Raw genomic sequence first — 57671 nt, forward strand, 5'->3', positions numbered from 1 at the left:
CATCGAAGAGGCAGTGATGATGTCGGACCGCATCATCATGCTGTCCAGCGATCCGGGTTGCATACGCTGTGAGGTGAAGATTGATCTGCCTCGTCCACGTAATGTGGATTCGCCCGAGGTGCGCGCATTGATCGATGAAGTGTATGGTTTGATGACGATGCGTCCTGTGCAGGAAGTTGTTGCCGGCGCTGTCGCGCACAAGCATCAGGGTTATCGCTTGCCGGAAACCGATGTCAGCCGTATCGAGGCGGTGCTCGACTTGTTGGCCGACGCGCCGTTCAACGGCCGTGCCGACTTGCCGCAACTGGCGGAAGAGTCGGAGCTTTCCGATGAAGAGCTGTTCCCAACCTATGAAGCACTGGGCCAACTGGGACTTACCTTGGTAGAGAAGGGCGATATCAGCCTGACGCCGCTGGGCAAGCGTTATGTGGAAGCCGAGCAGTCGCAAAGGCAGGAATTGTTCGGCCAGCAGTTGCTCACGCATATACCGCTGGTAGCGCACATCCGCCGCAGCCTGGAGCAAGAGGCCAACGGCATGCTGCCGGAAGGCCCGTTCCTGGAATTGCTGGAAGAATTCCTGGAAGCCGATGAGGCCAAGCGCGTACTGGGCGTTGCGGTGGAGTGGGGCCGTTACGGCGAAGTGTATGAGTACGATTACCATACTGGCCGCCTGACCTTGCCGGAAACGGCGGAAGAGTCCTAGCAACCCAGGTTAGCTGTAGCCGGACCTTCATTGTTCAGGCCGGCTGCAGCACTTGTCCCAAAATTTGCAGGAACGCCAGGGTCGCCGGGCTATGCGGGCGGCTCTTCATCTCCAGCAGGTGCAGGCTGCGAGAGAACGCAATACTGCGCCCCGTATCATCCTTCAATTCCAGCATCTTGATTTTGGCCAGCGCCAGCAAATCATCTGCGACGGCTCTCGGCAGCATAGCGATGCCAACGCCTTCTGCTACCGTCCTGACAATCGCCTCATTGCTGCCCACCTCCATCGTGTGTGCGGGATCTATCCCGTGTTCCTTTAGCAACTGCTGCGTTGCTTCACGCGTGCCTGAACCGGGCTCGCGCACTATCCATAGCAGCTTGTTCAAATGGTCCGCACTGAGGGCTGGCCGCTGATGCAGCAGCGAAGCGCTTGCCGCAACGACCACCAGTTCTTCCTCATGCCAGTGGCTTGATGAAATCAGGGCATCTTCTACCGGGCCTTCGACCAGCGCCAGGTCGATACGGCAATCCAGCAGGTCCTGGCTCACCGCCTGGGTATTGCCAACCAGGATGCGTGGAATGATATCGGGAAACAGCATTGTGAAGCGCGCAATGAATTGCGGTAGCCAGTAGCTGGCGATAGTCGTACTGGCTCCTATGGTCAGGCTGCCACGGTGCAAGCCTACCCGCGCCCGGATATCGTCCACTGCAGCGCGTTCCAGCGCAAAGATGCCGCGCGCATGTTCAAACAGTGCTTTGCCGCTTTCCGTCAGGCGTATGCCTTTGCCGCCGCTGACGCCGCGCTCTATCAGTGGCAGGTCCAGTTGCTGTTCCAGTTCACGCACTGCCTTGGAGACTGCCGACTGGCTGATATGGAGGTTCTCCGCCGCGCGTGAAAAACCGTTTTGCTCGGCAACGGCAAAAAATACTCTCAGCAGGTGCAAATTCAGTATCATGACTATTTCTCATGGTAATGTGAAAATTATCTATTCGACTCATGATAAGCCAAAGACTATCCTTATGTCATTATCTTTGGAGTTGAATCATGGAAACGAATTCATATCTGCCGCACTCAGTGTCATCCAAGTTGCCCGGCCTGGCTTTGGCTGGTTTGCTGGCTGTCCTGGGTATCCTGGCGGCTAAACTTCCGTGGTCGCAGCAATTCGGCTTGAGTGCTTTAAGCCTTGCCATCGTGTTTGGAATTTTGGTCGGTAATTCCGTCTTTTCCCGCTTTGCGGTTTCTGCTGCCGACGGCGTGGATTTTTCCAAAAATACTCTGCTGAGGGCTGGCATCGTGCTGTACGGATTTCGCATCACTTTCCAGCAGATCGCAGCGGTAGGCTGGATGGGTATAGTGACGGATGCCCTGATCGTTGGCCTGACCTTCACGCTGGCGGTGCAGCTAGGCACACGGGTTTTTAAACTGGACAGGCAAACAGCGATGCTGATCGGTGCCGGCAGCTCTATCTGCGGCGCAGCGGCAGTCATGGCGACTGAACCCGTGGTGCGCGGCCAGGAGCATAAGGTGTCGGTGGCCGTGGCGACGGTGGTGATTTTTGGAACGATAGCAATGTTTGCCTATCCTCTGGCCTATCCTTATCTTGGTTTGTCCGAGCAGGCTTACGGCATCTTTGCCGGTTCCACGATTCATGAAGTGGCGCAAGTGGTTGCCGCCGGCAACAGTGTCAGCAGTGCCGCAGCGAGTACTGCGGTCATAGAGAAAATGCTCAGGGTAATGATGCTTGCCCCTTTTCTGCTGGTGCTGTCCGGCGTGCTGAAACGCAGCCGCCATGCCGGCGTTGCTGGTGTTGCAGCGGCTAACGTCAATACCGGTACCGTCAAAATCACCATTCCATGGTTTGCGCTATTGTTTGTTGCTGCCAGTGCCGTGCATTCATCTGGATTATTATCTGCTTCGCTGGTAGACGCGCTGGTGACGCTGGATACAGCGCTGCTGGCCATGGCCATGGCCGCTCTGGGTTTGCGCACCAGCGTGGGCGCAGTACGTCAGGCCGGCGTACGCCCCATCCTGCTGGCGGCGTGCCTGTTTCTCTTTCTGACGGTAGGTGGCTACTTGATCAATGATGGGGTTCGCCATCTGTTTGCGTGAACCTATTACCGGACGGGCGAGAGCGGAAAACTGTAGGCGTAGTCCTATGTAATGTCGCAACCTAAGTCCAATTGTTTGAATCTTGCCGCTGGATTATGCTGAGCAGCGACACTTTGAGTGTGGCCTGCATGCTAAAGGGAAGATATCAAATGACAAAATCAATAAAGAAAATGTTTTCTGTGGGTGGCAATTTCCACCTATTGCGGCAATTGCAATGTGCTCTCCAGTACCCGCAAAGCTGGGCGCGCGTGATACTGCTGATGGCCTTGCCGATATCGCTGTCTGCTTGCGCCAGCCTGCCGGAAGTGAATTACCTGAGTGACACACTCGCATCTAAAGCAACACCTACCGTAGAGGGTTCCAAGGGGACCATGTCCAGCGGCAGGGCCAGCGCCTTGCTGGATAAGCGCTGGTCAAAATCCCCGAATAATCTGAAGGCGGTTGCTGCACTGGAAGAGGCTGCAACCGGTGAACCTCTGATTGCCGGCAACAAAGTGACTTTGCTGCTGGATGGTCCGCAGACCATGACGGCCATGCTGGATGCGATAGGCAAGGCCAAAGATCACATCAACCTGGAAACCTATATTTTCGATGAAGACGAGTTGGGCATGCGCTTCGCCAATTTGCTGATGGCAAAGCAAAGGGAAGGAGTGCAGGTCAATATTATCTATGACAGCGTGGGCACCCTGGATACCCCCGAAGAATTTTTTACCAATATGCGCAATGCTGGCATTCACCTGATGCCGTTTAACCCGGTAAATCCTTTGAAGCGATTTGGCCATTGGGATCTGAATAATCGCGATCACAGAAAGGTGCTGATCGTTGACGGCAGTGTCGCATTTACCGGCGGCGTGAACATCAGCAAGGTGTATTCAAGCGGTTCATTTTTCAGATCCGGTAGCCGTTCTTCGTCCAAGGCCGGATGGCGCGATACGCATATCAAAATCGAGGGCCCGGCCGTGGCGGCATTGCAGCTCGCCTTCATTGAAGTCTGGGCCAGCCAGGAAGCGGGAGATCTGCCTGACCGCAAGTTTTTCCCTCCTTTAAATCCGGTGGGAGACAAACTGGTGCGGGTACTGGCCAGCCAGCCGGATGGTGATTACGACATTTACAAGGCCTACATCCTGGCGATACAGGAGGCCAAGAAAACGATTCACATAACTTCTGCCTATTTCGTGCCTGATGTGCAAATGGTGCGTGCCTTGTGCGAAGCGGCCCAGCGCGGAGTTGAAGTCCAGCTCATTTTGCCCGGCGTGTCGGATAACGGCATCGTCTTCCATGCAGGGCGTTCGTTTTACAGCAAGCTGCTTGAAAGCGGCGTCAAAATTTATCAATTGCAGGTCTCGGTACTGCATGCCAAAACCGCCGTCATCGATGGCGCCTGGTCAACAGTGGGCTCCACCAATCTTGATACGCGCAGCTTTTTGCACAACCGGGAATTGAATGTGATTGTGCTTGGAGATTCGTTTGCGCAGGATATGGAAAAGGCTTTCAGTGACGACTTGCGCGGTTCGAAAGAAATTACAAAACAGCAGTGGGAAGATCGTCCCTTCGGTGATAAGCTAAAAGAATGGGGCGCACGAAGAATGGGATATTGGCTTTGATCTGTCTGCCTGCCCATGGTGGATAGCGAAGGGCGGGGGAGATTGAAATGAAGATAAGAGCAGCGATTGCATTGACTGCATGCGTATGTGTTGCGTGTTCGACACGCGGACCGGATACGCCATCCAAGCGGGATCAGGAAGCGAAGAAATTGATCAACAAAACCGATACGACATCGAATGCCACGTCGACCGCTTTTACCTTTGAAGGCTATAAAAAAGATATCGCCGAGAGAATTGCAGAGGTCAATTCTACCAAGGTATATATAGAGCGGCCGCAAGCCTTGCTGCGTGCAGTGATCGTGATCAAATATGTCATTGCATCGGACGGCAAGCTATTGCGTAGCGAACTGGTGCGCACCAATCATGATAAGGCGGCGGAATCTATCGCTTTGCTCAGCCTGAATAACACGGCGCCTTTCCCAAAGCCGGCGTCCCATCTCCTGAAGAACGGCAAAGTGGAAATTTCAGAAACCTGGCTGTTCAATAACGACGGGCGTTTCCAGTTGCGCACAATTGCCTTGCCGCAGATGACAGAGTGAGCTGGCGGCAGGTTTTTTTGCGGCATAGGCCGCGACTTTTAACGAGGTACCCATGAAGCCAGGCCTGGTTTTGCTTGCATCCTTGATTTCCCTCTCTTTATCGGCCGGTGCCGCAAATGCCGTGCCTGCAGCGCCAGCGTCCGGGCAAGCTGAAGCACCCAATGTATTCAAGAACATAGATAGATGCACGTCTGCGGGCTGTGTCATTACCTGCAAAAACAATCTGGGTGCATGGGAGCGGATAGATCAGGCGGCGGAATCCGTTACCACCATCAATTATCCAAATGGGAATGTGCGTTTTTTGCTGGATGATGGCGTCAAAGGTAAGCGCACGCTGGTGTATGGCCCCAATAACCTGGCCTGCACCATCACTGGACACCAATAAGCCTGGCAAATGAAATTGGCTTAGCCATCCAGTCAGCAGAAAATCAAACGCCGGCAGGAGCTATCCTGCCGGCGTTTTCATTATCTGGCCTTGCTCCAGCCTTAATCCAGCCTTACTCGGCTTTTTTCTGGTTGAAGCGTTCTACTTTCTCCCGGTTTTCCTTTTCCTGTCTTGCCGGCTGCGGGGCCGGCGCAGCGGGGGCTGGCATGGGTGCGGGCTGGGCGACCGGAGCAGGGCGCGGTACTTCCCTGCGTATCTCAGGAGCTGGTTCGCGGCGCTGTGGTTGAACCTGCGGCTGCGCCTGCTGAGGTGGCTGCGGTTGCGGTATTTCCTGCGCGCGCGCTACGGGCCTGGCCGGCATTGGTTGCGGCTGTTCTCCCCTGACCGGAGCCGCTGGCTGTGGTTGCACATGCTGAAAGCGGGCGGAGTTCTCTGCGGGATTGCCGCCTTGGTTGCGGGCTGCATCTCTTTGCGCGTCTCTTTGTACGTCTCGCATATCCCTCTGCGCGTCCCTCGGCTGCTCAACCGGCAGGTTTCCCCTGCCGTTGCGTTCCAATACCGGGCGATATTCCTGCCTGCTGTTTTCCCTCGGCGGTTGCGATACCTGAGGATTTGTTGCCGGTATTGCCGCTGCTGCCGGTGCCGCGGGTGATGGCAAGGATGACCGTGGCACATTGCGTCCTGCGTCGTTGCCGGGCGTTTGCACTTGCTGCCTGTTGCCTGTATCAAAAGGCGCTGCGGTATTGCTCGGCCTTGGCACATTGCCGTTTACTTCCCGCGCCGGATTTTCCCTGAATTGGGGATTATTCCGGCCAGTGCCTGCCTCGGTATTGGCTGGCGCATTTTGTGGCCTGCGCTCGGCATCCAGGTAAGTGGGAACCGGCATGGTTTTGGGCTGATTGCCGCTGCTGTTTGGCGGCATATTTCCGAGCACCGTAGGTTGGGCAGGCATAGGAGCAGGGCGTTTTTCATTGACGTCGTTCCTGCGCGCGTCGGGGCTGTGGCCTGCTACCAGCCTGACCGCGGATTGCTCAGGCATTGGAGACGGCTGGCGGCCGCGGCCTTCAGGTGCACCGAAATTGCCTGAGTTTCTTACACTGGAACCGGCATTGGACGGACCAGTATTCTGCTGCCTGACGAATGCCGGACCTACACCCGGAATGGTCGCGCCGGGATGCTGGGCAAATTGCTGCGCCAGAGCATCCTGTCTGCCAGGCGCAACCGGGGGAGCAACCGTTGCCACGACCGGGCGCTGCATGAAGTGGGCGCCGGAGGGCATGCCTGCGGGTTTGGCGCCGCCCAGTATGCTTTCTTTTACCGGTGCAAACTGCGGTGCTGCAGTCGCTATCTCGGCCTTGCCGAATTCATTCGGGCGCAATGGACGGGCCATGGGACCCACTGACTGGCCCCGGACAAATGCTGCCGCCGGAACTGCCGTCACCGCGTTGGCGACGTGCTGGTTGATGTAAACGTTTTGCGTATTGTTGTTGATGGTGGTGCGATTGATAACTACAGTCTCATTGATCCTGTTGAAATAATGCGGGCTGGCATGGTAGCCGGGGCGATAGCTTTCACCGGGGGCCAGTGGGAACCAGGCGACGCCGGGTCCGCGAGAGCGGCCGGAGGTAATGGAAAGCCCCACGCTGACGCCACTGCCACCACCGACAAAGGCGACCAGTGCCGGCGCATATACCGGTCTGGTGTGCAATATCGGACCAGGCACCCAGCACCAGCGCGAATGAATCTGCGCCCATCTGCCGTAGTGGTAAGGGGCAAATCCCCATGGTGCATCGTCTATCCAGGTCCATCCCCAAGGTGCGACCCAGGTCCAGTGGCCGGTGCGGTAAGGCGACCAGCCGACGGCAATCACACGTGGCGCCCAGACCGCACCATATTCAGGGTCGTTGGTCCAGGTGCCATAGCTGTCCAGTTGTTCGTAACCGATGATTTCACGCGAAACGTAGCGGGCGGACGGCGAGGCTTCCTCCGCCCGGTCGCGGTCGCGTGCCCAGACATCAAAGCTGTCGTAAGGCGCTGCCGAGCCCAGCGCAGCTTGCGCCAGATTGGTGCCGGCGAAACGCATCTGCTCATTTTCATGCAGGGTCAGGCTATCGTTGTCGCCGTAGGCGATACCTATGCCCTGCCTGACAGTGACGGTGGTGGCACTGCCGTCTTCAGCCACGTTGAGCCTGTATTCACCGGGTTCCTGCACGATAAACGCCAGATTGGGTGTGTCGATTTCAATATTCTGGTCGCCGGGCAGTGAGCGCACTCTCAGGTTCAGGCTGCCCTGGCTGAGCTTCAGTTGCAGCATATTGTCGCTCAGGTCCAGAATGTTCACGCTGGTCATGCTTTCCAGGCGAACTGCGGTAGAACCTACATGCAATTCAGCGCGAGCACCGCGGTCTGCCCAGACACTGTCGCCGGTGGTGAGCGGCCGGTTTGTTTCGGCGTAGGCCCATTGGTCGCTGGCTGCCGGAGCAAAGGTGACATTACCGCTGATATAGTTCAGGCGCGCCACCCGCCCTGGCGGATCTGATTGTGCATGGGCATTGCCCAGCGCAGAGAGCAGCACTGCGGAGCAGGCCAGCACCCGGAGCAGGGTATTGGATGATGTAAAAAAAGTCATTTCCGTCTCCTGCCGTGGTTGGTTCCACGGCGTATTTGTCTTGATAATAAGAGTTAACGCGTTGCCCGCCATTTGGGATGTTACTGAAATGTAAATGGAGTCGGCTTTTGTTACCGGCATAGGCAAGCGCACAGGCGTTAAGCATTCAACGTTGTCGACGTGGAAAGGTTGACCTGCCGGAGTCTGGATCGCCTACTGTGGCCGTCCCGGCTATCCTCGGCTATACAGCGCAGGCTAATTTTGTTACACTTGCATCGCTGCTGATTGCATCCACATTCGGCCTAACGCAGGCGCCTGGTCAGGCATCAGGCAAGATACTCGGGCCGCTTCGAAGCGGCTTTTTTATTCATGCGGCTTTTTCAGTGTCTGGAAAAGTGACGGCGCCGTGCTCTGCCCGTATCAGATAACGTAAATCCTTTAGAATATCGGTCTGCATATCAAACCAGCTGCGCTGTTGAAACGAAAAAGGTTTCAAGCTCAAGCGCCTAATTCAGGATACTTTTCATGAGCATGTCAAATACCAAAGAAATCGTCGAAGAGCTACGCGCTGGCCGCATGGTCATCCTGGTGGATGAAGAAGACCGCGAGAACGAGGGCGATCTGGTGCTGGCTGCCGAATTTGTCACGCCAGAGGCGATCAACTTCATGGCCAAGTTCGGGCGCGGCCTGATTTGTCTGACACTGACCGAAGAGCGTTGCGACCAGCTTAACCTGGCGATGATGACCAGCCGTAACGGCACATCATACGGCACCAATTTCACGGTATCGATAGAGGCTGCCGAGGGTGTGACTACCGGTATCTCTGCCGCTGACCGTGCGCGCACGATACAGGTGGCGGTAGCCAAAAATGCCAAGGCCAGCGATATCGTGCAGCCCGGCCACATCTTTCCTTTGAAAGCGCAAAAAGGCGGAGTCCTGATGCGTGCCGGCCATACCGAAGCAGGCTGCGACCTGGCTGATCTGGCTGGCCTGACCCCTGCTGCCGTCATTTGCGAGATCATGAAGGACGACGGCACCATGGCAAGGCTGCCGGACTTGATGGAATTTGCCAAGGAACACGGCCTGAAGATAGGCACCATTGCCGACCTGATCCACTATCGCAGCCAGAACGAGAGTATCGTTGAACGTATTGCGGAGCGCGACATGCAAACCATGCATGGCAGCTTCAAGGCCATTGTGTATCGCGACAAGCCTAGCGGTTCTGCCCATCTGGCGCTGGTACATGGGAATATCACCCGAGGCACGGAAGCGCTGGTGCGCGTGCATCAGCCGGTATCCATCTTGGATCTACTGGAAAGCGAAGTCACTACGCATTCGTGGAATGTCTCTTCTGCGATGGCTGCGATCAAGGCTTCCGAGGCCGGTGTGATCGTCCTGCTCAATTGCGAAGAGTCGGCAGAGCAGATGTTTGAACAATTCAAGGCACTGAGCACGCCGGAATCCCGCCCACAGGGCCGTGCAGCGCGCATGGATTTGCGTAACTACGGCATAGGCGCTCAGATATTGAAAGACGTTGGCGTTTGCAGGATGAAATTGCTGGCCAATCCGCGCAAAATGCCGTCGATGACAGGTTTTGATCTGGAAGTAACAAGTTACTTTGATAAACCTTGCGGCGAGTAAAATCGAAAGTTACAAGAAGTGCTCTGCGCTGCTTTTGTTGCTGCTAAATAAATAAACAAATTAAACCCCTATCAGGCGCCGCGGCGCAAGCGAGAACATCATGACTGTTGGACACTACGAATCAAATTTTGACGGCGCAGGCGTGCGTATCGGTATCGTGCAAGCGCGTTTTAATGAAAAAGTCGGCGCTGGCCTGCTGTCTGCCTGTCTGGCTGAGCTGGCGAAGCTGGGCGTGCTGAATGAAGACATTCTTCACGTGACGGTTCCAGGCGCGCTGGAAGTGCCTCTGGCGCTGCAAAAGCTGGCTGAAACGCATCAGTTCGATGCCTTGATCGCGCTGGGCGCGGTGATCCGTGGTGAAACTTACCACTTTGAGCTGGTTTCCAATGAATCCGGCGCCGGCATTACCCGCGTTGGCCTGGATTTCGGCCTGCCGGTCGCCAATGCCATCCTGACTACGGAAAACGATGAGCAGGCTGAAGTGCGCATGACAGAGAAGGGTGCTGACGCGGCCCGTGTTGCAGTGGAAATGGCCAACCTGACTCTTGCACTGGAAGAGCTGGCAGAATCCACTGAAGACGGCAATTACGACGCCTAAGTACGACGAAGATGCCTTAGGGCATCTGAAAACGAGTTTTTTGAGAATATTATGACAACAAAAACCCAACACGCCAATCCTAGCAAGAGTCGCTCGCCAAGGCATCGCGCGCGTGAATTCGCGCTGCAAGGCCTGTATCAATGGTTGCTGAACAACGAAGATGCAGGCGCGATTGAAGCCCATATTCGCGAAGCGCATGGATTCGATAAGGCTGACAGGGAGCATTTCGATTCCTTGCTACATGGCAGCATCAAGCAATCGCTGGAATTGCGCGAAGACATCACGCCGCTGATCGACCGCAAGATTTCCGAATTGTCGCCGGTAGAGCACGCAGCCTTGCTGATCGGCACGTATGAATTAAAAAATCATATAGAAATCCCATACCGTGTTGTGATCAACGAAGCGGTCGAGCTGACCAAGTCTTTCGGCGGCCTGGATGGGCACAAATACGTCAATGGCGTGCTGGACAAGGTCGCCGCCAAGTTGCGTGCCACTGAAATAGGTGCCGGCAAATAAGCCTACACACTATACATATAGCGAATCAAGTCAGCCGCCTTTTTCCTTTGCCGGAAACAAGGCGGTTTTTTTATACAACGTGAACCGATAAATATGGAAAACAATCTCGCATCCAGGCTGCAGCACATTGCGCCTTTTCACGTGATGGAGTTGATGAAGATGGCCGCTGCGCTGGAAGCCCAGGGCCGGCATATCATCCACATGGGCATAGGTGAACCTGATTTTACGGCACCGCAGCCCGTGATAGACGCCGCCGCCAGGGCGATGGCGGACGGGCGCCTGCAATATACGTCGGCCCTGGGTGTGCCTGCGTTGCGCGAGGCGATATCGGCTTATTATCAGCGCGTGTATGGTTTGCAGGTGCCGGCATCCCGCATCATTGTTACTGCAGGTGCATCCGCGGCCTTGTTGCTGGCCTGCGCGGCGCTGGTGCAGCCCGGTAGCGAAGTCCTGATGCCGGATCCTTGCTATCCATGCAACCGCCACTTCGTTGCCGCTTTTGAGGGCAGGGCTGCGCTGGTGCCGAGCGGCCCCGAGCATCGCTTCCAGTTGTCGAACCAGATGGTGCGCCGTCATTGGACAGAGGCGACTGCAGGTGTCTTGCTGGCCTCGCCTTCCAACCCTACCGGTACGTCGATAGCCGCCGACGAGTTGGCAAAAATCATCGCCACCGTCAAGGAGAAGGGCGGCTTCACGATAGTTGATGAAATCTACCAGGGGCTGTCATATGATGCAGTGCCGGTTTCTGCCTTGTCGCTGGACGATGATGTGGTCGTCATCAACAGCTTCAGCAAGTACTTCAATATGACGGGCTGGCGCCTGGGCTGGCTGGTGGTGCCTGAGCGCATCGTGCCGCAGATGGAAAAGCTGGCGCAGAACTTGTTTATTTGTCCTTCTTCAGTGGCGCAGTATGCCGCCATCGCCTGCTTTTCTGACGAAGCCATTGCCATCTATGAGCAACGCAAGCAGGAGTTCAGGCGCCGGCGCGATTTTATCGTGCCTGCCTTGCGCGATCTCGGGTTCTCGGTGCCGGTAATGCCGGACGGTGCATTCTATGTGTATGCCGATTGCTCTGGACTGACTGACGATGCGGACCAGTTTACCCGTGACCTGCTGAATGAGGCAGGCGTGGTGCTGGTGCCCGGCCTGGATTTTGGCCCCTACACCGCACACAGCTATATCCGGCTCTCGTATGCGACTTCAATGGATAATTTGCAGGAAGCGGTTGCGCGGATCGCGAAATTCCTCAAGCGCTGACAAATTCTGGACGAAAAAAAGCCGCCTGGATGAAGCAGGCGGCTTTTTTATGTGCTGTATCAGAGCTTTGCGACTTGCTCCGGATTATGCAGCTCAGTCGCAGTCGTCTTCATGTCGATGACTGCCTCCGGCTTGCGCACTTCCTGCGGACGAGGAGCCGCGGCAGGGGCAACGAAGGTAGGCACGTTCTTGCCGGTCGCAACATCTTTCAGACGGCGGTATTCAGCCAGTACGCGGCTGCCGTAGCCGGAATCGTTTTCAAAGGCAGCGGCGCCGACATACAGTTTCAAACCGGCTTCCACCGAGCCGCCACGCGAAACATAGTCCTTCAGTATCAGTGCGCCAACCTTGATATTTGCTACCGGGTTCAATGCAGCCTTGATGCCACCCAGGTCTTCAAATTTCTCCTGGTGCACTTTGGACATGACTTGCATCAAGCCTTGCGCGCCTACCGGGCTTTCCGCGAACGGATTCAGGCCGGATTCTATTGCCATGACCGACAGGATCAGCAAAGGATCCAGTTTGATTTCCTTGGCTGTCAGATAGGCTGCAGAAACCAGCATATCGGTCGCATCGCCGGCAACGCGGTAGCGTTTTGCCAGCCAGTTGGTAACCCATTGCTGCTGGCGTTGCGTGCCCAGCATCTTGCTGTCTTCTTCGCTCACGCCTTTTTTATCAGCGACTGTGCTTGCTTGTGCTGTCTGTTGCGACGTGGCCATCAGCATCGCGAGGCTTGGCGGCGGTGGTACATCTTCTTCTTGTGCCGCTTCTTCAGCAATGGTGAAGGGCGACAAAGCTTTAAATTTTTCGGCCAGGTCAGGTTTGATAAACATGAGGCCTAAGGCAGTGATAGCTGCTACACCTAGTATCATCAACAGGTGATGAATGGTGGTGATGAACCCGTTTTTTGTGTCTTTTGCAAAAATGCTAAAAGCTTTGGTCATGCTGGTCTTGCCGGCGGCCGATAGGCTGCCTTGTTGTACTGCTAAAATGAAACGTTGAAACATGTTACCTCCTGAATGCTCGCGGCACGTGCGGATTCCTTTGCAGGAAAACAAATATGCAGATACTGGACCTACCGCGAATCAGTACATCGTTTGATGTCGCATGGTGCGATCGTCAAACGCCGGAGTTGTTTGCTATGTTGGCGGGTTGGCTCCTAAAGGCCTGACCTGCGGCAAACAACTTTTTTTCGGGGATAAGGCAGACGCCTTGTGAAAACAATCCTTAAAATGTTATGTGGGGCCCGAACCCCTTGAATGATGTTACCGTGTGGCGTTACTTTCTTTGTTCGAAAGCCGCGGAAGTTAAGTACCTCTTCATCAAGTTGGGCGAATTGTAGGGGCGGTTTTATATCAAGTCAATACTATAAAATGTAATCGTTATTACTTTTGGATCTTAAAAACTCTGCTGCGACGCAGCAAAGCTTAATAAAATCAAGCACTTGCCTGACATATTTACATTAACAAATTCATACCGTAAAAAAGCTAAAAAATATGAAATACACAGATTTGAGAGACTTCATTTCTCAGCTGCAACAAAAAAATGAATTAAAACAGATAGTTACGCCAGTTTCGCCTTATTTGGAGATGACCGAGATCTGCGACAGGACCCTGCGCGCGGAAGGTCCTGCACTGCTTTTCAAGCAGCCTGTTGGTCATACGATACCGGTATTAGGCAATCTGTTCGGTACGCCGGCGCGCGTAGCAATGGGGATGGGTGCGGAGGACGTCAGCGAGCTGCGCAAGATAGGTCATGTGCTGTCTTCGCTGAAAGAGCCGGAGCCTCCGAAAGGGCTGAAAGACATACTGGGACTGGGTTCCCTGGTCAAGGCGGTGTGGGACATGGCGCCGAAAGAACTGCGCGGCGCGCCTTGCCAGGAGATCGTCTGGGAAGGTAATGACGTCGATCTGGCGCGCCTGCCGATACAGCATTGCTGGCCCGGCGATATCGCACCGCTGATTACCTGGGGCCTGGTGATTACCAAGGGGCCTTATAAAAAACGGCAGAACCTGGGTATATATAGACAGCAGGTTTTAGGGCGTAACAAAGTCATCATGCGCTGGCTGGCGCATCGCGGTGGCGCGCTGGATTTTCGCGAGCATTGCATAGTCAACAAAGGCCAGCCTTATCCTATCGCGGTTGCGCTGGGTGCGGACCCCGCTACTATATTAGGAGCAGTCACGCCGGTGCCGGACAGCTTGTCCGAATACCAGTTTGCCGGCCTGCTGCGCGGTAGCCGGACCGAGCTGGTCAAGGCGATAGGCAGCGAATTGCGGGTGCCGGCCTCGGCAGAGATCGTGCTGGAAGGGCATATCTATCCAGACGAGTCGCACGCAAGTGGCTACGAGCATGCCTTGGAGGGGCCATACGGCGACCATACCGGCTATTACAATGAGCAGGACTGGTTCCCGGTATTTACGATAGACAGGATCACGATGCGGCGCGACCCCATCTATCACTCTACGTATACAGGCAAGCCGCCGGATGAGCCTGCAGTGCTGGGCGTGGCGCTTAACGAAGTCTTTATTCCATTGTTGCAAAAACAATTTTCTGAAATCCTGGATTTTTACCTGCCGCCGGAAGGCTGCAGCTACCGCATGGCAGTCGTGAAGATCAAGAAGGCGTATGCGGGCCACGCGAAACGAGTGATGTTCGGCGTCTGGAGTTTCCTGCGCCAGTTCATGTATACCAAGTTCATCATCGTGGTGGATGAGGACGTCAATATCCGTGACTGGAAAGAGGTGATCTGGGCTATCACGACCAGGGTAGATCCCTTGCGCGATACCACGCTGGTGGACAATACACCGATTGATTACCTGGATTTTGCCTCGCCGGTCAGCGGCCTGGGTAGCAAAATGGGCATAGACGCCACGAACAAGTGGCCAGGCGAAACCAGCCGGGAGTGGGGTACTACCATACAGATGACGCCCGAAGTCAAAGAGCGGGTGGACCAGATCTGGCAGGAGCTGGGTATTTGATCAAGCTGCATTTGATGTGGTTTTGTAAATAAAAAGGGATGGGCTTGAGCTGAACTGACTTCATCCCTTTTTATCTTGAGGCTAAACCTGCTGCATTTACTGCATGTCCACCTTGACCAGGTTGTCATCCGGCTTGTGGTCGATCAGCTTGTTGTCCGGGTCAATACCGGCTTTGGCAGGCTCACCCTTGACCAGCATGATGAACTCCATTTCCTTGCGGTCTATGTATTTGCGGTCGCGCAGCAGGGGCTTGCCGTCCTTGTCGTCCACTCCTATGTCTATCCAGTCTTTCAGGGCAACCTCTTTTTCCTCTCCCAGTTCGCCGGCCTTCAGCTTGTTGGCGCTGATTTTGAGTTTGACTTCATACTGGCCACCGGCGGCTGCTTTGGCGGTAGCCGACAGCGCGCGGTTCTCGAACAGGGTAATCGACTCAAACAAATCATCGATCAGGTACAGACGGTCTTGCGGCGTCACCTTGCGCAAGGCATCCACCAGGGCGCGGCTATTTGGATAGGGCGCCCCTTTGTTTGCATATTGTGCAATGACATCGCGCAAGGCTGCATTCACCTTGTCTTCGCCTATCTGGTCTTGCAGTTCATACATGACCAGGCTGCCTTTTTGATAATGGATGTAAGGCTGGTTTTCGTTGCGGGCCAGCGGAAGCTCTTTCTTCCTCTCCTGGCTGCGGCCAAACAGGTAGCCGTCCAGTTCGTAGCGCAGGAAGCGGCGCATCTTGGCATCGCCATACATCTGTTTCATGACCATCAGTGCGGAGTATTGCGCCAGCGTCTCGCTCAATACCGTTGCCCCTTTGGTATTGCCTGATACGACCTGGTGCGCCCACCATTGATGCGCGACCTCATGCGCGGTGACATAGAAAGGGTAATCCAGGTCCTTGGGGTTCTTGTCATCTACTTTGGCGATAAAGCCTATGCTCTCCGAATACGGAATGGAGTTGGGGAAGGCCTGCGCAAAGTTGGCGTAGCGAGGAAACTCGACGATACGCACCAGCTTATGCTGGTAGGGGCCGAAGTTCGCCGTGTAGTAGGCCAGCGATGCCTGTACGCCTTTGATCATCCGGTCCAGGTCGTATTCATGGCCCTTGTTATAGTCGATCTCGATGGCGACGTCCTGCCATTTGTCACGTTTGACCACATAGCGGGCGGACTGGAAGGCGTAAAAATTCAGGATGGGCTTGTCCAGCGTGTAATGGAAATAGCGACGGCCGTTTTCCGTCCATTCCTTGTCCAGCTTGCCGGGTGCAATGGCAATCTGGTCGGCACTGGTGGACACCGTTGCGTCAAAGCTGATCCAGTCCGCATCATTGCTGATGTAGTTGTTGGCCAGGCCTTTCGGATCGTCGCGGTCTGCCATGCGTTCCCTGGCAGGCAATCCGTGCTTGCTACGCTCTTTCTCGTCCGATAGCTCGAACCCCGGCTGATAGCCTATCTGCGGCATCAGGCCACTATTAAAGAAAGTGCCATTGCCGATCACATGGCTATCGCCTCCCAGTCCCAGGATGCCCTTGGGGGCGTAGCCCAGTTCAAAATTCAGGGTCATCTTTTCCCCGGGCTGCAGCGCAGGCCTCAGCTTGTAGCTATAGAAGCCGCGTTTGTCACGGATTTCCTGTGAGCTGGCGCGGTCAAACTGCATATTGATGATGTTTGCGTCATCATTTTCGTTGACGAAAACTTCTTCTATGGGCGCGTCTCCACGATTAACCAACTGGTAGCTGCCTTTGATGCTGGCGCTGCGGCGCTCGGGGTAAATATCCACGTTCATGTTGACGTCAATGATGCGCGGCTGCAGCCTGGTCTCGTACTGCTTGTACAGTTTTTCGTACTGGGCGCTGTCAAGCTGCTTGTCGTAGCTGTTCTGATAGTGGTTCAGGATGTTCAGGTTATAGAACAGGATTCCACCAGCGCCCAGGAAAATGACGAACCCCGCCAGTATGGACAAGCGCGTGGCCCCAGTGACATTCAGCGACGCCAGACGAAGGCGGCCGCGCCAGTCGCTGGTGGTGCCGCGCACCCAGAGCAGCATGGATAGCGTGATCAGCAGTATGGCTGCGCCGGACCAGAAAAACTGGAACCAGTAGACCTTGGCCAGGAAATGGCCATAGCCGTTCATATCCGAGTAGACCACATTGGGTATCGTGCCGTACAAGAACATCGGATGTTCAAAGCCCAGGGCGGGCAGGGCGATGCCGGCGATGTAATACAGGATCATCGCAAAATGCGCCGCATATTTATGGTTGATGACGACTTGCAGCGAAATCGCCAGGACCGCCACCAGTGCGTATTCAGGCAAGTGCACGATGAACAGGTCTTTCAGGTACAGGCCAGCCTGCAGGTGCGTGAAGCCCTGGAATAGCTGGATCAGCATGCCGCACAGCATCACGATGAATAGCAGTATGGCCTGCAGCGAAATCAAGGCAAATAATTTGGACAGCAACGGCAGCCAGTTGGGAACGGGCAGCGCATCCAGCAGTTGCGAGATGCGCGCATCGCGTTCGCGCCATACCAGCTCGCCGGCATAGAATGTCGTAATGATCAAAATGAATAGGCCAAAGCTGCCGCCCAGCAGTTGCAGTACTGCATAGGTCACAGGATACGTGGTGGTGCCGAACATCTTGCCGACATTGTCGGACATGGCAAACATGAACAAGACGCCGGTCAGCAGAATGACAATGAAATAGACATTCTTGACGGTTTCCTTCAGGTTCAGCCAGCTTTGCTTGATAAAGAGCTGGAACAGGCTGCGGCTGGCGAAATTGGGAATGGCGCGGACCAACTGCGCGGGAGCGCTGGAGACTTCCTCGTTCGCAGTTTTCTTTTGCTTGCCGCTGGTGTTGATTGCGGTAAAGCTAAAGCGCCAATAGCCGATCGCAAAAATGCAGGCGCCGATCGCAAGCCATATAAGCCGGTTCGCCAGGTAGAGTCCTTGCAATGGTACCAGCCTGTGATTTTTTTCAGCGATGCTCCAGTACTCGGTCACGCGGGAAATGGCGGACGAGCCGAAGGCGTCAATCAGCGCGGCCAGTGTGCGGTCATCCAGATCTTTGCCCAGCGATTTGGCGATCATATAACCTATCAGCAGCACGACACTGGAGATATACACTGGCAGCATGCGCTTGAAGACTGCCCCCAGCATGAAGAACAGCGCACCGAAGACCAGGAAGTTCGGCATGATGGAGAAGAAATACGGCAGGAAATAGGCGCCGGGAATGATAGGCCCCAGCCGGTTTGCTTCTATGCCCGGCAGATAGCACCCCAGCCATGCACCCAGCCCTATGCTGGAGAAAATGGCGAGCAGCGTCAGGTAGGCACCCAGGAAACGGCCGCCCAGATACTGATATTTTTTAAGCGGGGCAGTATAGAAAAAATGCCAGATATTATGTTCCGCATCCTGCTGCACACCGCGCCCCATCATCGCGGCGACAATCACAATGCCCATATAGCCCAGGAAGGTAATCGTCTGTGAAACCGACACCGGCGCATTGATGCTGACTTTGCCGCCAAACGACACTACTGCTCCGGAAAAAGCGCCGCCCGCGGCTGCCATCCACAGCATTGCCAGGGCAAAGAACATTAGGAAATACACATAGGTCGAGATGCTGGTAAATCTTTGCCTCAGCTCAAATTGAAGAATCGCAAACATGCATCGCTCCTTAAGCTGCCAGCGTTTGTTGTGCTGCTGCAGCGGGAGCATCTGCAAACAGGCCTGCCATCGCGGCAAAGTAAACGTCTTCCAGGTCGCCTTGAGTAGGGCTGAATTCGCCGGCTGGCTGGGTATCTGCATACACATGTATCAGTGTGCGGCCAGCGGTGAGGCGGCTGGAGATGACCTTATGCTGTTGCTGGAACGCAGCCAGTTCGCTCTTGTCGATGAAACGCTTCCAGATCTTGCCCTGGATCTGGTCTATCAGTTGCAACGGCTGGCCGGTCAGGATGACCGAACCTTTGTTAATGACTGCCATATTGGCGCACAAGTCTGCCACGTCTTCGACGATATGAGTGGACAGGATCACGATCTTGTCTGCACCGATGTCGGACAGCAGATTATGGAAACGCACGCGCTCTTCCGGGTCCAGGCCGGCGGTAGGTTCGTCCACGATGATCAGCTTGGGATCGCCCAGCAGGGCCTGGGCAATGCCGAAGCGCTGGCGCATCCCGCCGGAAAATCCACCGAGGTGTTTATTCTTCACCTGATATAGATTGGTCTGGTGCAGCAGGCCTTCCACTACTTCCTTGCGCTGCTTTTTTTGATCCAGTCCCTTCAGGACCGCAAAATGGTCCAGCAGGTCATAGGCGCTTACCTTGGGATAAAGGCCGAAATCCTGCGGCAGGTAACCCAGTACGCGCCTGATTTCATCCTTGTTTTCTCGGATGTCGATGGTATCCAGGCGGGCGCTGCCGGAGTCTGCATCCTGCAAGGTGGCCAGCGTGCGCATCAGGGTCGATTTGCCGGCGCCATTAGGGCCTAGCAGGCCGAACATGCCTGCGGGGATGGTCAATGAAATATTATTGAGTGCAGTAACGCCGTTGCTATAAGTCTTAGACAGATTATGTATGCGTAATTCCATTGCCAGTCCTTGAGATGAGTTTATTGTTGTGCCGCAGTATGCGTAGATGCATGATACTTTGGCTTTTTAAAATGACAAGTATTTTTATCGTGGGCATATTGTTTTGATCAATTGCCCGCGATTGTCGACAATAGATGGACGGAGAGCGGCTTGCCAGCGGCATGTGATGAAACCGCCGAAGATGAGGATGGAAGCCTGATGACTGAGGACGAGTCAGGGAGGGGATGCCATTCAAGAAAAATGCTGCCTCGCCATACTGCACTTCTTGCCGATTTAAAAAATTGGATGCACGATTACGATGTGATGCGCTATAATGTGCGCTGGCGGGCCCCTGCGCATTGCGGCATGGCCAATCTGGTCAGGTCGGGAACGAAGCAGCCACAGTCATTTCCCGCAAGTGCCGCAGACAAGGCTCGCCTCTTTCCTTACTATCATCCGATAGATCAAAAATTCCCCTGTTGGTATTCCGACTCAATGCTTCCGCCATGGATGCTTGTGCCTTGTGTTTTCCTTGCAATCCCGTGTGTTTGAAATTAACCTGAAGACGCTGTTTTTTTCTATCAACATCTTTGGAGACACCATGAAAACATTGAGCAAAATATTTGCCGTCTGTGCATTGGGATTGGCGATGATGGCTCCGGCCCACGCTGCGGATGATAAGGGAACGTCGGAACAGGCGGTAGCGATGGTGAAAAAAGCGATTGCCTATATCAAAGAAGTCGGCAAGGAAAAAGCATTTGCCGAATTTGCCAATCCTGCTAACACTCAATTCCACGACAGAGACCTCTATCTATTTGTGTATGACCTTAACGGCAATACGCTTGCGCATGGCAATAATCCCAAAATGGTAGGAAAAAGCCTGATCGACCTGAAAGACGGCGACGGTAAGCCCATCATTCGCGAGATGATCACCCTGGTCAACACCAAGGGTAAAGGCTGGGCGGATTATAAATGGCCTAATCCGGTGACGAAGACGCTGGAGCAAAAATCCAGCTACGTGGAAAAAGTGGACAATTATTTTGTCGGTTGCGGCATCTATAAATAGATCAACGACGATACGGCGCGCCCTCCAGCTTAGAACTCATGAGGGCCGCCGGCTTAAGCAGCGCAATTGCTTTCTTATTTTCCTGAATCATCCGATTCTTCGAGCTTCGCGAATTTCCCCCTTAAAAAAACCAGTAGCGCCCTGACTCTCGGAGATGCGCTATTCCTGTGCGGGTACACCACATTCAGCGGAACCTCGTCTCCCAGGTAATTGGGAAGCAGTCGAGCCAATTTGCCGCTGTCCAGATCCTGCTTCACATCCAGCCAGGATTTATACGCAATCCCCAAGCCTGCCAATGCCCATTCGCGCACCACGGCACCATCGTTGGCCATGCGGTCTCCATGCACTTTGACCTCGATCAGCTCCTTGCCGGACAGGAAGGGCCAGGTATTGTTCAGGCCCTGCTTCAGGTAGTACAGCAGGCAATTATGGCTGGCAAGGTCGCGTGGGCTGAGTAGCGGGGGATGGTTCTGTATATAGGTGGGTGACGCGACCAGGATGCGCCGGTTGTCAATCAGATGTTGCGAAACCAGGGTGGAGTCCTGTTGTTTTCCATAGCGAAATGCCATGTCTACCGGTTCACGGAACAGGTCCACATTGCTGTCCGATAGCTGCAGCGTCAGCGTAATCGCCGTATGGGTTTGCTGGAATTCGTTCAGCCATGGCAGCAGCACGCTACGGCCCAGGTCGGATGAGGCCGAAATGCGTATATTGCCGCGTATAGTGTCTTTATCAGCGGAGATCAGGGCCTCACCTTCTTTCAGCAAGGTGAGTGCGCCACGGCTGTATTCCAGAAAAATTTCCCCATCCTGGGTCAGGCGCATACTGCGGGTAGAGCGTACGAACAACCTGGTACCCAGTTTTTGCTCCAGCCTTTTCAGGCTGGCGCTGGCTGTCGCAGTGCTGAGTTCAAGGCCTCGCGCCGCCTGTGACAGGTTGCCGGTCTCGGCAGTGCGTATGAATAATTGCAGGTCGGAGGTGGAGTACATGCCTTGGAGCCTCGCGGTAAAAATGAATGTCAAATTTAATTTGAAAGTAATTCAAATTTTTGATTGTTTATCAAATTATCCGATATAAGCATAATCATGGCTAGAGTTAAACGCGCCGCTAAGACGAAAGCGCGCTATCCCAGAGTTTGCCTTGCCTGAATAACGAATTGAAAGGATGCACCATGAAAGCAGTTGCACTGACCCAATACCTTCCTATAGAGAACCCTGAATCCCTGGTCGATGTAATCCTGGATAAGCCGGCACCGCAGGGGCGTGATTTGCTGGTAGCCATCAAGGCGATCGCAGTCAATCCTGTTGACACCAAGGTGCGCGCACCGAAAGCGACGGTAGAAAAATCTCCACGCGTTCTGGGCTGGGATGCCGCCGGCATTGTTGAGGCAGTCGGCCCGCAGGTGACAGGATTCAAGCCGGGCGACAAAGTGTTTTATGCCGGCGATATCACACGCCCAGGCAGCAATAGCGAATTTCACCTGGTGGATGAACGCATCGTCGGCCACATGCCGGCCAGCCTCAGCTTTGAACAAGCCGCGGCGCTGCCGTTGACTGCAATCACTGCCTGGGAATCCTTGTTTGACCGCCTGCGTGTCAGCGCTCCTCCGCACGCCTTGCCCCGTAAGACTATCTTGATTATCGGCGGCGCAGGAGGCGTGGGTTCCATCGCTGTTCAGTTGGCTGCCAAGGTCGCGGGCCTGAATGTGATTGCGACTGCCTCGCGCCCGGAATCGGCTTCCTGGGTACGCGAGCTGGGCGCGCATCATGTGATCAGCCACCACGGGGATGTGGCGGCACAAATGAAGGAGTTGGGATATTCGCAGGCGGACTATGTGCTGGTACTGAATAATACCGACCAGCACTTTGCGGCTGCGGTCCAGATCGTTGCGCCACAGGGCAGCATCTGTTCCATCGTGGAAAACAGCGGCACGCTGGATATAGGTGCGCTGAAAGCGAAGAGCATCAGCTTTGTATGGGAGATGATGTTTACCCGCTCCATGTTCACAACGCCGGATGTGGCGGAACAGGGTAATTTGCTGAATGAAATTGCCCGCCTGATAGACAGCAAGATCATCACGACCACGCTGAATCAGGTGCTGACGCCGATCAATGCCGCAAATCTGCGTAAAGCCCACGCCTTGCTGGAGCAGGGCAGTGCGATAGGCAAGATAGTATTGAAAGACTTTTAAGCAGGATTGCTAAATCGAATTGCCGGACTATGTCGGCAATTTTGAAGGTAGGCACAACAATGCGAGGATAGCGCGGCGATAGCAGTAATAGCCGCGCTATCCCGTTTGTTTATTTGCCGGATGATTTGGCGGTTTTGCGGCGGCGGGATGCAAAGGCAAGCATACCCAGACCCAGGCTCATTGAAGCCAAAGTAGCGGGTTCGGGCACTGTGCTCGCTGCTGCACTCTTGCCCAGGCTGTTGACGCTGACAGCATCCAGGTAAGAACCGTAGCTGGATGCGGATGTGGGGCCCAGGGATTTGAAGCTGAGCGTTGTGTTATCGGACAGTGCTTGCAGATTGCTGAAGTCGTACGCTACCCAGCCGCTATTGGCCGCAGCGGTAATTTTGCCCAGGTCCAGATTGCCCCAGAATACTTCCATGGAGCTGGCGGCGCCCGATGGCGTGTCCGAGCGGCCGGAAAAGACGAAAGACAAGTCATACAGGCCGCCTGCCGTGGTATGCAGCGATTGCGAGACGGTGGTCAATCCGTCTGAATTCAGTTCCAGGTATTGCACGCCTTCATAAGCGACGTCAAAGACATTCAGACCACCGGAATTGCTGCCTTTTTGCACTTCGAAAGCGCCGGTGGAGGTCCAGCCGGTGATGGAAGACATCGTGGTCCAGGAACCGTCAAATTTGTTTGCTTCAAAGCCGCCATTGGTGACGATATTCGCAGCGGAGCTTGCAGCAGAGGCGCACACTAACGCGGTCAAGGCCAGTAATTTGAATGTTTTCATGGACGGCACCCAGATTGTATTGAAGAAAGATGTTGCCATCTTACAAGAAATGGGTGCGAACAATTGTCACAAATCAATAAATCCTTGATTTTGTTCAGGAAAATTAATTATATGGCTATGAATAAGCTATAAATTGCCAACGCAAATGTCGTTTATTTGTTGCTTATGAGAAAAAAATAATGCGCCGGCATCATGGGATGCCGGTGCAAAACGTTTTGATACGGTGATTTTTACAGGGATAGTGCTTTCCACGGAATCATGGGCCTGGCCATGCGCGCTCCAGGATCTGCTGCTGCACCTGGGCATTGGCCAGCCCGCCCAGGCTACCGTAGACGCGGCCGTTTTGCGCGTCTGAGCGGCTGTCAATAAACACACTGGCGTGTGCGGCACGGCTGTGCTGTTGCATCAACAGGCCTTGCATTGCCAGTACCAGTTTTTGTACCAGCCTGCGGGCCTGCATTTCTCTTTCCTCTGGTGGCGCCGATAGTTGTAAGCGTAGTTCATCAGCCTGCGCCTGCAATGCGGCTGATGGCGATTGCTCCAATTGTGCCAGCAGCAAATGCAGGCCTTCTGGATCGCGCTCCATTGCCCGCAAGACGTCCAGGCACATCACATTGCCCGAACCTTCCCAGATTGAGTTGACCGGCGCTTCACGGTAATAGCGCGCCATCGGCCCGGTTTCTACATAGCCGTTGCCGCCCCAGACTTCCATGCACTCGCCGGTAAATTCCAGCGCACGCTTGCAGATCCAGAATTTGGCGGCGGGAGTGATGATGCGTTTCCATGCGCGTTGCAGCGGATCATTAGGCTCTTCCAGCGCGCTGGCCAGCTTCAGCATCAGCAGGGTTGCCGCTTCGCTTTCCAGTGCCAGGTCGGCCAGCACATTGCGCATGAGGGGCTGGTCTGCCAGCAGGCGGCCAAAGGCCTTGCGGTGCCGCGCATGGTGGATTGCCTGCGTCAGCGCCTGGCGCATCAGCGCAGCGCTGCCTATCACGCAATCCAGCCGGGTCAGATTGGCCATTTCTATGATGGTAGGAATGCCGCGGCCTTCCTCGCCGACCATTACGCCATACGCATTCTGGAATTCCACTTCGCTGCTGGAGTTGGATTTGTTGCCCAGCTTGTCCTTCAGGCGCTGGATCAGGATGGGGTTCTTGCTGCCGTCAGGCTTCCAGCGCGGCACGAAGAAGCAGGACAGGCCCGCATCGGTGCGAGCCAGTACCAGATGAGCGTCGCACATGGGCGCGGAAAAGAACCACTTATGCCCGGTCAACAGGTATTCTGCGCCGCGGCCCAGTCCTGACAAAGGCTCTGCAACGGTCGTATTGCTGCGCACGTCGGAGCCGCCCTGTTTTTCCGTCATGCCCATGCCTATCAGTATCGATTTCTTTTGTGTGATAGGCAGGTCGCGCGGATCGTGTTCGGTGGAAAACAGCTTGTCCTTGAGTGCCGCATAGAGCCTGGGTTCCTGCTGCAGCACGGGGATGGACGCGAATGTCATCGTGGTGGGACACAGTGAGCCCGATTCCACCTGCGACTGCAGATAATAGCCGGCAGCGCGGGCAACGTGCGCGCCGGTTTTTTGTTCTGCCCACGGCATCGCATGCAGGCCTTCGCGCCTCAGCAAGGTGAGTAGCTGGTGCCAGCTTGGGTGAAAGTCCACCGTGTCTGCACGGTTGCCGAAACGGTCGTGGGTGTGCAGCTCGGGCAAATGATGATTGGCCAGTTCGCCCAGTTGCAATACCTCCTTGCTGCCGAGTTCTGCGCCGAACTGATCCAGTCTATCTGCATGCCAGCCGGCCTGAGAGCGTTGCAACCCCTCCATTAGTGCCGCATCCTGCCTGAAAATATTGTAGTCTTGCAGCTCGGGAACCTGATTGCTGACCTGATGGGTTTGCCATTGCATGCTGATCTCCTGATGGTTTTTCTATAATCCTTGTACTTTCTAGTTTATTCCTGATGCAAGCCATGGATGTTCGTTTTTTAAGCAGGCAATGAATTCAACAGCGAGTCCTTTAAAATCGCGGCGCAAGCCGGTGCAGCAACGTTCCAAAATGACCCAGACGGCAATTCTGGATGCCTTTGTTCGGCTTTTGGTTGAAAAAGGCTATGCGGGCCTGACGATACGGGATATTGCGCTGGTGGCCGGGGTTGGGCTGGGCACGGTGTATGAATATTTTCCCAGCAAAAAGTCGATTGCGGCGCACTGCATACATCAGCGTTTCAAGGGCGTGGGTGCGCGCATGCGGGCCAGCATAGAAGAAAAGCGTGGGTGCCCATTGCCCGAGATAGCTGCCGAAATACTGGACGGCATGCTGGATATGCATATGGAGAACAGCGAGGAGTGGTCGGCACTGATTTTTCTGGAAAGGCAGATATCCGATCCGCCTGCATATCACGCCCTCTATCAGCATATTGTCGATATCTGGGCTGAAGCATTTCAGGCCAGCAGTGATAATGGGCAATACGTAGGAAAAAGTCCGGATGTCGTGCATGCTGCGGCCTACGGTTTGCTGTACCAGCGTTTGATGAGTTCACCGGCATCGGTGCGTGAAAATGAATTCCGGCAGCAGTTGCGAGCACTGGTATTGGGATATTTGCTTTCATAATCAGGTGCTTACGTCTATCCGCGATCCACTTTTTGCCTTGCTCGCCATACCAGGTGTGCGATGCTCCTCGGCTTTGGTAGGTTTCGCCAGGTGAATAGGGTAAAATCATGGGATGTCATATCAAGTCCTCGCCCGAAAATATCGTCCCAAAAGCTTTGAAACGCTGGTGGGACAGGAGCACGTTGTACGTGCGTTGAGCCACGCTCTGGATCAGCAGCGTCTGCACCATGCCTATCTGTTCACTGGAACACGGGGTGTTGGCAAGACCACTTTATCCCGTATTCTGGCAAAATCCTTCAATTGCCAAGGGGTTGACGGCAATGGCGGCATTACTTCGCAGCCTTGCGGGGTGTGCGAAGCCTGCGTCGCGATTGATGCCGGTCGCTTCGTCGATTACATAGAGATGGATGCTGCATCCAATCGTGGCGTTGACGAAATGGCCCAGTTGCTGGAGCAGGCGGTTTATGCGCCATCCAATGCGCGCTTCAAGGTCTATATGATCGACGAGGTGCACATGCTGACCAACCATGCGTTCAACTCCATGCTGAAAACGCTGGAAGAACCGCCTGAGCATGTGAAATTCATCCTGGCGACGACCGATCCGCAAAAAATCCCGGTGACGGTATTGTCGCGCTGCCTGCAGTTCAACCTGAAGCAGATGCCGCCTGGGCATATTGTCGGCCACCTGGAAAATATCCTGGGCCAGGAGCAGATCGAATTTGAAATGCCGGCTCTGCGTCTGTTGTCGCAAGGCGCGCATGGCTCCATGCGCGATGCCTTGTCGCTGACTGACCAGGCGATTGCCTATGCCGCAGGCAAGGTGACGCTGGAAGCGGTGCAGGGCATGCTGGGTGCACTGGATCAGTCCTATCTGATACGCTTGCTGGATGCGCTGGCAGCCAGGGATGGCAAGGCCTTGCTGGACGTGGCCGACGAAATGGCGACGCGCAGCCTGTCATACAAGGCGGCTTTGCAGGATCTGGGTACTCTGTTGCACCAGATTGCGATTGCTCAGATGGTGCCGTCGGCGGTGGCGGATGAGTTGCCCGAGCGTGAAGATGTGCTGCGCCTGGCGACAGCCTTCGACAAGGAAGAAGTGCAATTGTTTTACCAGATTGCTGTGCATGGCCGTAATGAGCTCGCACTGGCCCCGGATGAATATGCCGGTTTCAGCATGAGCTTGTTGCGCATGCTGGCTTTCCGCCCGGCCGATGGCGGCAATGACTATGTCCAGAATGCTCCAGGCCGCGCGCCTGCAGGCAAGCCGGCTGCTCCTGTTGTGCCTGCCTCGCCGGCGCATGGCGGAGCGGCGCAAAATAGAGTGCCGTCACAAGCCCCGAGTTCTGCGCCCGCGGCAAGCCATGTGGCTCCGGCGGTTCCAGCAACTTCAGCAGCTCCGGCCAGCGCCAGCCTGCAAAAACCGGTCACGCAAAACGTGGCGAGTGCAAGCACTCCAACTGCCGCAGTTCCTGAGACGCCCGCAGCCAAGCCTGCGATGAGTCCGGCAATGGCGGCGCTGGCTGCCGCACGCGCCGGTGTGAACAAGCCGGCTTCCGGCAGTCCGGCACCTAAACCGGCAGCAGAGGCGCCTGCCGCTGCTGCGGCCTTGCCCAGCCCGACTATGCCGGCTGCCGCGCCTGCTCCAGCTGTTCCCGCTGCTCCGGCGGCTCCAATTTCTGCTGCACCTGTTTCCAGGCCAGCTGCAAGCAAGCAGCAAGCTGCGCCTGACGACGATATGCCGCCACCCTGGGATGACGATGCCAGTTTGAGTACTACGCGTCCCACAGGCAGCAGCATTGGTAAAGCCACGGTATCGGCATCCGTTCCCTGGGACGATGTGCAGGATGATCAATTTGGCGAGTCGCTGGCTGCCAGCATGGGCGACTCCTTGCCAAACCATCGTGCGCCAGACTCGTCACGTAGCACCATGCAAGGTGGTGCAGTAGCGGAAGAACTGCTTGCTGAAACCATCGTGGAGGCTGAACCTGCAGTTCAGCTTGCAAACCCGGCACCAGTAGCTGTTGCGCCTGTATTGCTGTCGAGGCCGGCTGCCTTTGTGCCCGTTGCAGAGCTGGGCTGGGACGGCCATTGGCCGAACCTGGCAGCGGCTTTGCCGGTGCGCGGCGTTGCACAGCAATTGGCACAGCAAAGCGAACTGATACTGTGTGAAATCAATGGCAATGCGGTGGTATTCAATTTGCGCGTACCTCTGCCTACGCTGTTGTCGGCGGGTAGTGTTGATAAGCTGATTGCCGCGCTGAGCGAGCGCTTCGATAGAAGCGTGCGGGTGGAAACCCAGATTGGCGCCGTGGAGCAGACCGCCAATGCGCAGGCTATTGCCGAGCGCGCTGCGCGCCAGCAATTAGCAGAAAAATCGATACAAAACGATTCCTTCATACAGACTTTAATGCGAGAATTCGGCGCGACTATCGTGACCGGCAGTATCAAACCTGTATAGTTATTCAAGTAATTGAGTTGCGCAATTGAGTTACGTAAAGAGTTACGCAATTGAGTTAAGTAATTGAGCAAGTAAATAGTGGAGAAATTCTTATGATGAAAAATCAACTCGCCGGCTTGATGAAGCAAGCCCAGGCCATGCAAGACAATATGAAAAAAGCCCAGGATCAACTGGCATTGATCGAAGTTGAAGGTCAATCCGGTGCGGGCCTGGTCAAGGTCGTGATGACTTGCAAGAACGATGTGAAGCGCGTCACGATTGATCCTTCGCTGCTGGGCGACGACAAGGACATGCTGGAAGACCTGGTTGCCGCTGCATTCAATGATGCCGTGCGCAAGGCTGAAGCGACGTCGCAGGAAAAAATGTCGGGACTGACAGCCGGCATGCCTTTGCCTCCCGGCTTTAAAATGCCGTTTTAATTACTGCAGCGCCATCTCTCGAAGACGCGCGCAGCGCAGCCTTGTGCGGCGCCGTCTTTTCAGCTTCACCCCAGGTTATCCCGGCTTATTTCAGCTTTCACTCCAATCTCTATTTTTAGTAAGCGGCCAGTTTTGTGAAACCCCTTAGCAGCCTTGAACAATTAGCCGAAGCTTTGCGCCGCCTGCCGGGTGTCGGGCCCAAGTCGGCCCAGCGCATGGCCTACCACATGCTACAGCATGACCGCGAAGGTGCTGCTATGCTGGGTCGCGCGTTCAATCAGGCGGTCGAAAAAATTCAACATTGCACTTCCTGCAATACCTTCACTGAAAACCCATTGTGCGAAACCTGCATGGATGGCGAGCGCGATGCAACGCTACTGTGTGTAGTGGAAACACCGTCGGATCAGCTGATGATAGAACAGACCTTGACATACAAGGGCTTGTACTTTGTATTGATGGGCCGCCTGTCTCCGCTGGACGGCGTCGGTCCCAAGGATATCCACCTGGAAAAACTGGTCAAGCGCGCTTCCGATGGTGTTGTGGCCGAGGTAGTGCTGGCAACCAACTTCACGAACGAAGGCGAAGCGACGGCGCATTACATCAGCGAGACGATGAAAGCGCGCGGCTTGAAGGTAAGCCGTCTGGCACGCGGCGTGCCCGTGGGCGGGGAGTTGGAGTACGTGGATGCAGGTACGATAGCGCGTGCGATGCTGGACAGGCGCGCCACTTAAAAATTTCCTTCATTTCGTTATATCATCTCTGAAGACTATAAATAGAACAATGGACGAGATGAGTACGCAAGAAAAAACCAAGACCAAAGCGAAAGGCCCTCTGGCCGGCATCAAGGTGCTGGAACTGGGCACGCTGATTGCCGGGCCTTTCTGTTCACGCATGCTGGCAGAGTTTGGCGCCGATGTCATCAAGGTGGAGTCGCCTGATGGCGGCGATCCGCTGCGCCAGTGGCGGGTGCTGAAAGACGGTACTTCCTTGTGGTGGAGCGTACAGGCCAGGAACAAGAAAAGCATCACGCTGAACATGAAAGATGTGCAGGCGCAAGAAATTGCTCGCCGACTGGCGCTGGATGCCGACATCATCATCGAGAATTATCGCCCTGGCGTGCTGGAAAAGTGGAATCTCGGCTACGAACAATTAAAGGCGATCAATCCCGCGACCATCATGGTGCGTTTGTCCGGTTATGGCCAGACCGGGCCCATGAAGGACTTGCCGGGTTTTGGCGCGATAGGCGAATCGATGGGCGGCCTGCGCTATGTATCCGGCCATCCGGACAGGCCACCGGTGCGGGTTGGCATTTCCATCGGCGATTCGGTCGCCGCCTTGCATGGGGTGATAGGGGCAATGATGGCCTTGCGCCACCGCGACGTGAGCGGCGGGCGCTGGAACGGAAAGACAGGCGAAGACTGCGTGGCAGGGCAGGGGCAGATGGTGGACGTGGCCTTGTACGAGTCAGTGTTCAATTTGATGGAATCACTGGTGCCTGAATTCGACCATGCAGGCGTCGTGCGTGAACGCACCGGCGGTGCCTTGCCCGGCATCGTACCCTCCAATACCTATACGACAGGCGACGGCGAGAATATCGTCATTGCAGGCAATGGCGATGCGATCTTCCGCCGCCTGATGCTGGCCATAGGCCGCGACGACATGGCCAATGACCCGGGATTGGCGCGCAATGACGGCCGCGTGCCGCGCACGTTGGAGATAGACCAGGCGATACAGTCCTGGTGCGAGGGCCAGCAGATCGATTCTGCTTTGCAGATATTGAAGGATGCGGATGTGCCGGTGGGTAAAATCTATTCGGTACGCGACATGATGAGCGACCCACAATTCCTGGCCCGCAATATGTTTGAGCAGCATGCGTTTGCAGATGGCACTGCCATCAAATTACCGGCGATCACTCCCAAGCTGTCGGAGACGCCAGGGCAGACTGCATGGATAGGACCTCAACTGGGTGAGCACAATGCAGAGGTCTTGCACAGTCTCGGTTATGATGATGCACAAATAGCGCAGTTTATAAAAAATAAGACAATCTGAATTAGGGACTGTGAACGTGTAAATTGGAACCCATTCGCACTCCTAATTTACATGTTGACAGGCCCTTGGTGGAGACCATATGAACAAGAGTTTTCTGAAGCAGTTTGCGATTGCACTGGTATTGTTTTTGTTGGGGTATTTCACAACCCAGGTACTGTTCGCACAGACCCTGGAAAAGCCCAAGGTATCGATTGCCGTAGGCGGCAAGAATTTGTTCTATTACCTGCCGCTGACAGTGGCTGAGCAACTGGGCTACTTCAAGGATGAAGGCCTGCAAGTGGAGATCAGTGATTTTGCCGGTGGCGCCAAGGCCCTGCAGGCGATGGTGGGCGGCAGCGCGGACGTGGTTTCCGGCGCCTATGAGCATACGATCAATATGCAGGCCAAAGGCCAGCCCATCACCGCGTTTGTGCTGCAGGGCCGGGCGCCGCAGATCGTCATGCTGGCCAGTAACAAGACCTTGCCCAATTATAAAAGCGTGGCCGATCTGAAAGGCAAAAAAATCGGTGTGACCGCGCCGGGTTCTTCCACCAATATGATGGCCAATTTTGTGCTGGCGCGGGCGGGGCTGAAGCCTGCTGATGTGTCGTTTATCGGAGTCGGTGCTGCGGCAGGCGCCTTGTCGGCGATGCGCTCCGGCCAGATTGATGCGATGGCCAATCTGGATCCTGTGATCACGATGCTGGAGCAAAAGAATGAGGTCAAGGTGATCGCCGATACCCGGACATTGAAAGACACAAACAATATTTTCGGCGGCCTGATGCCTGCCGCGACCCTGTATGCACCGGAAGCCTTTATCAAGAAAAATCCTAATACCACGCAGGCGCTGACCAATGCGATGGTGCGCGCATTGAAGTGGCTGCAAAAGGCGGGGCCTTCCGATATCGTGAAAGTCGTGCCTGAATCCTATCTGCTGGGCGACCGCGCGCTGTATCTGGAAGCCTTCATGAAGGTCAGGGAGGCATTGTCGCCGGACGGCACCATCCCGGACTCGGGCGCCAAGACCATGCTGAAAGCCTTGCAGACTTTTGAGCCTGATCTCGCCGGCAAGAATATAGACTTGAATCGCACCTATACCAATGCGTTCGTCGTCAAGGCGAACCAGAAATATAAATAGGCGATGATGCAGACGATGAATCAGGCCGAAACTCCCGCATTATTGTTTGATAATATCAGTTGCACTTTTGTTTCCGCTGAGGACAATAAACAGCGCCATACTGCCGTGGCAGCCACCACTTTATCAATTGCCCCCGGGGAGTTTGTGTCCGTGGTCGGACCTACCGGCTGCGGCAAATCGACCTTGTTGAATATCGGTGCCGGCCTGTTGTCACCGTCCAGCGGCAGCGTGCAGGTATTTGGCCAGCCCCTGCAGGGAATCAACAAGCGTGCCGGCTATATGTTCCAGGCCGAGGCCCTGATGCCCTGGAAGACCGCAATGGAGAATGTGACAGCGGGCCTGAAGTTTAGCGGTGTAGCGCCGGAGCAAGCCGCAGCGGATGGTGAAAGCTGGCTGGCCCGCGTAGGCCTGAAGGGCTTTGGCGACCGTTACCCGCATCAGCTGTCCGGAGGCATGCGCAAGCGTGTCGCGCTGGCGCAGACGCTGATCATGGACCCCGACATCATCTTGATGGATGAGCCTTTTTCTGCGCTGGATATCCAGACCCGGCAGTTAATGGAAAATGAGTTGCTGGAGCTTTGGCAGGCACGGAAAAAGGCTGTCCTGTTCATCACGCATGATCTGGATGAGGCTATCTCGATGTCGGACAGGGTTATCGTCTTGTCTGCCGGACCGGGTACGCATCCCATAGGTGAATTCAAGATAGATCTGGCCCGGCCGCGGGATGTTGCAGAGATTCGCTCTGATCCGCGCTTTGTAGAGTTGCATGCGCAGATATGGGCGGTATTGCGTGAGGAGGTATTGAAGGGCTACCAGCAGCAAAAGACCAAGGCGTGAGCAGTAGGGGAATAGCTGGGGGGCGGAGAGCCGGACCGCAAATGCCGGTCCGGCTTTGATATGATCAGGACAGTGTTTTCAGGTAATCGCGTATGCCAGCCAGCAGCATCTCCACCGACATCGCGGTCAGGATCAGGCCCATCAGGCGCTCAAAGGCGGTCATTGCGCGTTTGCCCAGCACTTGCTGCATGCGCTCGGCACTGAGCAGCACCAGCAGCCAGACTACCGCAACAGCCGTGAGTGCTGCAACGTGAACGGCGACATCCAGCCTGCTGCTGGAGGAGAACAGCAGCACGGTCGCCAGTGCAGAAGGGCCGGCCAGGGCAGGGATGGCCAGCGGAACGATAAACGGCTCATGGTCGCCTTCCACGTCGCCAAAAATACCGCCTTCCTGCGGGAAAACCATGCGTAATGCGATCAGGAACAGGATCACGCCGCCGCCTATGCGCAGCGAGACGTCCGTGAGTTGCAAGGCTGTCAGGAAGTGCTTTCCAAAGAACATGAAAATCAGCAGCAGGATGAAAGCGATCGCGCATTCGCGTACGACCACTCTCCAGCGGCGCTCCGGCGACACATGCGACAATGCGGCGACGAAAATAGGTACGTTGCCGAAGGGATCGGTGACCAGGGTCAAGAGAATGAAAGACTGGAAAAAATCTTGGCTCATGGGGAGTTTTTCTTATTGGGGCGGTCAATTGCGCATCGTAGGGGATTCGACCGTGTCCTTCAAGCAAATTTTGCTTTAGAGTGGCATGTCCATGTTTTATAGCGCCGAATGCGGCTAGTATTGCTACAAAATACGAACAAATGTGTTGGATTTGATAATTGATGTAAAGATGCTATGAATCAAGAAAAAGAGCGCCCGGATACGCCGTGCGTGGCAGTATGTTCCACCACCTTTGATGATGTTTGCCGTGGTTGCGGCCGTACCGTGGCCGAAGTGGCCAATTGGGTATTCATGTCCGCCGAGGAAAAAGAAGTGGTCTGGACACGCATTTTGGCTGAGGGTTATCCGCGCAGGAATAGATGACGAGTACAAACAAAAAATGCATGTGCCGGGACAATTGATGTTTGCAGCAATTCAGATCGCAATTAAATAATAAATACAGCGGAGACCAGCGATGCAGGAAGCTAAAAAGAAATCACGCCGTCGTTTTATCCTGGGCGGCCTCGGCGTTGCCGGCGCACTGATCGTCGGCTGGGGCGTGATGCCGCCGCGCCAGCGGCTGAATGCAGCACATCCATTGCCGGTTGCAGACGGCGAAGTTGCTTTGAATGGCTGGATCAAGATTGCCAGGGACGGCACGGTGATCGTCGCAATGCATAGAAGTGAGATGGGGCAGGGTATTCACACTGCATTGCAGATGCTGGTGGCCGAGGAACTGGATGTGCCCATGCATATGGTCAGGCCGGTACACGCACCGATAGACAAAATTTATGGCAACGTGGCGATGCTGGCCGACGGCTTGCCTTTTCATCCGGAAAATACCGGCGCGGTCAAACGTACCGCGCAATGGCTGACATCCAAAACCGCCAGGGAACTGGGCTTGCAGGTAACCGGCGGCTCTTCCAGCGTGAAAGATGCCTGGGGGCCGATGCGCGAAGCGGGAGCCGCTGCGCGCGCCATGCTGATTGCAGCGGCAGCAAAGGATTGGGGTGTTCCCGCCAGCGAATGCAAGACATCGAATGGCAGTGTCAGCCATGCTAATGGCAAACACGCGGCATATGGCGAGCTGGCGGCGCGGGCCGCGCAGACATCACCGGGTGATATCAGGCTGAAGGACGTCAAGGATTTTACGCTGATAGGCACGCCACAGGCACGTACGGATACGCTCGCCAAGGTCAATGGAGCGGCAACTTTCGGTATCGATGCCCGTCCGCCCGGGCTGGTATTTGCCGCGATCAGGATGAGTCCGGTTTTCGGCGGAAAAATTAAAAATATGGATGCTGCCGCGATCAAATCGCGTCAGGATGTATTGCAGGTGGTTGACGTGAGCAATGAGGTTACCGGCGCGGGCGTCGCGGTGATTGCCAAGTCCTACTGGCAGGCCAGGCAGGCGGTTGAGGCCTTGCCATTGACCTGGGATGAGGGAGAGCATGCCAAGTTGGCGACTGCCGATGTGTTCAAGGAACTGGGCAGCAAGCTGGAGTCCGAGTCTGGCTTTACCTATTACGAAGCCGGCGATATTAAAAACAGCGCAGGCAAGGCGAAAACGATCAGCGCAGAATACCGTGCACCGTTCCTGGCGCATGCCGCAATGGAGCCCATTAACTGTACTGCGCAACTGACTGCAGACGGCAAGTTGCATTTGTGGGTATCTACGCAGGTGCCCAGCATGGCGGTGGATACGGCGGCCAAGACGGCGAAAGTAAAGGCAGAGGATGTCAGCTTGCATATGTGCTATCTCGGTGGCGGCTTTGGCCGCCGGCTGGAAGTGGACATGATTGTGCAGTCGGTGCTGGTGGCGATGCAGGCAAAAGGCGCACCGGTGCAACTGATATGGAGCCGCGAGGAAGATACTACGCACGACGTGTATCGCCCGGCAGCGCTGGCGCGCTTTTCGGCGACGATGGATACCAATGGCAATGTGCTGACTTATGAAAACAAGTCAGCCTCCGGCTCTATCATGCACCAAGTCCTGAAGCGCAGTTTCGGCCTGATGGGTGCCGGCCCCGACAAGACAACGGCCGAGGGCGAATTTGACATGCCCTATGAGTTTGCCAATCAGCGTATTGCACATGTGATCGTGCCGACACCGGTGCCATTGGGATTCTGGCGCTCAGTGGGGCATTCCCATAATGCCTTTTTCAAGGAAAGCTTTATTGATGAGCTGGCTGCCGCAGCAGGCAAGCCGCCGGTAGAGTTCAGGCGTGAGTTGTTGAAAAATCATCCTCGTCATCTGGCTGTGTTGAATGCTGCCGTGGAAAAAGCTGGCCAACCTCAAGCCGGCAGGGCGCATGGGGTGGCCTTGCACCAGTCTTTCGGCACTATTGTTGCCGAAGTGGCTGAAGTATCTGTTCAGGACAATAACATCCAGGTGCACAGGGTTGTTTGCGCTGTGGATTGCGGTATCGCAGTCAATCCCAACATCATTGCGCAGCAAATGGAGTCTGCCGTGATTTTTGGGCTGAGTGCAGCCCTATACGGAGAAGTAACCCTGAAAGACGGCAGGGTGGAGCAGCAGAATTTTCATAATTACCAGGTCGTGCGGATGTCTGAGGCGCCTCTGGTGGAAACGGTGCTGATCAAGAGTGCGGAGCCGCCCGAGGGTATAGGTGAGCCGGGTACGCCGCCCATTGCCCCGGCAGTGGCCAATGCAGTATTTAAGCTGACCGGCAAGCGCCTGCGCAGTTTGCCTCTGCGTCTGGCTTGAACTACTTGTTATGCTACTGACATATACATGGTGTAGTATGCTGAGCGTCGCTAGGGAACTGATTGCAGTCTGGTAACTTTCGGAGCCCGGTATTTAATTGCTTTCGCGATGTGTCCAATGTAAAGCGGTGTAAAAATCGCAAGGAATTTGTGTCAATTTGACAGCATTTGACCTGATTCGTGTTAGGATTTTCGATCGTTAGCGTTGCAATTTTTATCCTTCGTTTTCTATTTGTATTATTTGACTAATTTATGAATTATCAACTTCCAGGCCGCACATTGAACCGTAATCTGCAACGTAGCCAACGGGCATTGCCGGGCCGTAGCCGCGGCTTCACGCTGGTGGAAATCATGGTGGTTGTCGTGATTATCGGCATTATGGCGGCACTGGTCGTGCCCAAGCTGATGGGCCGTACCGATGACGCCCGCATTACCGCCGCCAAGTCTGATATCGCGACACTGATGAATTCGCTGAACCTGTACAAGCTGGATAACAGCCGCTTTCCTACCACGGAGCAGGGTTTGCAGGCGCTGGTGAGCAAACCGACCACTGGCCCTGCCGCCAACGGCTGGAAAGGCTATATCGACAAATTGCCGAAGGACCCTTGGGGTAATCCTTATCAATACCTGTCGCCCGGCATTCGTGCGGAAGTAGAAGTGTTTTCCTATGGCGCCGATGGCCAGCCAGGCGGCACCGGGACAGATGCGGACATAGGTTCGTGGGACTTGTAAACCCGCACCATCAATCGACGGATTATCTGTAGTGACCATTTCGGACAGGCAGCGCGGCTTCACTCTGCTGGAGCTTTTGGTGGTCCTGGTGATCGTCGGCATCATGCTGGGAGTCGTTTCGTTTAATGCATTGCCCAACGGCCGGCAGCGTTTGCAGAATGACGCGCAGAGAATCGCCTTGCTGCTGCAACTGGCACGCGAAGAGGCCATCGTGCGAAATCGTCCTATTGCCTTTGAAGCTGGCCCCAACAGCTATCGCTTCCTGGTGCACGGTGATCAAAGCTGGGAGCCCCTGAGTGATGTCGAGATGCTGCGCCAGCGCGAGTTTGCGTTAAGTCCGGTGCAATTGTTCATAGAGCCGGCCCTGAATATCAACGAGGGAATACTGCGCATCAGCTTTGGCCGCGAACCGGTGGATAAGCCGTTTGCATTGTCGCTGGTGGTTGGCCAGGACAAAGTGGTGATACGGGCGGATGGCGTTGGCCATTTCGTGGTCGAGTAAAATGAAATATCCCATCCTCCCCCTGAAGCGGTTTAGCGCGCAAACGGGTTTTACCTTGCTGGAAGTGCTGGTCGCCCTGGTGATCGTCGGTACTGCGCTGGGAGCAAGCTTGCGCGCAGTCGGCAGCCTGGCACAGAACAGCAATGACCTGCGTGCCGCAATGATGGCGACCTGGTCGGCGGAAAACCGGCTGGCGCAGATACGTCTGGGTAAAGAATGGCCTGCTCTGGGTGACCGTTCGTTTGACTGTTCGCAGGGAGAGTTGAACCTGCTGTGCCAGGAACAGGTACTGCCTACGCCGAATGTCTTGTTCCGCCGGGTAGAAGTATCCGTCGTGGATGCGCAGCATCCGGAGCGGCGCATCGTCAAGCTGACGCAGGTGGTGCCCAATGCCATCTAGCGCTATGAACAAATTTCGGCAAGCCGTGCGATCCCGATCAGGTTTTACGCTGGTGGAGTTGCTGGTGGCCATTACCATCCTGGCGATCGTCGCCGTGCTGGGCTGGCGAGGTCTGGACAGCATTGTCCGCGCACGCGTGGCATTGACCAATTCCATGGAGCAAACCAGGGGCACCCAGATCAGCTTTGCCCAGCTGGAAAACGATAGCGAGCACCTTGCCGGGCCGGATTTGCTGCCCGTCAGGGAAACTTTGCGCGCGGCGCAGCAGCGCCTGACGCTGATACGTACTGTCTATGATGATAACCAGCCCACGCGCTTGCAGGTAGTTGCCTATAAATTGCAGGACGGCGTGCTGAGCCGGCGCGAATCCCTGCCCACCCGTGATCTGAATGTGCTGGACCAGTATTGGCAAAACGCGCTGAACGAAACCGACTCCATGCCGGTGGTAAAGCTGCAGGAAAATATCGCCGCTATCGCCATGCGGACCTGGAATATCGATGAGACCGGCTGGCGTATTGCCGGTACCGATATTCCTGCGCCGGGCGCCAACGGCGGGGCCGTGACATCGCCTCCGAAAAAGGGCCTGGAAGTTTCTTTGCAGTTGCAGGGCCAGGAGCGGCCCATGCTGAAAGTATTTTTGCTGGGGGCCGTGTAATGAATCGTGCGCCTGGATCATCGCATTCCTTTATTGCCGGCCGGCTGCGCCGGCAGCGTGGCGTTGCCGTTGTCACTGCGCTACTGTTGACGACACTCGCCATCACCATTGTTGCCAGCCTGTTCTGGCAGCAGCAGGTGCAGGTACGCTCCATAGAGAACCAGCGCCTGCAATTACAGAAAAAATGGGTGCTGCGCGGTGCCCTTGACTGGGTGAGGCTGATTTTGCGTGAAGACGCCACCCATTCGACCGCAGACTGGCTGGGCGAGCCGTGGGCCGTCAATCTGGAAGAGACCCGTCTGGACCAGTATGTGGAAAATGGGCGCAGCGGCAGCGACGAGACCGATGCAACGCTTTCCGGGCATGTGATTGATGCTCAATCCCGCTTTAACCTGACCAATCTGGCGACCAACGGCCAGGTGAGCCCGCGCGAGACCAAGGTTTTTGCCAAGCTTCTCAGTAACCTGAAGATAGAAACCGGCCTGGCGGATACGGCCGCATCCAGCATAGCGATGTCGCAAGCCAAGGTCGCAGCCGTAGGCGGCAGTTCCGCCAGTGGGGTGGCAGGTCCGGCCAATCCAGCCAGTACGCCGGATCAGACAAAAACCTCGTCGGCAGACGCGATTCCTGAAGTACAATTCCTGCGTTTTGCTCAGCTTGACGATTTACTGTCCGTCGCCGGGTTTACCCCTGTCATGGTGCAAAAATTGCGGGATTATGTGACGGTTTTGCCCCGGGCGACACCGATCAACGTCAACACGACGACGGCAGAAGTCCTGTCGGCCAGGGTCGAGGGCTTGTCAACGACAGATGCCGCCGCGATGATATCCAGCCGTGACAGGGCGCACTATCTGAATCTGGCGGACTTGCGGCAACGTTTTCCCGACAAGCTGAATTCCATCACAGATAGTGATATGTCGACGACGACGAATTATTTTATTGTAAATGGTAAAGTGAAGTTAAACCGCTCCCTGCTCGACTCCAATGCCTTGATAGAGAGGGCGGGTGTGACGACCAGAATTCTTTGGATCAAGGAAAACTGATCCTTTTTTATTGATGCTGCGAGAGAATGCCTGTTTTGCTGCTGATATCGTTCCATGAGCTGCCTTGACAGTTGAAAACAGAAAATAAAATGCTAAGCACACTGTATATATTGCTGCCGTCGAAGACCTTGGCCCATGCGCATGCCGACTGGATGTCGCTTGCCTGTCCGTACGCACTGATATCGAATGAAGGCAAGATTCAGCAGCAAGGCGAGCAATCGCTGAACCAGCTCAGGGACCTGATAGGTAAGGTACGCCAGGTAGCAATGCTGCTGGCGGCCAGCGATGTGACTGTATTGCAGATCAAAGCGCCACCCCTGTCGGCTGCCAGGTTGAAGGCCGCCTTGCCCAATCTGGTGGAAGACCAGCTTGCCAGCGATCCTGCCGGAGCAGTGCTGGTTTCTACTCCTGTACAGAACGGCGCATGCACCGTTGCGGCAACAGACAAGAAATGGATAGAAAACCTCAGTAATACCCTGTTCGGTCTTGGCGCCAAAAAACTCGCCGCGTATGCCAGCCAACTGGGATTTGAGCTGCAGCCGGGAGCAAGTTCTGTCTTCATTGATACGGCGCCGGGCAGCCTGGAGTTTTCCCTGCGGTCTTCGGAATTTGAAGGCTTTGGGCTGACGCTGACACCTGATACGGATGCCCAGGCAATAGTTGAGGTGGTGCAAGCGCTGAAACTATTTGTGCCCGAGGGGAATGCAAGCCTGTATGTGCCGGCTCAGCAACAGTCTGCTTATCAGCAAGCCTGTGAGCACGATGCTGCGCTGGCGCCGCGCGTCACTGTCAGGCAGCTGGGCTGGAGTGCCCGCATTGCCTCGCTGGCTGCCCCTGGTAAATTGTCGCTGGACCTGATGGACGGCGTGACACTGCCGAATGTCGGCAAGCTTGATTGGCGCGCCTGGCGCTGGCCCCTGGCTTTGGCTGGCTTGGTATTGCTGGTAAATATCATCGGTTTGAATACCGAATGGATATCCATGAAGCGCGAGGCCAAGTCCTTGAGCGACTCACTGACACAGTCTTTTCGTGCCAGCTATCCCAAGGAAACCGTATTGCGGCCGCTGGATCAGATGCAGCAGAAAATCAGCCAGTCCCGCAGGTTCGCGGGCCAGTCTACGCCGGATGATTTCATTGTGCTGGCTTCGCAGTTCGCCCAGATATGGGATGGCGGTATCGCCAGCTCTGCCGGCGCCAGCATCGTCTCTGTCGAATACCGGGAGCGCAGCTTGTTCGTCAAGACCAAGGCCCAGGGCATGCTGCCAATAGACCAGATACGTACGGCTCTGGCAGACCGGTCGCTGACGCTGGTATCGTCTGCCGAAGGCGTATTACAGATCAAACCTGCTACTGCCAACGCTAGCAATGCAGCCAACAATCCGGCGAACAGGGGCGGAAAATGAAAATCGATAAATCAGCTTCTGAACAGCAGGGCGGCTTTTTTTCCTTTGCGAAGGAAAGCGTGCTCGCCTACTGGGAACAAAGGGATGCGCGCGAGCGCCGCTTGCTGAGTGCAGCTTTTGTCGTTGTTGTAGTCGCTATCATTTATAGCCTGTTGATCGATCCCGCGCTGTCTGGCCGCGCCGATCTGCAAAAGAAAATTCCGCAATTGCGCCAGCAAGTCGCTGAAATGGCGATATTGAGCCAGCAAAGTGCACAGATGAATACGGCCATGGCAGAAAATATCCCTGCCATTACGCGGGAAATCGTTGATGCTTCCTTGCAGCGCTGGGCAGTCAAACCGCAGACCTTGTCTGTGTCCGATGACGTGGTACGCCTGCAACTGAGCTCCATTGCCTATTCGGGCCTGATGGAATGGTTGCTGGAAATGCAGAAATCCTCGCGCCTGACAGTAGATGATGCGCGCGTCAGCGCTTTGCCGGAGCCGGGCATGGTCAGCGTTACCCTGACTCTGAGGCAGCAAAGAAATGCTTCCTGAGGCTATTCAGGCTGGATTGATACAGCCAATGCTGTACGCCGTGCCGGGCCGATTCTGGAGATGTGCATGAGGCGGCCACTGGTTTGGGTAGTAGCGGCGATTCTGAGTGTATTGCTGACGGTAGCCTGGTTTTTGCCCGCAGCATGGATGTCGGCTCTGGTGGAAAAGCAGACTGCCGGCAGGATAACACTGGGAGATGCGCAGGGGAGTTTTTGGCGTGGTTCGGCTTTTGTCGGCGGGGCAGCGGTGGGCGACGGTCCCGTAACGCCCTTGTTTGCAGGACGCTTTTCGTGGCGAATCTCGCCATTGGTTTTGTTGGGTCAAGTGGATGCAGAGCTGGAAAATCCGGTTGCCTTGTCGCAAACTGTTAAGCTGCAGGGTAGCTGGAGCCAGTGGCAGGTAAGCGCGGCGAACCTGGCTTTGCCGCCGGAGCGCTTGCAGGGTTTGGGCGCGCCATTGAATACAATAGGCCTGTCGGGGCAGTTGAACCTGTCCTGGAATGCCTTGCAATTTGTGCGGCAGGCAGGAAAACTGGATGTGCTCGGTGCCATGCAGCTGGAAATGAAAGATATGGCATCGCGTTTGTCGCCGATCAAGCCTTTGGGCACGTATGCCCTGGGTTTTGACTGGCGCGGACAGACGGCGGATATTACGCTCAAGACGCTGAAGGGACCTATGCTATTGAGCGGCAAGGGGAATTTGCAGGAAGGGCGCTTGCGCTTTTCCGGCAAGGCGGAAGCAGAGGCAGGACAGGAAGACAGGTTGGCAAATTTGTTGAATTTGCTGGGGCAGCGTCGTAAAGACGGCGATAAAGAAGTGATAGCGTTAGAGTTCAAATGAAAAAAAATCGATTGACCACATCCTTGCAGCATTCCCTATACGCTTCACGCATCCAGCGTGCCGTCCACTGGCGCCGCTTGCCTGCCGCAGCAGCATTGACGGTGGCTTGCCTGGCAGGCAGTATACAGTCGGTCTATGCACAGGATCCATCGCAAAATTCTGTTGCGCTGAATTTCGTTGGCGCGGACATCGAATCGGTGGTCAAGGCGATAGGGCATTACACCGGCACGACCTTTATTATTGACCCGCGTGTAAAAGGCCAGCTTACCTTGGTGTCTGAAAAACCTCTGACCAAGGACCAGGCTTTCAAGCTGCTGACGTCAACGCTGCGCTTGCAGGGCTACACCGTGGTGACCGGTGACGGCTATGCCAAAGTAGTGCCTGAAGCTGATGCCAAGTTACAGCCGGGCCCGCTGCAGACTCCAGCCGTCAAGGGCGATCAGATTGCTACGCAGATATTCCGCCTGGATTATGAAACGGCGAACAATGTGGTGACTGTATTGCGGCCGCTGATTTCTCCAAATAATACAATCAACGCCAACCCGGGCAATAACTCGGTTGTGATCACCGATTACGCAGACAACCTGAAGCGCCTGGGCAAGATCATCGCGACACTGGATGTGCCTTCTGTCAGCGATATGGACGTGATCCCCATCAAGCATGCTATCGCCAGCGATATCGCTTCTATGGTGGCCCGCCTGACTGAAAATACCGGTGCGGGACAGGATGCCGGGCGTACGATCCTGCTTGCGGATCCGCGTACCAACTCCATCCTGATCAAGGCGCCGTCGATGGCGCGCGCCGGCTTGATCAAGACAGTAATCAACAAGCTGGATCAGCCTACGGCATTGCCGGGCAATGTGCATGTCGTGTACCTGAAAAATGCCGAGGCGGTAAAACTGGCGCAGACCCTGCGCTCCATCGTGACTCAGGACAGCTCCCTGCCTTCCAGCGGCGGATCATCCAATACATCGAATTCCTCCTCGCTGTCTTCCAGCGGCACGTCCTCGACAAGCTCCACCTCTAGCGGATTGAATAGCACCAGCGGCTCTTCAGTGCCATCCTCCACATCGGGCAGTAGCGGCAGCAGCGCCTTGTCTTCAGGCGGTGCAGGGGGATTCATACAGGCAGATGCCGCGACCAATACCCTGGTGATTACCGCCAGCGAAGCAGTCTATCGCAACCTGCGTGGCGTGATTGATCAACTGGATGCACGCCGTGCGCAGGTATATATTGAAACTCTGATCGTTGAAGTCACTGCCAACAAGACCAATGAATTCGGCGTGCAATGGCTGGCGCTGACAGGCGATGCCAACAGTAATTATCGCGTTGGCGGCGGCACTTCGTTCTCGACCGGCGGCAATAATCTGGTGCAACTGGCCGCTGGCGGCAAAACTGCTGCAAGCTCGATCAACAATGGTTTGACCGTGGGTCTGTTCCGCCAGATCGGCGGGCAGTTGGGCCTGGGCGCGTTGGCGCATGCACTGGAAAGCCAGGGCGGCACCAATGTTTTGTCCATCCCGACCTTGCTGACGCTGGACAATGAAGAGGCGAAAATCATCGTCGGCCAGAACGTGCCTTTCATTACCGGCCAGTTCACCACATCGGCGGCAACAGGCAGCGCTGGCGTCAATCCTTTCCAGACCATAGAACGCAAGGATGTCGGTATCAAGTTGCGCGTCCGTCCGCAGATTTCCGAGGGCGGCACGGTCAAGTTGAATATCTTCCAGGAAGTGTCCAACGTGGATAGCTCGACCAACCCTGCCGGCATCATTACCAATCAGCGTTCGATAGAAACCAATGTGCTGGCGGAAGACGGTGACATCATCGCGCTGGGCGGTCTGATCGATGACAAGGCCACCGATACCAATGAGAAGGTACCCCTGCTGGGCGATATTCCTTTCCTCGGCAATTTGTTCAAGTATCAAACCGGTACCCGCACCAAGACCAATCTGATGGTATTTTTGCGCCCTACCGTGCTGCGCAGTGCCGAGCAGGGTGCCAATGTTTCTGTGGATCGCTACGATTACATGAAGACCCAGATTGCCCCGTCGAAAGAAGGTTCAGAGACGCCTTTGTTCCCGAATGTGGAAAAGGGCAAGCTGATGGTGACGCCGTTGACGATACCGGCCGATCCTAAAGATAAACCTGCAATAACAGTACCGGCACCGGTGCCGGAAAACAAGCAATGATCGATAACCGTTTATTGTCCTACGGCTTTGCCCGCGATTTTTCCATCCTGGCGAGCCGCGACACGAGCAATAGCACTGCTCAGGTAGAGCTGGCGGTTTCTGCCGAGACCAAGCCGACTGCGATCGCTGAGGTAGGCCGGCGTTTTGGCAAGGTCAAGCTGAATGTAATGCCGCACCAGGAATTGCTGCAAGCGATCGCCAGGGCTTATGCTGGGTCGGGTGGCGATGCCGCGGATGTCGTCGGCGAAGTAGAGTCCGACATGGATCTGGCCAAGCTGATGCTGGACATGCCTGCGGTAGAGGACTTGCTGGAATCGGCCGACGATGCGCCAGTGATCCGCATGATCAATGCCTTGCTGACACAGGCATTGAGGGAAGGTGCTTCGGATATTCATATTGAACCGTTTGAACAGATATCGATAGTGCGTTTCCGCGTGGACGGTTCTCTGCGCGATATCGTGCGCCCGAAAAAAGCGGTGCATGCATCGCTGATCTCGCGTATCAAGATCATGGCGCAACTGGATATTGCGGAAAAACGCTTGCCGCAAGACGGCAGGATTACGCTGCGCATAGGCGGCAGGCCGGTGGACGTGCGGGTATCTACCTTGCCTACCGGCCATGGCGAACGTGCCGTATTGCGTTTGCTCGACAAGGAAGCGGGGCGCATGGACCTGAGCAGCCTGGGCATGAGCGATCAGGTACTGCCGCAGTTTGACAAATTGATTGCGCAGCCGCACGGCATCGTGCTGGTGACGGGGCCGACCGGGTCAGGCAAAACCACGACGCTGTATGCCGCCTTATCGCGCGTCAATGCCGGCACGACCAATATCCTGACAGTAGAAGATCCTATCGAGTATGAGTTGGCAGGCGTGGGCCAGACACAGGTTAACCCGCGCATAGACATGACCTTCGCCAAGGCCTTGCGCGCTATCTTGCGGCAAGATCCCGATGTCATCATGATCGGTGAGATCCGTGACTTGGAAACGGCGCAGATTGCCGTGCAGGCTTCGCTGACGGGGCACTTGGTACTGGCAACCTTGCATACCAACGATGCTGCCGCTGCGGTTACGCGCTTGCTGGACATGGGCATTGAGCCTTTCCTGTTGTCTTCTTCCTTGCTGGGCGTAGTTGCACAAAGGCTGGTCAGGAAATTGTGTTCCCATTGCAAGCGCTTTGACGGCCAGGCCTGGCATGCGGTCGGGTGCGAACATTGCGGACAGACCGGTTACCAGGGGCGGGTCGGCGTGTATGAATTATTACTGACTACCGACGAGATTCGCGCACAGATTCACCATCAGGCGGCAGAGGCGGAAATCCGCGCGGCCGCGCAGAAGGACGGTATGGCGACCATGCGCGAAGACGGCGAGCGCTGGCTCAAGGCTGGTATCACCACGCCCGAAGAACTGCTGCGCGTGACGAAAGAATAGAGAACCGTGCCCGCATTTCGATACGAAGCCGTTGACGACCGCGGCCAGACAAAAAAAGGCGTCCTGACCGCCGATAGTGCGCGTGCCGCGCGCGGCGATTTGCGCTCGCAAGGTTTGCTGCCTATTACCGTGGAATTGATCACGACGCAGTTGGACAGTGAAGGCAAGCGTAAGCGCAGCGTATTTGCAGAACATCTGTCTACAGTGGAGCTGGCTTTGTTCACGCGCCAATTGGCCAGCTTGCTGGAGGCCGGCTTGCCGCTGGAGCAGGCACTGTCAGCCTTGCTGGACCAGGCGGAGCGGCCGTATATCCGCGACCTGATTGCATCGATACGCTCTGAAGTGAACGCAGGCTCGTCATTGTCGGACGCGTTGAAACAGCATCCGAATGACTTTGCCGACATCTACCTGGGCCTGGTGGCTTCCGGCGAGCAGATAGGCCATTTATCGCGGGTATTGTCGCGCCTTGCCGACTACATAGAGCGCCGCAATGCGCTGGTGCAAAAGGTCAAGCTGGCGTTTACCTATCCGGCCATCGTTACCGTTGTTGCGTTCGCGATTGTGATTTTCCTGCTGACCTATGTTGTGCCGCAGATCGTCTCCGTGTTCGCCAATACCAAGCAGAAGCTGCCTTTCCTGACTGTGGCGATGCTGGCCATTTCGGATTTTGTGCGCAGCTACGGATTGATCGTTGCCTCTGCAGTAGTTGCCGCCTTTTTCGGCTGGCGCTCGGCATTGAAGAACGAGGCGATCAAATTGCGCTGGCATACCTGGCTGCTTAACGCACCTTTGTATGGCAAGTTTGAACGCAGCCTGAACACGGCACGTTTTGCCAGCACGCTGGCCATCACGACAGGGTCGGGCGTGCCTATCCTGCGTGCGTTGCAGACCAGCCGCGAAACCCTGGCTAATGTGGCGATGCGACTGCAGGTGGAAGAGGCCACAGCGAGTGTGCGCGAGGGCGTAAGCCTGGCGCGAGCCCTGTCTTCGCACAAGCACTTTCCACCCATGCTGATCCATATGATCAGGGCCGGCGAGGTGACAGGGGAATTGCCGGCGATGCTGGAGCGCGCTTCCAATGCGCAAGAGCAAGACCTGGAAAGGCGCGCACTGACGATGGCAGGCTTGCTGGAGCCAGTACTAATCCTGGCCATGGGGGTGGTTGTCTTGCTGATCGTGCTGGCGGTGCTGATGCCGATTATCGAAATCAACCAGCTTGTCCGTTAATGTTAATGCGGCACTTGGGTGATGCAAACTACACTGCAGTGTGATGAATAGAAGTATAAAAAATATGCAAGGATTGAAATGAAGCGCCTGCCTTTGTATGCGAGTTTTGCCGTATTTATCTTGCTGTGCGTGTCGCTCAGCTACTGGGGGCTGCGCATGTTCAGGCCGGTTGTGAGGCCGCTTGCCGTGCCTGCTGCCGCGCCTGTTTTTGAACCGGCCCCAGGCCAGTGGGGAGGCCTGTTTGGTGCTTCCCAAGTTGCGCAGGCGGCCAGCAATTATCAGTTGAAAGGCGTTGTGGTCGCAAAACGGCCGCAGGAAAGCGTCGCTATCATCGGGGTCAACGGCCAGGCTACGCTGGCAGTTGCCGTCAATAGTGAGCTGTCGCCTGGGATCAAGGTGACAGAAGTGCATGACGGTTACATCATCCTGTCGGAGGGCGGTGTGAACAAGCGGGTAGACCTGCCTGCCTCCAAATCTTCATCGGCCATTCTCTCACCCGTTACCCCCAATGCACCCTCGGCACCCTCGGCACCGTTGTCACCCCCGCCGCCACCGAGCCTGAGCCGGAATGGACCTCCGCCCATGTCAGTAATCCCGGCGGCATCCTTGCCCGCAGTGATGCCGGGTGCGCCTACACAATAGTGTCGGAACGTATAGAGATAGCATGAATAGTTTTGATTTTCCCCCAGCAGTACAGCAGTCGCTGAAGCTGGTAGACCCATCCTGGTTGCCCAGCATACAGTCAGGCCTTGCCGCTATGCAGGCGGCTGATCCAGCGTATCTGCAAACTCTTTCCAATGGCGCATTCCTGCCGACTCAGGACCGGCTGTTTGCTGCCTTCAGCATGCCCATGTCCAAGGTCAGGCATGTATTGATTGGTGAGGGACCGTATCCGCGTGAAGAGAGTGCAACAGGTGTTTGCTTCATGGATGGCGCGGTACGCGAATTATGGTCGCAGGAAGTAGATGGCGGCTTGTCCAAGAAAGTAAATCGCGCGACGTCATTGCGTAATTTCATGAAGATGCTGTTGGTGGCAGATGGCAAGCTGAGCATGGAAAATACGGCAGGAACTGCGATGGCGGAAGTTTCCAGGCAGGCCCGCCAGCCCGCTTCCGGCATGATACAAACGCTGCCGGAACTGCAGCACAATTTGGAGCGCCACGGCTTCCTGCTATTGAATGCCTCGCTGGTGTTTAGGTCTGATGTCGCGCCGGTCAAGGATGCCAAGGCATGGCTGCCATTTTTGCGTGTCGTACTGCAAGCTCTCCATGATTTTCACGTTCAGCATGGCACGCTGCCGCAACTGGTTTTGTGGGGGAAAATTGCCGAGCAGTTGAAGCTGGTCGAAGTGAGCAAGTCTTTCCCGCAGATTGTTGCCGAGCACCCATACAATCTTTCCTTCATTGCGAATCAAGGCATGCAGTCGTTCTTCGGCCCCATGCAATTGCTCAGCAAAGCCTGATACCCATTCTTTGACTTTTCTTCAGCGTGGGCAATGCCCAGCCCGCGCCTCTTTCCTGCATGCCCGCTGCTAGTGCATTGTTGCCATTGCATTGATCCTCCAAAAGGTTCAGGACGGATCAGTGTTGGTTGAAAATTTCTTTAAAAACAACACAATATGGGTTAAATCCTCAAGCCTTGTTCTTAATACACGCGTTCACCATTAAATATACGCGTTTAACATTAATTTACAGCTTTATTGCAAATTAGCACTAGGTATTAATATTGCTTTGGATAATAATTGTCATACGGAAATTATTTTGCGTGAACTCAAGCAATGAGTTTGTTCTGATGAGTTAAGACAACAAGCATCAGTTGAAAACATGATAGCTATTTTTGGTCCAAACCATGTTAAAGAAAATTGATGTTAAGCAGTTACGCGTGGGCATGTTCATCCACGAATTGGATAGCTCCTGGATCGATACGCCGTTTTGGCAAAAGTCTTTCATGGTGGCCGATAGTGCTACGCTGTCTGCGGTATTAAAAACGAACATTCGTAACGCCACGATAGACACGGATAAAGGCTTGGATGTTTTGGCTGAGCTTGCTCCCAGTGCTGCCCCTGAAGCTAAAACACCCGCGCTCGTAGTGCGTACGCCGGTTCGCAAACCGGAAACGGTATCCATGCACGATGAGTTGGGCAGGGCTGCCATCATCGTCAACAAGTCGCGCGACGCGGTCTTCTCCATGTTTAGCGAAGCTAGGATGGGACGTGCTGTCGACGTCAAGGATGCGATGCCCTTGGTGGAGGAAATTACCGCTTCGGTCTTCCGCAACCAGGATGCTTTGATCGGCCTTGCGCGTCTGAAGAGCAAGGACGACTATACCTATATGCATTCGGTCGCCGTCTGTGCGTTGATGGTAGCGCTGGCCAAGCAGTTGAATCTGAGCGATCAAGAGACGCGCGACGCAGGTCTGGCGGGTTTACTGCACGACATAGGCAAGATGGCCATCTCTGCAAATATCCTGAGCAAGCCCGGCAAGCTGACCGATGCCGAGTTCATGTCAGTGAAGGGGCATCCTGAGGCGGGTTACAAGATCCTGCTGGAAGGAAAAGGCGTCAGCGAAGCTGCGCTGGACGTCTGCCTGCATCACCATGAAAAAATGGATGGCACCGGTTATCCGCACGGTCTCGCTGGAGACCAGATCAGCTTGCTGGCGCGCATGGGCGCAGTCTGCGATGTGTATGATGCGATTACTTCTGACAGGCCTTACAAGCAGGGCTGGTGTCCCGCCGATTCTTTGCGCAAGATGGCGGAGTGGAGCAAGAACAAGCATTTTGATGAAAAAGTATTCCAGGCGTTTGTCAAAAGCATAGGCATCTATCCCAGCGGCACATTGGTGCGGATGGAATCCGGACGCCTTGGCGTTGTCGTTGAGCAGCAGGTAGGGAAATCCCTGCTGTTGCCCAAAGTGCGAGTCTTCTTTTCCAGCAAATCCCAGACTTATATTACTCCGCTGTTGCTGGATCTCGCGGGTGCCGGCTTGCAAGACAAGATCGTCGCCAGGGAAGATGTCGCCAAGTGGGGCTTCAAGGACATCACCCGTTTTTGGCTGGGGGAGGCTGCAGCGCTCGTACATTAAAAAAACCGCCGCATCGGCAAGATGCAGCGGTTTTTTTATCTGCGCCTGTACGCCAAATCGGCTTATTTTTCCGGCTGTATGACTACCTTGCCGGTAACCTTGCGCGCCGCAATATCGTTCAGCGCAGTGGCGGTGTCTGCCAGCGCATAGCGTCCTGAGATGTGCGGACGTATCTTTCCTTCCGCCAGCCAGCCCATCATTTCGCGCATAGCAGCGAGGTTTGCTTTCGGTTCGCGCTTGGCAAACTCACCCCAGAATACGCCGACCAGTGAAGCACCTTTCAGCAATGTCAGGTTCAAAGGCAGTTTGGGAATTTCGCCATTGGCAAAGCCGACTACCAGATAGCGTCCGCGCCAGCCTATGGAACGGAAAGCAGGCTCGGCATAGATGCCGCCCACAGGATCGTAGATAACATCCGGCCCTTTGCCGTCAGTTGCCGCCTTGATCGCTTCGCGCAAATCGCCGGTGCTGTAATTGATTGTTACGTCTGCGCCATGCTCTTTGCAAATAGCCAGTTTTTCATCGGAAGAGGCCGCGGCAATCACGCGTGCGCCAAGAGCTTTGCCTATTTCTATCGCTGCCAGGCCCACACCGCCTGCGGCACCCAGCACCAGCATGGTTTCTCCCGCCTTCAACTGCGCGCGATCAACCACAGCGTGATGCGATGTGCCATAGGTGAGCGTAATTGCTGCGGCTGTATCGAAATCCATGCCTGGAGGTATAGGCATGATGGCTTGCGCAGGCACCACCACCTGCTGCGCAAAAGCACCGTGACCGATAAAGGCGATCACTTTGTCGCCGACCTTGGCGTTGCTGACGCCTTCGCCCACAGCGCGCACGACACCGGATAGTTCACTGCCTGGTGTAAACGGCAATTCAGGCTTGAACTGATATTTATTCTGGATGATCAGCACGTCAGGGAAGTTCACCCCTGCAGCTTTGACGTCTATTGCCACCTGGCCGGGGCCTGGCGTCACGTCTGGCAAGTCTTCCACTACCAGTGTGTCCGGCAATCCCCAGGCTTTGCAAACTATTGCTTTCATGCGCTTGTCTCCTTTTTAAAATAGTACGGTCGTTTGTTTTTAACGATTATGCCTTAAAAAAATAATTGCTGTACAAAATTGTACTTAGGCATCAGGTAAAATGCCTGTATGAAAATCCTGATCAGTAATGACGACGGCTATCTGGCTCCTGGTATTGTCGCTTTGGCGGAGGTGTTGGCTCCGATTGCCGACATTACTGTAGTGGCTCCCGACAGCAATCGCTCCGGTACTTCCAGCGCATTGACGCTAGACCGGCCATTGTCAGTCTTTCGTGCTTCCAACGGCTTTTACTTCGTCAATGGTACACCTTCGGACTGCGTGCATATCGCCTTGACGGCGATCATGCAAGAGCAGCCCGATCTCGTCGTTTCCGGCATCAACCAGGGGCAGAATATGGGGGACGATACCTTGTATTCCGGTACCGTTGCAGCGGCTACGGAGGGCTATCTTTTTGGGGTGCCGGCGATTGCCTTTTCTCAATTGGAAAAAGGCTGGGCCAACCTCGACGCAGCAGCCCGGGTTGCGCGCGAGATGGTGGAGCGCCGCTTTGAATCGCTGGCCCGGCCTTTCCTGCTGAATGTCAACATACCCAATCTGCCTTATGAGCAAATCAAGGGCGTACGCACTGCACGCCTGGGGCGGCGCCACATGGCGGAAGGCGCGATCCGGGCAAAGGATCCGCATGGCCGCGATATCTACTGGATAGGTCCACCCGGCAAAGCCAAGGATGCAGGCGACGGCACGGATTTCCATATTGCGTCGCAGGGCTATGTTTCAGTAACACCTTTGCAGATAGATTTGACCGATACCCGGCAAATGGATCAGTTGGGGGCGGATCTGGCATGAGCGGTAAAGAAAAACGTTTTCCGCTGCCTTTGTCGTCGGTGGTTAATAAGGGTAAGGGCATAGGCGCATCGTACTCGGTAAAAACGGCGACGCCACAGACCGCGATGCAAAATCAGAGCGCTTCGCGGGGGCTTTCGCCGAAGCCACTGTCCAGCGGCATTGCCGGTATCTATGGCGGTTCCAGCATGCAGGGGGCGGCACAGCGGTCGACGGCCAGTGCTTCGGCAGAGCTAAGGCCATCACAGCTGCCATCGCAGGTAAATACGAGCCCAAGTCCGCTGGTGTCGGACGCTGTGCGCCGTGCGATGGTTAAGCGCGTAGCGCAGCAAGGCGTCAAGGACAGCATGGTTTTGGGGGCGCTGGAGGCCGTGCCACGGCATCTGTTTATTGATGCCGGCCTGTCCAGCCAGGCCTATATCGATGCTTCCTTGCCGATAGGCCATCACCAGACGATTTCACAGCCTTACATTGTTGCCCGCATGATAGAAATCATGCGCAACGGTGGCACGCTGAACAGGGTATTGGAAATAGGGACCGGCTGCGGTTATCAGGCGGCGGTATTGTCGCTGGTCGCCAAGGACGTGTACTCCATCGAGCGCATCAAGGCCCTGCATGAATTGGCAAAAACCAATTTAAGGCCTATGCGCATCGCCAATATTCGCCTGCATTATGGCGATGGCATGCTCGGATTGCCTCAAGTTGCCCCTTTTGACGGTATCATATTGGCTGCGGCGGGCATGGAAGTGCCACAGGCCTTGCTGGATCAGCTCAGCATAGGCGGCAGGTTGATTGCCCCGGTGGGCGGTAAGAACCAGGTTTTGCAATTGATACAGCGTGTGGCAAAAAATGAATGGAGCAGTTCTGTGCTGGAACAATGCCATTTTGTTCCGTTGCACAAAGGCGTGATTTAGGCTGCTGTTGCGAACTGTCTGCTTATCCTTGTCAGGATGCTTGCCTAGCAGGCCAGGGGTGAGAGTCGATAATCGCCAGTGCCAGATGTTCCCCAGATATGGGCTGCAGCAGATGGCATTTAATGCGCGCGGCCGTACGTTAATATATTAAACAAGTTCCGGCATGAGCGTATCCCGTCTCATCCAATAGATGAATTGACAGCAATGAGAATGAAGAAAATACAGTATATCGGTTTAGGTTTGATGATGGCTTTGCTGGCAGGTTGCCAGACCGTCGGCAAGGCGCCGGTAGTTGAGAAAAGCACCGACAATGTTCCTGTGGAAGCCCCTAAGCCGGCAGAAGTGAAGCCGGTCAAGCCAGCCGATACCCGTGGTACTTATGTCGTCAAGAAGGGCGACACCCTGTACAGGATTGCGCTGGACCATGGGCAAAGCTATAGCGATATCGTGACCTGGAACAACCTGAAAAATCCGAATGACATCAAGGTGGATCAGGTATTGCGCGTTGCGCCGCCTGACGGCACGCCGCAAACCGGCAGCGTAACCGTCGGTAGCGGCGTCGAAGTGCGTCCGCTGACGCCTGCTCCCTCTGCCAACAACAAGACCGGGCCGCGTGGCGACAAGAAGCCTTTTTCCGATGCCAACCTGGCTGAGTTGCAAAAGGCAGACGGCCCTGCCGGCTCTGCTCCTGTCGTAGCGGCAAATATTCCCAAGCCTGATGTGCCGCCGGTTGTTGTTCCGCCTGTCGTGAAGCAGCCTGATACGCCGGCCTCTGATGCGGATGCGGTAGACTGGATGTGGCCTTCGGACGGCAAAGTAATTGCAACTTTTGATGAATCAAAGAACAAGGGCCTGGATATTTCGGGTAAGCTGGGTCAAGCGGTGTTGGCTGCAGGTGCGGGTAAGGTGATGTATGCGGGCAGCGGCATACGAGGATATGGTAATCTTGTGATTATCAAGCATTCAAGCAATTTGTTGTCTGCCTATGCGCATAACAAGTCCATCCTGGTAAAGGAAGGGGATGCGATTGCGAAGGGGCAGAAAATCGCAGAAATGGGCAGTTCCGACAGCGATGCCGTGAAGCTGCATTTTGAGATACGCCAGCAAGGAAAACCTGTTGACCCCTCTAAATTTTTACCAGGTCGCTAAGACAAATTCATGACCAATAATTCACCTATCAATTATCAGCGTCAAGCATCAGAAATGGACGATGACCAGGAGCAGGTAGCCGATGCGGCACCTGACCAGCAGTCAGATTTGTCCGATTTCTCCGACGCTGCGGGTGAAGATGCTCAAGACGAAGAGGGTAGCGGTGATAATCCTGCTTCACTGATCGTTGCCCCGATTGATGAGTTGAAGACGGTGCTGGCGGCTGAGCTATCAACCGATACTACCCAGCATTACCTGAACCAGATAGGCACCCGGCCGCTGTTCGGTTCGGCCGAGGAGCTGCACTACGCGACCCTCGCCAAGCAGGGCGATTTCGAAGCGCGCCAGAAAATGATAGAGCACAACCTGCGCCTGGTTGTTTCTATTGCCAAGCATTACATCAATCGCGGCGTTGCATTGCTGGATATGATAGAAGAGGGCAACCTCGGCCTGATGCACGCAATTGACAAGTTCGAGCCGGAACGCGGCTTTCGTTTTTCCACTTATGCGACCTGGTGGATACGCCAGAGCATAGAGCGGGCAATCATGAACCAGGCGCGCACGATACGCTTGCCGGTGCACATGGTGCGCGAGCTGAATCAGATACTGCGGGCCAAATACCATCTGGAATCCCAGCAGCGTGACGGCAGGGATGCTGCGCTGGAAGATATTGCGCATCTGGTGGATCGCCCGATTGACGAGGTGCAGGATATCCTTGCTCTTTCCGAGCATGCGACTTCGCTGGATACACCGCTGGACAATGATCCACAATCCAGCCTGATGGACATGCTGCCAGGTGATAGTGATGACGGTCCAGATATTCGGGCCGAGCATCATGAAATGACGATACTGGTGCGTGACTGGCTGTCCAAGTTGCCGGACAAGCAGAGAATCGTCATCGTGCGCCGTTTTGGCCTGGACAATGATGATCCGGCCACGCTGGAAACTCTTGCCGATGAAATGGGCATCACCCGCGAAAGGGTGCGCCAGATACAGCAAGAGGCTTTGGTCAAGCTGAAGCGCTCGTTTGCATCACGCGGTGTGGGCAGGGATGCACTTTTGTAAAGTGGGTATGCGTTTTACGCGTATTTTGTGCATATATTGATGTCTATCGGTTAAATCCTGCCCTTTGCTCCTTTGTCCCAATGGCTTGGTGCGGACTATTTTTCTAACTATTCCCTTATAATTCCGGTTTTCCCGCAATTTCCTGTTGCGGGCACTTCTTAAGCTCATCTTACTGAAAATAAAACGGCGCTGTCCGCTCTCTGCGCGGATCGCCGCAAGCAATCATGAATACTATCAATATCCGTTCCTTTGATATGGACGCGCGCGGTGTCGGCCATTTGCTGAATGAAGACGGCAGCCAGGGCAAGGTTGTCTTTGTTGAAGGTGCATTGCCCGGCGAAACAGTCGGCTTCCAGACCTTCAAGAAAAAAGCCAGTTGGGAAGCTGCCACGATGACTGCCCTGTTGAAGGAGTCGTCGCAACGGGTCAAACCGAAATGCGAATTTTTCGGCACTTGCGGTGGATGTTCGATGCAGCATCTGGAGCCGAATGCCCAGGTGGCGATGAAGCAAAGGGTGCTGGAAGATAATCTGTGGCACATAGGCAAGGTCAAGGCGGAAACCATGATGCGGCCTATCTACGGCCCTACCTGGGGATACCGTTATCGCGCGCGCCTGTCGGTGCGCAATGTACGCAAAAAGGGCGCGGTACTGGTCGGCTTTCATGAAAAAAAATCGCGCTATGTCGCCAACATGGAAAGCTGCGAGATCCTGCCGCCTAATGTTTCGCAGATGCTGATGCCCTTGCGCGGCTTGATCGCATCGCTGTCCATCGTCGAAGAAGTGCCGCAAATCGAGTTGGCGGTCGGCGAGGGCGTGACGGCGCTGGTGCTGCGCATCATGGCGCCTTTAAGCGCAGATGATGAGCTGAAACTGAAATCTTTTGCGGATCAATACCAGGTGCAATGGTGGTTGCAGACCAAGGGCCCTGATACCGCCGAAGTGTTTTATCCGACCACGCCGGAGTTGCACTATACGCTGCCGGAGTTCGGCGTAAAGATGCCGTTCAAGCCTACCGATTTTACCCAGGTTAACCACCACATCAATCGCGTGCTGGTGGCAAAGGCCCTGCGTTTGCTGGACGTACAGGAAAATGAGCGTATCGCCGACCTGTTTTGCGGCTTGGGCAATTTCACGCTGCCGATTGCGACGATGGCAAAAGAGGTGGTAGGCATTGAGGGCAGTACAGCGCTGACCGAGCGCGCCCTGGAAAATGCGAAGGCGAACGGCCTGGAGGCAAAAACCTCGTTCGGCACCCGTAATTTATTTGAGGTGAAAGCGGAAGATTTCGTTGCACTCGGCAAGTTCGACCGTTTCCTGATCGATCCTCCCCGCGATGGCGCGATGGCGGTGTGTCAGGCCCTGATCGACCTGGCTACGGTCGCTCCTGAGTTAAGGCCAAAACGCCTGGTCTATGTGTCCTGCAGCCCCTCTACGCTGGCGCGGGATGCCGGCATGCTGGTGAATGAGGGTGGTTATCGCCTGACCCATGCAGGTGTGGTCAATATGTTCCCGCACACCTCGCATGTGGAATCCATGGCGGTGTTCGAGCTGGCATAGCCGGATGCCGGGTGGCACAGCGCCCTGCAGGCAATATTTGAAAACAAAAGAGCCGGCATTTGCCGGCTCTTTTACTTTTTGGTCTGCGTTGATTGTCAGTCGCGGCTGCCGCCGAAGATGCCCAGCAGGGACAACAGATTGACGAAGATATTGTACAGATCCAGGTAGATATTCAGCGTCGCGCTGATGTAGTTGGTTTCGCCGCCATTGATCACGTTTTGGACGTCATACAGGATGTAGGCCGAGAAAATGAAGATCGCGATCACCGACATCGTCAATTGCAAGGCAGGCAATTGCAGGAAGATATTCGCGACGCCCGCTACGATCATGACCAGCAGGCCGGCAAACAGCCATTTGCCCATGCCGGAAAAGTCACGCTTGGATACTGTTGCGATTGTCGCCATGACAGCGAAGATGGTTGCAGTACCGCCAAAAGCCAGCATGACCAGCGAAGATCCATTGGAATAACCCAGTGTGCGGCTGATCAGGCGTGACAGCAGCAGGCCCATGAAGAAGGTGAAGCCCAGCAGGATGGCGACGCCAAGCGCGGATTGCTTGGTTTTTTCTATGGCAAAGATGAAACCGAATGCAATTGCCAAAATTGCAAACATGGCAATGCCGGGGTTGTTCGGGAAAAACGCAAACTGCAGTTGCA

51 protein-coding genes and 1 other RNA gene (2 of these 52 only partly in view) are annotated in these 57671 nt (G+C 55.2%); 41 read left to right on the forward strand and 11 right to left on the reverse strand.

Annotated elements, in window-relative coordinates; genetic code table 11:
* A protein-coding gene (locus IEW12_RS21775; protein WP_188568226.1) for an ABC transporter ATP-binding protein crosses the window boundary here: on the forward strand, positions 1 to 703 show its 3' portion. It extends 602 nt beyond the left edge of the window; only the last 703 of its 1305 coding nucleotides appear in the window; its start codon lies beyond the left edge, outside the window; it ends in the stop codon at positions 701 to 703.
* 34 nt (positions 704 to 737) lie between these two features.
* On the opposite strand, the gene IEW12_RS21780 is transcribed toward IEW12_RS21775, so the two are convergent.
* A complete protein-coding gene (locus tag IEW12_RS21780) occupies positions 738 to 1658 on the reverse strand; it encodes a LysR substrate-binding domain-containing protein (RefSeq protein ID WP_229751271.1) in 921 nt (306 codons plus the stop codon).
* A gap of 89 nt (positions 1659 to 1747) precedes the next feature.
* Here IEW12_RS21780 and IEW12_RS21785 point away from each other — a divergent pair, with 89 nt between their 5' ends.
* The 4 genes from IEW12_RS21785 (at position 1748) to IEW12_RS21800 (ending at position 5340) form a co-directional block, all read left to right on the forward strand.
* The gene (locus tag IEW12_RS21785; RefSeq protein WP_188568227.1) at positions 1748 to 2812 is read left to right on the forward strand and encodes a YeiH family protein; all 1065 of its coding nucleotides are present in this window, start codon (positions 1748 to 1750) and stop codon (positions 2810 to 2812) included.
* A gap of 260 nt (positions 2813 to 3072) precedes the next feature.
* Positions 3073 to 4416, forward strand: a complete 1344-nt coding sequence (cls, locus tag IEW12_RS21790; protein ID WP_188568461.1) for a cardiolipin synthase — start codon at positions 3073 to 3075, stop codon at positions 4414 to 4416.
* A gap of 47 nt (positions 4417 to 4463) precedes the next feature.
* Positions 4464 to 4955, forward strand: a complete 492-nt coding sequence (locus tag IEW12_RS21795) for a hypothetical protein (protein ID WP_188568228.1) — start codon at positions 4464 to 4466, stop codon at positions 4953 to 4955.
* A 52-nt stretch (positions 4956 to 5007) separates the two neighbouring features.
* Positions 5008 to 5340, forward strand: coding sequence for a hypothetical protein (locus IEW12_RS21800; RefSeq protein WP_188568229.1), 333 nt, complete (start codon positions 5008 to 5010; stop codon positions 5338 to 5340).
* A gap of 112 nt (positions 5341 to 5452) precedes the next feature.
* Here the strand turns inward: IEW12_RS21800 and IEW12_RS21805 are convergent, their stop codons facing one another.
* Positions 5453 to 7969: a DUF6600 domain-containing protein gene (locus tag IEW12_RS21805; RefSeq protein ID WP_188568230.1), complete on the reverse strand. Its 2517-nt coding sequence runs from the start codon at positions 7967 to 7969 to the stop codon at positions 5453 to 5455.
* A gap of 504 nt (positions 7970 to 8473) precedes the next feature.
* On the opposite strand from IEW12_RS21805, the gene ribBA reads away from it, so the two are divergent.
* From ribBA to IEW12_RS21825, 4 genes are all read left to right on the forward strand, one after another.
* Complete coding sequence (gene ribBA / locus IEW12_RS21810) at positions 8474 to 9589, forward strand: bifunctional 3,4-dihydroxy-2-butanone-4-phosphate synthase/GTP cyclohydrolase II (protein WP_188568231.1); 1116 nt, start codon at positions 8474 to 8476, stop codon at positions 9587 to 9589.
* Positions 9590 to 9689: 100 nt separating this feature from the next.
* The gene (gene ribH, locus IEW12_RS21815; RefSeq protein ID WP_188568232.1) at positions 9690 to 10187 is read left to right on the forward strand and encodes a 6,7-dimethyl-8-ribityllumazine synthase; all 498 of its coding nucleotides are present in this window, start codon (positions 9690 to 9692) and stop codon (positions 10185 to 10187) included.
* Positions 10188 to 10238: 51 nt separating this feature from the next.
* Complete coding sequence (gene nusB / locus IEW12_RS21820; protein ID WP_188568233.1) at positions 10239 to 10703, forward strand: transcription antitermination factor NusB; 465 nt, start codon at positions 10239 to 10241, stop codon at positions 10701 to 10703.
* A gap of 93 nt (positions 10704 to 10796) precedes the next feature.
* Positions 10797 to 11960 (forward strand): pyridoxal phosphate-dependent aminotransferase, encoded by a 1164-nt coding sequence (locus tag IEW12_RS21825; RefSeq protein WP_188568234.1) that lies wholly within the window; start codon positions 10797 to 10799, stop codon positions 11958 to 11960.
* Between the two features lie 59 nt (positions 11961 to 12019).
* On the opposite strand, the gene IEW12_RS21830 is transcribed toward IEW12_RS21825, so the two are convergent.
* A complete protein-coding gene (locus tag IEW12_RS21830) occupies positions 12020 to 12904 on the reverse strand; it encodes a transglycosylase SLT domain-containing protein (RefSeq protein ID WP_188568462.1) in 885 nt (294 codons plus the stop codon).
* Positions 12905 to 13456: 552 nt separating this feature from the next.
* Between IEW12_RS21830 and ubiD the strand changes: the two genes are divergently transcribed.
* Positions 13457 to 14941: a 4-hydroxy-3-polyprenylbenzoate decarboxylase gene (gene ubiD, locus IEW12_RS21835; RefSeq protein WP_188568235.1), complete on the forward strand. Its 1485-nt coding sequence runs from the start codon at positions 13457 to 13459 to the stop codon at positions 14939 to 14941.
* A gap of 96 nt (positions 14942 to 15037) precedes the next feature.
* Here ubiD and IEW12_RS21840 read toward each other — a convergent pair whose 3' ends face one another.
* Both IEW12_RS21840 and IEW12_RS21845 read right to left on the reverse strand, forming a co-directional pair.
* Positions 15038 to 18601, reverse strand: coding sequence for an ABC transporter permease/M1 family aminopeptidase (locus IEW12_RS21840; protein ID WP_188568236.1), 3564 nt, complete (start codon positions 18599 to 18601; stop codon positions 15038 to 15040).
* Positions 18602 to 18611: 10 nt separating this feature from the next.
* The gene (locus IEW12_RS21845; protein WP_188568237.1) at positions 18612 to 19526 is read right to left on the reverse strand and encodes an ABC transporter ATP-binding protein; all 915 of its coding nucleotides are present in this window, start codon (positions 19524 to 19526) and stop codon (positions 18612 to 18614) included.
* Between the two features lie 322 nt (positions 19527 to 19848).
* Between IEW12_RS21845 and ffs the strand changes: the two genes are divergently transcribed.
* Together ffs and IEW12_RS21855 are read left to right on the forward strand one after the other, a co-directional pair.
* An RNA gene (ffs, locus tag IEW12_RS21850) (signal recognition particle sRNA small type) lies at positions 19849 to 19947 on the forward strand.
* 159 nt (positions 19948 to 20106) lie between these two features.
* Complete coding sequence (locus IEW12_RS21855) at positions 20107 to 20571, forward strand: cache domain-containing protein (RefSeq protein WP_188568238.1); 465 nt, start codon at positions 20107 to 20109, stop codon at positions 20569 to 20571.
* A gap of 74 nt (positions 20572 to 20645) precedes the next feature.
* Here the strand turns inward: IEW12_RS21855 and IEW12_RS21860 are convergent, their stop codons facing one another.
* Positions 20646 to 21560: a LysR family transcriptional regulator gene (locus IEW12_RS21860; protein WP_188568239.1), complete on the reverse strand. Its 915-nt coding sequence runs from the start codon at positions 21558 to 21560 to the stop codon at positions 20646 to 20648.
* A 182-nt stretch (positions 21561 to 21742) separates the two neighbouring features.
* On the opposite strand from IEW12_RS21860, the gene IEW12_RS21865 reads away from it, so the two are divergent.
* Positions 21743 to 22762, forward strand: a complete 1020-nt coding sequence (locus IEW12_RS21865) for a zinc-binding alcohol dehydrogenase family protein (protein ID WP_188568240.1) — start codon at positions 21743 to 21745, stop codon at positions 22760 to 22762.
* A 109-nt stretch (positions 22763 to 22871) separates the two neighbouring features.
* Here the strand turns inward: IEW12_RS21865 and IEW12_RS21870 are convergent, their stop codons facing one another.
* On the reverse strand, positions 22872 to 23540 hold the full coding sequence (locus IEW12_RS21870) for a DUF642 domain-containing protein (RefSeq protein ID WP_188568241.1): 669 nt from the start codon (positions 23538 to 23540) through the stop codon (positions 22872 to 22874).
* 256 nt (positions 23541 to 23796) lie between these two features.
* On the reverse strand, positions 23797 to 25446 hold the full coding sequence (locus IEW12_RS21875) for an isovaleryl-CoA dehydrogenase (RefSeq protein WP_188568242.1): 1650 nt from the start codon (positions 25444 to 25446) through the stop codon (positions 23797 to 23799).
* 148 nt (positions 25447 to 25594) lie between these two features.
* On the opposite strand from IEW12_RS21875, the gene IEW12_RS21880 reads away from it, so the two are divergent.
* The 7 genes from IEW12_RS21880 to IEW12_RS21910 all read left to right on the forward strand — a co-directional run bounded on the left by IEW12_RS21880 (position 25595) and on the right by IEW12_RS21910 (position 33029).
* Positions 25595 to 26149 (forward strand): TetR/AcrR family transcriptional regulator, encoded by a 555-nt coding sequence (locus IEW12_RS21880; protein WP_188568243.1) that lies wholly within the window; start codon positions 25595 to 25597, stop codon positions 26147 to 26149.
* 112 nt (positions 26150 to 26261) lie between these two features.
* Positions 26262 to 28607: a DNA polymerase III subunit gamma/tau gene (locus IEW12_RS21885; protein ID WP_188568244.1), complete on the forward strand. Its 2346-nt coding sequence runs from the start codon at positions 26262 to 26264 to the stop codon at positions 28605 to 28607.
* 92 nt (positions 28608 to 28699) lie between these two features.
* The gene (locus IEW12_RS21890; protein WP_188568245.1) at positions 28700 to 29026 is read left to right on the forward strand and encodes a YbaB/EbfC family nucleoid-associated protein; all 327 of its coding nucleotides are present in this window, start codon (positions 28700 to 28702) and stop codon (positions 29024 to 29026) included.
* Between the two features lie 134 nt (positions 29027 to 29160).
* On the forward strand, positions 29161 to 29757 hold the full coding sequence (recR, locus tag IEW12_RS21895) for a recombination mediator RecR (RefSeq protein WP_188568246.1): 597 nt from the start codon (positions 29161 to 29163) through the stop codon (positions 29755 to 29757).
* Positions 29758 to 29815: 58 nt separating this feature from the next.
* The gene (locus IEW12_RS21900; protein WP_188568247.1) at positions 29816 to 31075 is read left to right on the forward strand and encodes a CaiB/BaiF CoA transferase family protein; all 1260 of its coding nucleotides are present in this window, start codon (positions 29816 to 29818) and stop codon (positions 31073 to 31075) included.
* A 79-nt stretch (positions 31076 to 31154) separates the two neighbouring features.
* Entirely contained in the window at positions 31155 to 32192 is a 1038-nt protein-coding gene (locus IEW12_RS21905) for an ABC transporter substrate-binding protein (protein WP_188568248.1), read from the forward strand.
* A gap of 15 nt (positions 32193 to 32207) precedes the next feature.
* Positions 32208 to 33029, forward strand: coding sequence for an ABC transporter ATP-binding protein (locus IEW12_RS21910; protein WP_229751272.1), 822 nt, complete (start codon positions 32208 to 32210; stop codon positions 33027 to 33029).
* Positions 33030 to 33093: 64 nt separating this feature from the next.
* Here IEW12_RS21910 and IEW12_RS21915 read toward each other — a convergent pair whose 3' ends face one another.
* Positions 33094 to 33696 (reverse strand): MarC family protein, encoded by a 603-nt coding sequence (locus tag IEW12_RS21915; protein WP_188568249.1) that lies wholly within the window; start codon positions 33694 to 33696, stop codon positions 33094 to 33096.
* A 174-nt stretch (positions 33697 to 33870) separates the two neighbouring features.
* On the opposite strand from IEW12_RS21915, the gene IEW12_RS21920 reads away from it, so the two are divergent.
* The 16 genes from IEW12_RS21920 to IEW12_RS21995 all read left to right on the forward strand — a co-directional run bounded on the left by IEW12_RS21920 (position 33871) and on the right by IEW12_RS21995 (position 50443).
* Positions 33871 to 34059: a DUF1289 domain-containing protein gene (locus tag IEW12_RS21920; protein ID WP_188568250.1), complete on the forward strand. Its 189-nt coding sequence runs from the start codon at positions 33871 to 33873 to the stop codon at positions 34057 to 34059.
* A 91-nt stretch (positions 34060 to 34150) separates the two neighbouring features.
* The gene (locus IEW12_RS21925; protein ID WP_188568251.1) at positions 34151 to 36403 is read left to right on the forward strand and encodes a xanthine dehydrogenase family protein molybdopterin-binding subunit; all 2253 of its coding nucleotides are present in this window, start codon (positions 34151 to 34153) and stop codon (positions 36401 to 36403) included.
* A gap of 251 nt (positions 36404 to 36654) precedes the next feature.
* On the forward strand, positions 36655 to 37134 hold the full coding sequence (gene gspG, locus IEW12_RS21930; RefSeq protein WP_188568252.1) for a type II secretion system major pseudopilin GspG: 480 nt from the start codon (positions 36655 to 36657) through the stop codon (positions 37132 to 37134).
* A gap of 31 nt (positions 37135 to 37165) precedes the next feature.
* Positions 37166 to 37636: a GspH/FimT family pseudopilin gene (locus tag IEW12_RS21935; RefSeq protein WP_229751273.1), complete on the forward strand. Its 471-nt coding sequence runs from the start codon at positions 37166 to 37168 to the stop codon at positions 37634 to 37636.
* Position 37637: 1 nt separating this feature from the next.
* Complete coding sequence (gene gspI / locus IEW12_RS21940) at positions 37638 to 38036, forward strand: type II secretion system minor pseudopilin GspI (protein ID WP_188568253.1); 399 nt, start codon at positions 37638 to 37640, stop codon at positions 38034 to 38036.
* A gap of 25 nt (positions 38037 to 38061) precedes the next feature.
* Entirely contained in the window at positions 38062 to 38691 is a 630-nt protein-coding gene (locus IEW12_RS21945; protein ID WP_229751274.1) for a PulJ/GspJ family protein, read from the forward strand.
* A complete protein-coding gene (gspK, locus tag IEW12_RS21950; protein WP_188568254.1) occupies positions 38691 to 39734 on the forward strand; it encodes a type II secretion system minor pseudopilin GspK in 1044 nt (347 codons plus the stop codon). Before IEW12_RS21945 ends, gspK begins: the two co-directional genes overlap by 1 nt.
* An 89-nt stretch (positions 39735 to 39823) precedes the next feature.
* Positions 39824 to 41137 carry a type II secretion system protein GspL gene (gene gspL, locus IEW12_RS21955; RefSeq protein WP_188568255.1) on the forward strand — a complete coding sequence of 438 codons (1314 nt, stop codon included), beginning with the start codon at positions 39824 to 39826 and terminating at the stop codon, positions 41135 to 41137.
* Positions 41134 to 41673 carry a type II secretion system protein M gene (locus IEW12_RS21960; RefSeq protein WP_188568256.1) on the forward strand — a complete coding sequence of 180 codons (540 nt, stop codon included), beginning with the start codon at positions 41134 to 41136 and terminating at the stop codon, positions 41671 to 41673. Before gspL ends, IEW12_RS21960 begins: the two co-directional genes overlap by 4 nt.
* Positions 41674 to 41739: 66 nt before the next feature.
* Entirely contained in the window at positions 41740 to 42513 is a 774-nt protein-coding gene (gene gspN, locus IEW12_RS21965; protein WP_188568257.1) for a type II secretion system protein N, read from the forward strand.
* Positions 42510 to 44705: a type II secretion system secretin GspD gene (gspD, locus tag IEW12_RS21970; protein ID WP_188568258.1), complete on the forward strand. Its 2196-nt coding sequence runs from the start codon at positions 42510 to 42512 to the stop codon at positions 44703 to 44705. The genes gspN and gspD overlap by 4 nt, the downstream gene beginning before the upstream one ends.
* Positions 44702 to 46132: a type II secretion system ATPase GspE gene (gene gspE, locus IEW12_RS21975; RefSeq protein ID WP_188568259.1), complete on the forward strand. Its 1431-nt coding sequence runs from the start codon at positions 44702 to 44704 to the stop codon at positions 46130 to 46132. Before gspD ends, gspE begins: the two co-directional genes overlap by 4 nt.
* Positions 46133 to 46138: 6 nt before the next feature.
* Positions 46139 to 47359: a type II secretion system inner membrane protein GspF gene (gene gspF / locus IEW12_RS21980; RefSeq protein WP_188568260.1), complete on the forward strand. Its 1221-nt coding sequence runs from the start codon at positions 46139 to 46141 to the stop codon at positions 47357 to 47359.
* Between the two features lie 78 nt (positions 47360 to 47437).
* The gene (locus IEW12_RS21985; RefSeq protein ID WP_188568261.1) at positions 47438 to 48001 is read left to right on the forward strand and encodes a type II secretion system protein N; all 564 of its coding nucleotides are present in this window, start codon (positions 47438 to 47440) and stop codon (positions 47999 to 48001) included.
* A 22-nt stretch (positions 48002 to 48023) separates the two neighbouring features.
* Positions 48024 to 48821 carry a uracil-DNA glycosylase family protein gene (locus IEW12_RS21990; protein WP_188568262.1) on the forward strand — a complete coding sequence of 266 codons (798 nt, stop codon included), beginning with the start codon at positions 48024 to 48026 and terminating at the stop codon, positions 48819 to 48821.
* A gap of 386 nt (positions 48822 to 49207) precedes the next feature.
* The gene (locus IEW12_RS21995; protein ID WP_188568263.1) at positions 49208 to 50443 is read left to right on the forward strand and encodes a cyclic di-GMP phosphodiesterase; all 1236 of its coding nucleotides are present in this window, start codon (positions 49208 to 49210) and stop codon (positions 50441 to 50443) included.
* 62 nt (positions 50444 to 50505) lie between these two features.
* Here the strand turns inward: IEW12_RS21995 and IEW12_RS22000 are convergent, their stop codons facing one another.
* The gene (locus IEW12_RS22000; RefSeq protein ID WP_188568264.1) at positions 50506 to 51486 is read right to left on the reverse strand and encodes an NADPH:quinone oxidoreductase family protein; all 981 of its coding nucleotides are present in this window, start codon (positions 51484 to 51486) and stop codon (positions 50506 to 50508) included.
* 108 nt (positions 51487 to 51594) lie between these two features.
* Between IEW12_RS22000 and surE the strand changes: the two genes are divergently transcribed.
* From surE to rlmD, 5 genes are all read left to right on the forward strand, one after another.
* On the forward strand, positions 51595 to 52332 hold the full coding sequence (surE, locus tag IEW12_RS22005; RefSeq protein ID WP_188568265.1) for a 5'/3'-nucleotidase SurE: 738 nt from the start codon (positions 51595 to 51597) through the stop codon (positions 52330 to 52332).
* Positions 52329 to 53243 carry a protein-L-isoaspartate(D-aspartate) O-methyltransferase gene (locus IEW12_RS22010; protein ID WP_188568266.1) on the forward strand — a complete coding sequence of 305 codons (915 nt, stop codon included), beginning with the start codon at positions 52329 to 52331 and terminating at the stop codon, positions 53241 to 53243. Before surE ends, IEW12_RS22010 begins: the two co-directional genes overlap by 4 nt.
* A gap of 210 nt (positions 53244 to 53453) precedes the next feature.
* Positions 53454 to 54392 (forward strand): peptidoglycan DD-metalloendopeptidase family protein, encoded by a 939-nt coding sequence (locus IEW12_RS22015; protein WP_188568267.1) that lies wholly within the window; start codon positions 53454 to 53456, stop codon positions 54390 to 54392.
* A gap of 54 nt (positions 54393 to 54446) precedes the next feature.
* On the forward strand, positions 54447 to 55457 hold the full coding sequence (rpoS, locus tag IEW12_RS22020) for an RNA polymerase sigma factor RpoS (protein WP_188568465.1): 1011 nt from the start codon (positions 54447 to 54449) through the stop codon (positions 55455 to 55457).
* A 224-nt stretch (positions 55458 to 55681) separates the two neighbouring features.
* Positions 55682 to 57016 carry a 23S rRNA (uracil(1939)-C(5))-methyltransferase RlmD gene (gene rlmD, locus IEW12_RS22025; RefSeq protein WP_188568268.1) on the forward strand — a complete coding sequence of 445 codons (1335 nt, stop codon included), beginning with the start codon at positions 55682 to 55684 and terminating at the stop codon, positions 57014 to 57016.
* Positions 57017 to 57111: 95 nt separating this feature from the next.
* Here the strand turns inward: rlmD and IEW12_RS22030 are convergent, their stop codons facing one another.
* On the reverse strand, positions 57112 to 57671 hold the 3' portion of the coding sequence (locus IEW12_RS22030) for a Bax inhibitor-1/YccA family protein (protein ID WP_188568269.1). Its footprint extends 133 nt past the window's final position; the window shows 560 of its 693 coding nt (coding positions 134-693); its start codon lies beyond the right edge, outside the window; its stop codon occupies positions 57112 to 57114.

Origin of the sequence: Parundibacterium terreum, from assembly GCF_014636315.1 — a bacterium.
Lineage (GTDB): Bacteria > Pseudomonadota > Gammaproteobacteria > Burkholderiales > Burkholderiaceae_D > Undibacterium > Undibacterium terreum.

Excerpts from the sequence above, each read along its gene's own strand:
- IEW12_RS21905 (WP_188568248.1), top strand. The coding sequence starts at position 31,155 with ATGAACAAGAGTTTTCTGAAGCAGTTTGCGATTGCACTGGTATTGTTT.
- IEW12_RS21995 (WP_188568263.1), top strand. The coding sequence starts at position 49,208 with ATGTTAAAGAAAATTGATGTTAAGCAGTTACGCGTGGGCATGTTCATC.
- gspE (WP_188568259.1), top strand. The coding sequence starts at position 44,702 with ATGATCGATAACCGTTTATTGTCCTACGGCTTTGCCCGCGATTTTTCC.
- IEW12_RS21890 (WP_188568245.1), top strand. The coding sequence starts at position 28,700 with ATGATGAAAAATCAACTCGCCGGCTTGATGAAGCAAGCCCAGGCCATG.
- IEW12_RS21920 (WP_188568250.1), top strand. The coding sequence starts at position 33,871 with ATGAATCAAGAAAAAGAGCGCCCGGATACGCCGTGCGTGGCAGTATGT.
- gspN (WP_188568257.1), top strand. The coding sequence starts at position 41,740 with ATGAGGCGGCCACTGGTTTGGGTAGTAGCGGCGATTCTGAGTGTATTG.
- IEW12_RS21825 (WP_188568234.1), top strand. The coding sequence starts at position 10,797 with ATGGAAAACAATCTCGCATCCAGGCTGCAGCACATTGCGCCTTTTCAC.
- IEW12_RS21805 (WP_188568230.1), bottom strand. The coding sequence starts at position 7,969 with ATGACTTTTTTTACATCATCCAATACCCTGCTCCGGGTGCTGGCCTGC.
- IEW12_RS21885 (WP_188568244.1), top strand. The coding sequence starts at position 26,262 with ATGTCATATCAAGTCCTCGCCCGAAAATATCGTCCCAAAAGCTTTGAA.
- gspK (WP_188568254.1), top strand. The coding sequence starts at position 38,691 with ATGAATCGTGCGCCTGGATCATCGCATTCCTTTATTGCCGGCCGGCTG.
- IEW12_RS21845 (WP_188568237.1), bottom strand. The coding sequence starts at position 19,526 with ATGGAATTACGCATACATAATCTGTCTAAGACTTATAGCAACGGCGTT.
- IEW12_RS21800 (WP_188568229.1), top strand. The coding sequence starts at position 5,008 with ATGAAGCCAGGCCTGGTTTTGCTTGCATCCTTGATTTCCCTCTCTTTA.
- IEW12_RS21870 (WP_188568241.1), bottom strand. The coding sequence starts at position 23,540 with ATGAAAACATTCAAATTACTGGCCTTGACCGCGTTAGTGTGCGCCTCT.
- IEW12_RS21780 (WP_229751271.1), bottom strand. The coding sequence starts at position 1,658 with ATGATACTGAATTTGCACCTGCTGAGAGTATTTTTTGCCGTTGCCGAG.
- IEW12_RS21875 (WP_188568242.1), bottom strand. The coding sequence starts at position 25,446 with ATGCAATGGCAAACCCATCAGGTCAGCAATCAGGTTCCCGAGCTGCAA.
- IEW12_RS21990 (WP_188568262.1), top strand. The coding sequence starts at position 48,024 with ATGAATAGTTTTGATTTTCCCCCAGCAGTACAGCAGTCGCTGAAGCTG.
- gspD (WP_188568258.1), top strand. The coding sequence starts at position 42,510 with ATGAAAAAAAATCGATTGACCACATCCTTGCAGCATTCCCTATACGCT.
- IEW12_RS21795 (WP_188568228.1), top strand. The coding sequence starts at position 4,464 with ATGAAGATAAGAGCAGCGATTGCATTGACTGCATGCGTATGTGTTGCG.
- IEW12_RS21900 (WP_188568247.1), top strand. The coding sequence starts at position 29,816 with ATGAGTACGCAAGAAAAAACCAAGACCAAAGCGAAAGGCCCTCTGGCC.
- IEW12_RS22000 (WP_188568264.1), bottom strand. The coding sequence starts at position 51,486 with ATGAAAGCAATAGTTTGCAAAGCCTGGGGATTGCCGGACACACTGGTA.
- nusB (WP_188568233.1), top strand. The coding sequence starts at position 10,239 with ATGACAACAAAAACCCAACACGCCAATCCTAGCAAGAGTCGCTCGCCA.
- IEW12_RS21915 (WP_188568249.1), bottom strand. The coding sequence starts at position 33,696 with ATGAGCCAAGATTTTTTCCAGTCTTTCATTCTCTTGACCCTGGTCACC.
- IEW12_RS21910 (WP_229751272.1), top strand. The coding sequence starts at position 32,208 with ATGAATCAGGCCGAAACTCCCGCATTATTGTTTGATAATATCAGTTGC.
- ribBA (WP_188568231.1), top strand. The coding sequence starts at position 8,474 with ATGAGCATGTCAAATACCAAAGAAATCGTCGAAGAGCTACGCGCTGGC.
- IEW12_RS21785 (WP_188568227.1), top strand. The coding sequence starts at position 1,748 with ATGGAAACGAATTCATATCTGCCGCACTCAGTGTCATCCAAGTTGCCC.
- gspI (WP_188568253.1), top strand. The coding sequence starts at position 37,638 with ATGAAATATCCCATCCTCCCCCTGAAGCGGTTTAGCGCGCAAACGGGT.
- IEW12_RS21855 (WP_188568238.1), top strand. The coding sequence starts at position 20,107 with ATGAAAACATTGAGCAAAATATTTGCCGTCTGTGCATTGGGATTGGCG.
- IEW12_RS21865 (WP_188568240.1), top strand. The coding sequence starts at position 21,743 with ATGAAAGCAGTTGCACTGACCCAATACCTTCCTATAGAGAACCCTGAA.
- cls (WP_188568461.1), top strand. The coding sequence starts at position 3,073 with ATGGCCTTGCCGATATCGCTGTCTGCTTGCGCCAGCCTGCCGGAAGTG.
- IEW12_RS22015 (WP_188568267.1), top strand. The coding sequence starts at position 53,454 with ATGAAGAAAATACAGTATATCGGTTTAGGTTTGATGATGGCTTTGCTG.
- IEW12_RS21830 (WP_188568462.1), bottom strand. The coding sequence starts at position 12,904 with ATGACCAAAGCTTTTAGCATTTTTGCAAAAGACACAAAAAACGGGTTC.
- ubiD (WP_188568235.1), top strand. The coding sequence starts at position 13,457 with ATGAAATACACAGATTTGAGAGACTTCATTTCTCAGCTGCAACAAAAA.
- gspL (WP_188568255.1), top strand. The coding sequence starts at position 39,824 with ATGCTAAGCACACTGTATATATTGCTGCCGTCGAAGACCTTGGCCCAT.
- rlmD (WP_188568268.1), top strand. The coding sequence starts at position 55,682 with ATGAATACTATCAATATCCGTTCCTTTGATATGGACGCGCGCGGTGTC.
- gspG (WP_188568252.1), top strand. The coding sequence starts at position 36,655 with ATGAATTATCAACTTCCAGGCCGCACATTGAACCGTAATCTGCAACGT.
- IEW12_RS21860 (WP_188568239.1), bottom strand. The coding sequence starts at position 21,560 with ATGTACTCCACCTCCGACCTGCAATTATTCATACGCACTGCCGAGACC.
- IEW12_RS21880 (WP_188568243.1), top strand. The coding sequence starts at position 25,595 with ATGACCCAGACGGCAATTCTGGATGCCTTTGTTCGGCTTTTGGTTGAA.
- surE (WP_188568265.1), top strand. The coding sequence starts at position 51,595 with ATGAAAATCCTGATCAGTAATGACGACGGCTATCTGGCTCCTGGTATT.
- IEW12_RS21985 (WP_188568261.1), top strand. The coding sequence starts at position 47,438 with ATGAAGCGCCTGCCTTTGTATGCGAGTTTTGCCGTATTTATCTTGCTG.
- IEW12_RS21960 (WP_188568256.1), top strand. The coding sequence starts at position 41,134 with ATGAAAATCGATAAATCAGCTTCTGAACAGCAGGGCGGCTTTTTTTCC.
- IEW12_RS22010 (WP_188568266.1), top strand. The coding sequence starts at position 52,329 with ATGAGCGGTAAAGAAAAACGTTTTCCGCTGCCTTTGTCGTCGGTGGTT.
- rpoS (WP_188568465.1), top strand. The coding sequence starts at position 54,447 with ATGGACGATGACCAGGAGCAGGTAGCCGATGCGGCACCTGACCAGCAG.
- ribH (WP_188568232.1), top strand. The coding sequence starts at position 9,690 with ATGACTGTTGGACACTACGAATCAAATTTTGACGGCGCAGGCGTGCGT.
- IEW12_RS21840 (WP_188568236.1), bottom strand. The coding sequence starts at position 18,601 with ATGTTTGCGATTCTTCAATTTGAGCTGAGGCAAAGATTTACCAGCATC.
- IEW12_RS21925 (WP_188568251.1), top strand. The coding sequence starts at position 34,151 with ATGCAGGAAGCTAAAAAGAAATCACGCCGTCGTTTTATCCTGGGCGGC.